Below are 57,671 nucleotides of genomic sequence, written 5' to 3' on the forward strand. Positions count from 1 at the left end.
GGGTCGAGCGAGGCGGCGGAGCGATGACAGTGGACGATCGCCAGGGAGACCACGAAGACACAGCGAGCACCGACACCGCCCTTGATGACGAGAACCGTTGGCGCACAGCGGGTGAACGGATCGAGACGCTGCTGGACGCGAGTGCGGCGGGCGGTGCCGTTGCCCGCGAGCGGGCCGAGCAGCTGGTGCGCGAGGTCGCGGAGCTGTACGGCGCCGGGCTGCAGCGGGTGTTGCGGCTGCTCGACGCCGACAGCGCCGCGATTGATCGGCTCGCGCGCGACGATCTGGTGGCGAGCCTGCTGCTCGTGCACGGGCTGCATCCGCACGATGTGCACACCAGGGTGCGGACCGCGTTGGACACTGTGCGGCCCTATCTCGGGTCGCACGGCGGCGACGTGGCGTTGCTCGGTGTCGCCGACGGCGTTGTCCGGCTGGAGCTTTCGGGCAGCTGCAAGACATGTCCCTCGTCGTCGGTGACGCTGGAGCTGGCCGTCGAGGACGCGGTGCGAGCGGCCGCGCCGGAAATCGTGTCCATCGAAGTGGCTGCGGCCCAGGCGGAGTCGGCGAGTCTGTTCTCCACCGACTCGCTGTTCTCCCGCGTGCATGCCACACCGCCGGACCAGCCCGCGGGCAGCTGGGTGGCGGTGCCGGAGTTGGCCGAACTGCAACCCGGTGAGGTGGGCGGTTTCTCGATCGCCGGGCTGGTGGTGCTGGCGTGCCGCGTCGGCGACAACCTGTTCGCCTACCGGGATCACTGTCCGGCGTGCGACAACTCGCTCGCGGGCGCCGTGCTGCACCGGCGCATGGGCCATCCGATCGGGGACGCGGTGCTGCGCTGCCCGACCTGCCATGCGCATTTCGACGCGGTGCATGCCGGCGCGCGGGTCGACGGTGACGGACACCTGGAACCACTGCCCGTGCTGGTGCGTTCGGGTGAACTGTCGGTCGCGGTGCCGGTGGGGGTGCGTGGATGACGTCGCCGTTCCGTGCGTTGCAACGGATCACCGCAACCCGCTCGCCTGCCGCGCCGGTCGGCGAGCGCTGCGAGATGTGTGCGGAGCCGATCGGCGACGAGCACCAGCATGTGGTGAATGTCGAAGGCAGGCAGCTGATGTGCACCTGCCGCGGCTGCTATCTGTTGTTCATCGACCAGCGTGCCGAGCTCCGCTACCGCGCGGTGCCCGACCGGTATCTGTCCTTCCCCGACTTCACCATCAGTCAGGGGGAGTGGGACGCGCTGGAGATCCCGGTGGGGTTGGCGTTCTTCTTTCACAACTCGACCCTCGGCCGGACCGTGGCGTTCTATCCGGGACCGGCGGGCGCCACCGAATCCGAACTGCCGCTGGCCGAGTGGCAGGTGATCCTGGATCGGCATCCCGAGTTGACCGTGCTCGCAGCCGATGTCGAAGCCTTGCTGATCCGGATCCCCGAGCGGGGTACCGGGGCGGCGGTGTGCCTGTTGCTGCCGATCGACGCCTGCTACGAGTTCGTCGGCAGGATGCGCTTGCTGTGGCGCGGCTTCGACGGCGGGCAGGACGTGCACGACTATCTCGACGAGTTCTTCACCGCCGTGTCCGCTCGCGCGCGACCTGGCGGTGTGCCGTGAGCCCGGTCTACTCGATGACCTTCGCGGTCCTCGACGTCCGGCCCGAACCCTATGCCGTTGCCCCGAATCTGACCGCGCGCATCGGCATCGCCTCGCTCTCCGAGGAGCCCGTGCACGCGGTCGCGTTGCGCGCGCAGGTGCGGATCGAGCCGCACCGCAGGCGCTATTCCGACGAGGAAGGGGAGGGGCTGGCCGATCTCTTCGGCCCTCGCGAGCGCTGGCGCGACACCCAGCGGACCTTCCTCTGGATGCATTGCGCCACCATGATTCAGGGCTTTCAGGGTGGGGCGGAGATCGATCTGCCGATGCCGGTCACCTACGACTTCGAAGTGACCGGTTCCAAGTACCTGCATGCGCTGCGCGAAGGAACCGTGCCACTGCTGTTTCTGTTCAGTGGAACGGTATTCCTCAAAGGGACAACAGGTTTCGGCGTGCAGCAGATCCCCTGGGATCGCGACGACAAGTTCGACATGCCGGTCTCGGTCTGGCGCGACGTGATGGCCGCGCACTTCCCCAACTCCGGGTGGCTGCGCCTCACCAGGGAGACCCTCGACGCGCTCGCCGCCTACAAGTCCAGGCACGGCATGCTCGGCTTCGACGACGCGGTGACCCGGCTGCTGGCGCAGTGCCCCGAGCAGACCCCCTCGACCGGAAGCGAGGCGTCGTGATGAATGCGCAGACCATGGCAAGGGCGCGCGCCGTCGCCGATGCCGTGCTGTACGAGGGATACCTGCTCTATCCGTACCGGGCCAGTTCGCGAAAGAACCAGTCGCGCTGGCAGTTCGGCGTGCTCGGCCCCGACGGGGCGGCAGCCGCCGGGGTCGGCGAGGAATCCAGCCTGTCGGCGGACTGCCTGCTCGAGGCGACCGCGGCGACCACCCTCACCGTGAGCGTTCGATTCCTGCAGTTGCAGCGGCGTGCGGTCGAGGACCGGGATGGTGTCCGGATCGCCGAGTTGAAGGCGGGTGGTCGCTCGTACCTCACCTGGGACGAAGCGGTGGAGCGCGAATGTGTGTTCGGCCCACTGCCGCTCGCCGCGGCGACGCATCCGCTGCCTGCGCCGGGTGGGAGCGAGGTCGAGGAGATCGCCACGGCATCGGGCAAGTCCGCGGGGCGGTTGGTGCGCACGAGGCTCCCGTTGGCGGGAGAGCTCGAGCTCGCTGTCGCCGACGACGACGGGTACGTCCGGCTCACGGTGCTTGTCCGCAATACCGGCGCCGCTGCCACGGATCAGCGTGACGCCATCGCCCGCTCGATGATCGGCGCGCACGTCATTCTGGAAGTCGTTGATGGCCAGTTCATTTCGCTGCTGGAGCCGCCGGACGAGGCGGCCGCCGCCGTCTCCCGGTGCGTCAGGGACCGGTGCTTCCCGGTGCTCGCCGGACCGTCCGGCGACCACAGCCTGCTGTTGATCTCGCCGATCATCCTCTACGACCACCCCGAAATCGCCGAGCAGAGCGAGGGACCGCTGTTCGACTCCACCGAGATCGACGAGATCCTCACCCTGCGGGTGATGACAATGACCGACGAGGAAAAGGCGCAGGCCCGGGCCACCGATCCACGCGCGGGCGAGATCATCGACCGCTGCGACGCCATGACACCGGAGGCCATGCAGCAGTTGCACGGAGTGCTGCGCGACCCGAACGCCGGGCAGCCGCCGCTGATCCCGCCGGTGCCCGAGGGTGTCGACTGGTGGGATCCGCTGGCCGACAATGCCGTTCAGCCGCAGTCGGACGCGGTGTCGATCGCCGGGGTGCGGGTAAGTCGAGGCAGCCTGGTGCGGCTGCGCCCGTCGCGCCGTGCCGATGCGCAGGACCTGTTCTATGACGGCAAAATCGCACGGGTGACCTCCGTCCACGAAGACGTCGAGGGGCACGCCCATGTCGGTGTGGTGATCGAGGACGACCCGGCGGCGGATTTGCACGACTGGTATGGGCGCTACCTGTATTTCGCGCCCGACGAGATCGAACCCCTTGCCAGTCCAGAGGAATAGCACCAAACCCTTGTCAGCCCCAAGGAATAAGAAAGAAGGTCCGCTATGGAAACGGTAGGAGTGATCGCGACCGGTGTTGTCGCGGTGATCGTGCTCGGCGCCGCCTACATCGGCGTGCGGTCGATCCCGGATTTGCGGCGCTACCTCAAGATTCGCCATATGTAGCCGCGCCGGAACCCCATTCGGAACGGAGGTGGTCTGACGACCACCGTGCTGGTCGCCGGGATCGGCAATGTCTTCCTCGGTGACGACGGATTCGGCCCCGAGGTGGTGCGGCGACTGCCGCCCCACCCCGATCCCGCGGTGCGCGTGGTCGACTACGGCATCCGCGGCATGCACCTGGCCTACGACCTGCTCGACGGATGGGACGCGCTGGTGCTCATCGACGCGGTGCCGAATCGTGGTGTGGCAGGGCGCCTTCAGGTGTTCCGCGCCGAACCGGACGGCACGGGCGCCGCGAACCTCGACGCGCACGCCATGAACCCGGAAGCGGTGTTCGCCGGCGTCCGTGCGCTCGGTGGCACGGTGCCGCCGACCGTGGTGGTCGGCTGCGAAGTCGAAACCGTCGATGAGCGAATGGGTTTGTCCGCGCCGGTCGCGGCGGCCGTGGCTGCGGCTGTTGTCGCGGTGGGTCGCGTGCTCACCGACCTGACCGCCGCGGGTCCCGATCAGTCCCGACCACCGCCGGAGTAGAGGAGTAACCGATGTGCCTCGGCATACCTGGTCGCGTCGTCGAGATCCTCGACGGCTACCACAATCAGATTGCGCTGGTCGATGTCTCCGGCGAGCGGCGCAAAGTGAATATCGGCCTGCTGGAAGATGATCCGGCCCGGCCCGGTGACTGGGTGATCATTCACATGGGCTTTGTCGTGGAGAAGACCGACGAAGCCGGGGCGACGGCGGCGCTGGCGGGTTTGCGGCTGCTCGGCAGCGGTGAGGAACCGTGACCACGGGCCGGGCGCGCCGCCGGATCGTGGTGCGCGGTGTGGTGCAAGGCGTCGGTTTCCGGCCGTTCGTCTACACCACCGCTGCGGAACTCGCCCTGTCCGGCAGCGTGTCGAACGACAGCTCCGGCGTGCTCATCGAAATCGAAGGTGCACCAGCGGATCTGGACGCGTTCGCGCAGCGGCTCCATGATCGGCCGCCCCCACTGGCGGTGGTCGAATCGGTCGAGGTGCAGTCCGTCGCACTGCGCGGCGGCACCGGCTTCCATATCGCCGACACCACGCGTAGCAGCGTCGGACGCACCTTGGCCTCACCCGATGTCGCGCTCTGTGCCGACTGCGCACGCGAACTTCGCGACCCAGGCAACCGCCGCTACCGGCACCCCTTCATCAACTGCACCAACTGCGGCCCGCGCTTCACGATCATCGCGAGTCTGCCGTACGACCGCGACCGCACCTCCATGGCCGACTTCACCATGTGCGACCGGTGTGCGAGCGAATACGGCGACCCGGCCGACCGCCGCTTCCATGCCCAGCCGATCGCCTGCCCCGACTGCGGACCTGTCCTCGCGTATCACGAACGGGGAGTCGATGAGTCGCTCGCGCAGGCTGGAGCGGCATTGGCGGCCGCCCGAAAGGTGTTGCGCGACGGCGGCATCCTGGCGGTGAAGGGCATCGGCGGTTACCACCTCGCCTGCGATGCCGGGCACGAGGCGGCCGTCGCGGAGTTGCGCAGGCGAAAGCAGCGCGGCGACAAGCCTTTCGCGCTGATGGTTCCGGATCTCGCGGTGGCTCGCTCGATAGTCGAGGTGGATGCCACGGCCGCCGCACTTCTGACGAGCCCGGCGCGGCCGATCGTGCTGCTGGCGCGTCACGTTGCCGGTGCACCTGAGGTGCTCAGCGTGGCGGCTCCGTCGCCGAGCACTAGCACGGACCAGGTGTCGCACGCCATGCCCCCCGCCGGGTCGGTGGCTCCAGACAACCCCGATTTGGGCGTGATGATCGCCTACGCGCCGCTGCATCTGCTGCTCTTCGGCCTGCCCGGCGATCCACCCGGCCCGCAGGTGCTCGTGATGACGTCGGGCAATCTCGGCGGCGAGCCGATCTGCTACGACGACAACGACGCTCGTGCCAGACTCGTCGGCCTCGCGGACGGCTGGCTCTCGCACAATCGCCGCATTCTCGTGCCGTGCGATGACTCGGTGGTGCGCTTGGTCGACGGCCTCGAACTGCCGGTGCGCCGGTCTCGCGGCTACGCGCCGCTGCCGCTGGTGCTGCCGATCCCGATGTCGCCGACGCTGGCCGTCGGCGCCGACCTGAAGAACACCTGCGCGGTCGCCGAAGGGCGCTATGCCTGGCTCAGCCAGCACATCGGCGACATGGATGATCTGGCCACGCTGCGTGCCTTCGACGACGCGGAACACCATCTGGAGCAGCTCACCGGCGTCGCACCGGAACACCTTGTTGCCGACGCCCATCCCGGCTACCGATCCACCGCGTGGGCGCGCCGGAACGCAGGCGCACGACCGGTGCGCCTGGTGCAGCATCACCACGCGCACATCGCCGCTGTCATGGGCGAGCACGGAGTGGACCCGGCGGCAACGGTTCTCGGCATCGCGTTCGACGGCACCGGCTTCGGCCCGGACGGCGCCGTGTGGGGCGGCGAGGTGCTCGCGGCGGGCTACAAGGATTTTCGGCGGCTCGCGCACCTCAAGTACGTGCCGCTGGCGGGCGGAGACGTGAGCGTGCACCGCCCGTACCGGATGGCGCTGGCCCACCTGTGGGCCGCCGGACTCGACTGGTCGGCAGCGATCCCCGCGGTGCAGGCCTGCCCCGATGCCGAACGTGCCGTGCTGAAGCACCAATTCGCGACCGGCCTCGGCTGCGTGCCGACCTCGAGCATGGGCCGCTTGTTCGACGCGGTGGCCTCGCTGGCCGGCGTCCGGCATGTGGTGGATTACGAGGCGCAGGCGGCGATCGAACTCGAGGGTCTGTCGCGTGGGGTAGTCGACGACACGAGGGGCTATCGGTTCGCGATCGGCGACGCCGAGAACCTCGGCGCCGAACCCGCAGTGATCGACCCGACACCCGTTGTGGCTGCTGTGATCCGGGATGCGGCGCAGGGTGTTCCGGCCGCGGTGCTCGGCGCCCGCTTCCACGAGGCGGTAGCGCGCCTGATTCTCCAACTGGCGCAGGACTTCGCGCCTTCGCCGACACCTGTTGCCCTCTCCGGCGGCGTCTTCCAGAACGCCCTCCTGCTGGCGCGCACCCGCCGCCTGTTGCAGGACAACGACTTCCCTGTCATCTCCCATCGCCGACTACCGCCCAACGACGGTGGTCTGGCGTTCGGGCAACTACTCGCCGTCAGCGCGGGATGAGGAAAGGAGCGCACGATGTGCCTGGCAGTCCCAGGAAAGGTGCTCAACCTGCAGGAGCGGGACGGCACTCTGATGTCCGTTGTCGACTTCGGCGGTGTGCACAAAGACGTATGTCTGGAATACATCCCGGACGCCGCGGTGGGCGACTACGTGGTGGTCCATGTCGGGTTCGCGATCCAGCGACTCGACGAGGAGTCGGCGCTGAAAACGCTGGCCGAGTTCGAACGCCTCGGCGTGCTCAACGAGGAATTCGGCGACGGTTTCGCGCTTGCCGCCAAGCAGGCCGGATTGGCCGACCCCACCCGCTCAGCCCCAACGGCCTCGGCAGCCGAACCTGCTCGGCCGCAACCCGATACAGAGGTGACGTCATGAAGTATCTCGACGAGTTCAGCAATCCGGAACTGGCGAAGAAGCTGCTCGACCAGATCCACGCCGCGACGAACCGCCGCTGGTCCATCATGGAAGTCTGTGGCGGGCAAACCCATTCGATCATTCGGCACGGCATCGATCAGCTGTTGCCGAACGAGATCGAAATGATCCACGGCCCCGGCTGCCCGGTCTGCGTGACCCCGCTCGAAGTGATCGACAAGGCATTGGAGATCGCCGCCAGGCCAGGGGTGATCTTCTGTTCGTTCGGCGACATGCTGCGCGTGCCCGGCAGCAAGAACGACCTGTTCCGGGTGAAGAGCGAGGGCGGCGACGTGCGCGTGGTCTACTCGCCGCTGGACGCGCTGAACATCGCCAGGCAGCACCCGGACCGCCAGGTGGTGTTCTTCGGCATTGGTTTCGAGACCACCGCGCCCGCCAATGCGATGACCGTGTATCAGGCGAAACGCCTTGGTATCGAGAACTTCTCGCTGCTGGTCTCGCATGTGCTCGTCCCGCCCGCGATCGCGGCGATCATGGAGTCGCCGAGCTGCCGGGTGCAGGGGTTCCTCGCCGCCGGACACGTCTGCAGCGTGATGGGCACCGAGGAGTATCCGCCGCTGGCCGAGAAGTACAAGGTGCCGATGGTGGTGACCGGGTTCGAGCCGCTCGACATCCTGGAAGGCATCCGCCGCACGGTGATTCAGCTCGAGGAAGGCCGCCACGAACTGGAGAACGCCTATCCGCGCGCGGTCCGCGCGGGCGGCAACCCGGCCGCGCGGGCGATGCTGCGCGATGTCTTCGACGTGACCGACCGCGCCTGGCGGGGGATCGGCGTGATTCCGCAGAGCGGCTGGCAGCTCTCGGAGCGCTACCGGGACTACGACGCGGAACTCCGCTTCTCGGTCACCGACATCCACACCGACGAGTCGTCGATCTGCCGCTCCGGCGAGGTGCTGCAAGGCCTGATCAAGCCGCACGAATGCGCCGCGTTCGGCAAGGAGTGCACGCCGCGAAACCCGTTGGGCGCCACCATGGTGTCGTCCGAGGGCGCCTGCGCGGCCTACTACCTGTACCGCCGCCTCGATCTGCCTGCGGAGGTTGCTCATGCCTGACGAAACGGTCGTCGCAGGGGCGACCATCGACATGGAGGGCTGGGTGTGCCCGATGCCCCTGCGGGACTCCCCGAACATCGTGATGGGCCACGGCGGTGGCGGCGCGATGTCCGGCGAGCTGATCGAGCACCTGTTCCTGCCCGCCTTCGGCGCGGCCGCCGACGCGGGGCTCGGCGATTCCGCGGTGATCACGCTCGGCGGCGTCCGGCTGGCCTTCTCCACCGACTCGTTCGTGGTGAAGCCGCTGATGTTCCCCGGCGGGTCCATCGGTGATCTCGCGGTCAACGGCACGGTCAACGATCTCGCGATGTCCGGGGCGCGCCCGATGGTGCTGTCCACCGCGTTCATCCTGGAGGAGGGCACCGCACTCGCCGAGATAGCCCAGGTCGCGAAGGCGGTCGGCACGGCGGCGTTGGCGGCCGGGGTCACCCTCGTCACCGGCGACACCAAGGTGGTCGACGCCGGGCACGGCGACGGCATCTTCATCAACACCGCGGGGATCGGCCTGGTCGATGCCGGGGTCGACATCCGCCCGCAGCGGGCACGGCCGGGCGATGTCGTGCTGGTCAGCGGCGATATCGGGGTGCACGGCGTCGCGGTGATGAGCTGTCGGGAGGGCTTGGAGTTCGGCACAACGGTGTGCAGCGACACCGCGCCGCTCAACGGTCTGGTGGCCGCGATGCTGGCGACCGGCGCCGACCTGCACGTGCTGCGCGACCCCACCCGCGGCGGGGTGTCGGCGACCCTCAACGAGATCGCACGCGCCGCGAAAGTCGGTGTGGCACTGGATGAACGCAAGTTGCCGGTACCCGCAGCGGTGCGCGACGCCTGCGGCCTGCTCGGCCTCGACCCGATGTATGTGGCCAACGAGGGCAAGCTCGTCGCCTTCGTCGCGCCGGAGGAGGCGGATCAGGTGCTTGCCGCGATGCACGAGCATCCGCTCGGTGCGCGTGCCGCCGCGATCGGTGTCTGCGTCGAGGAGCATCCCGGCATGGTTGTCGCGCGCACCGCGCTCGGCGGCACCAGGGTCGTCGATCTCCCCGCGGGCGAGCAGTTGCCCCGGATCTGTTGAGGCACAAGGTGTTCGATCCGTCGACACAGTGAGGAGCCCGCCATCACCCAGGTGACCAACGGCACCGAGATCTTCGCCAGGTACGCCTACGCCCCGAATCGGCTCGGCTTCTGCGGGCCGCCGGAGGCCGTCGCCTTGCGCGGCGGCTCCGACGCGGACGTGCGGGCGGTGGCCAGGCAGTTTTCCGGCGCATGGCCGTATCTGTGGGCGATGTCCCGGCTGACGGGGATCAGCGACCCGCTGGATTACCGTCTGGTGGAGTCGTATTGGCTCGGCGGCGGGGTCGGCGCGCGGCTCGACCCCGCCGCGTTCGCGGCCGAACTGCTCGCCGTCATCGGCCCGCTCGCCGGGCACTACTGGTCCCATCTGACCGAGGATCTCGCCGCCGAGGCCGCCGCCAATCACTGCTTCCACGTGTTCGGCGTCTATCCGTGGACGCGGCTGCTCGGCAGGGATGCCCGCGACCAGCCGCGCCAGGTGCTCGACGGCTGCCGCATCTCCTGGGGCACCGTGCTCGACTGCACGCCAACCGATATCACGCTCAGCTCGCGCCGCCTGCGCTGGGACGGCCGCGAGCTGAGCCTGTCCGATCCGGAGCCGAGGCGCGCTGAGATCTGGACCGACGGCTACTCCGCCGTCCCCGATGTGACGCCTGGCGACCAGGTTGCCGTGCACTGGAATCGCCTCTGCGGCCATCTGACGTCTGCACAGGTCAACGACCTCGAGTTGAGCACCCTGCGCCAGCTGCACGTGACCAACCGCAGGCTCACGGCCGCACGCTGAGCCGACCGGTCTGGCGGCCGGACCGAAACCTTCCTCGCCCGCCGAATCGACTCCACGATGATTCGGCGGGCCGCCCAGCTACTGGCTTGCCTTGATGCGAGCCGCCCGGCTCGGGAGTAACGGTGTGTCGACGAGGTAGCGCCAGCGGCCGTCGGTGGCCGTGCACGGTGATGGTCGCCGCCGTCGGGAGCGGCGCCTTCGATGCGCCAGCCGACGATGAGCAGTGCGATGGTGTCAGCGGCGTTTGGTGACGTGCACGCCGTGCCCTGGTCGCCACAGCTCGACGATCAGGAGTTCCTGCTCTTGGTCGACGCTGGTGAGGACGGCGTCGGTGAGGTCGAGGCGGAAGGCGTGCGAGGTATCGGCCGGGTCGGCGCCTGCCGCCTCGCGCGCGGCCGGGTCGGTGAGTTCGACGGCCGTGCCGGACACTTTGGCGTCACCGTCGGGGGCCGGATGCGCATGGATCGCGCAGCGGCCGTCGCGTTGCAGGTCGTGGGCCTTGCGTGCGTCGGGCATCGAGCCGAAGGTCAGATCAGGGCCGTGGAAGGCCACTTCGGAGCCGCTCACGCGCGGGGCGCCGTCGGCGCGGAGGGTCGCGAGCACGTGACTCTCGTGCTGCTGGAACCGCCGCTTCACCGCCGCCGCCAATTCCGGGGCCTCGTTCTCGAAATCAAGCCAGGTAGCCACGGCCTCCAGCATCGCACCGCCCACCGACACATTCGGGCCGTTCGCTCGGTCCGGAGCTCACGAGCGGGACATGGTGGAGGTGTTCACGGCGTGTCGCCTCCGCAATGTCCCGCTCGTCAGAAGGTCTCACCTGGTGTGAGGTGGGAGTCTGGTCGGTGTTCAGTGTGGTGGGTCGGTGAGGTTGTATACGGCGACGTTGCCGTAATAGGTCGGGGTGTAGTGGGCGGCAACCCAATTCGCGATGTCCTTGTTGCCGGAGGGGCGCCAGCGGCCGGGAGTCGATGGTGACTGTTGACCGGCGGAAGGTGTTTGCTGGCCGGGGTCCGAGGACGGGGTTTGACCGGGATCGGCGGGCTGCTGCCCGGGCGTGGGTGGTTGCTGGCCCGAGTTCGCCTGACGCTGTTGGCGACGGGCGGCTGGTTGTTGACCGGGGTCGGTGAGGACTCCCGGTTGGTCGGTGACCCTCCAGGAGTCGGGCAGCTGGACTTCTTGCGCGAGGTAGTAGGTCACCTGATGGGTGCGGACGAGGTTCTCGAAATCGGCGAGGGTCGGCACCGGGTCGTCGGAGGTGAAGCCACCGATGGCGATCACCGGTGTGCGGCTTGCCAATTCGAGGCTCGCGGCGACCGAGGACCGGTCCACCGCCGCCGACCAAGTCGTGGTCGTTTCGCGGAGCAGCGCGGCCACTTGCGGTTCGGTCGAGCCGTCCATGAACGCGGTGACGGCGCGGCGGAATTGATTTGCGGTGCCCGGTCTATCAGGCTTCGCGGGACCGACGGACGGACCTCCGCCGACATGCTCCTGTGGCAGGGTGGCTGCCGCGTAGGCGGAAGTGCCGCCGAGTCCGGCCAGGACACCCGCGACCACCAGCACCGAGACCGCCCGGGTCGGCACCCGGCGCGACATCGCAGGGAACGCGGCGGCAAGCAGCCCCAGCGCCGCGAGCACAGCGACGACGAGCAGCGTCCAGCGCAGCCAGGGCAACCATTCGGCGTTGCGTTGCAACAGCACGAAGGCCCAGCCACCGGTCGCGAGAACCAGTGCAGCAGCACCGATCCGGCCGAATGCTTCGTCGCGCCGTCGCCATGCCTCGTACACGCCGAGCGCGAACATCCCCGCCACCGCAGGCCCGATCGCCAACGTGTAGTACGCGTGCATGCCACCCTGCATAGTGGTGAACGCCACACCGTCGATCACCAGCCACAGGCCGAAAACCAGTGTCGCACCGCGCAGTTGATCGGTGCGCGGCGCCCGCCATCGGGATACCAACACGAAGGCGAAGGCAAGCAGCGCGGCAGGCAGCAGCCAGGAAATCTCGAATCCGATTTCCCCGGTGAACATCCGATCCGGACCCGACCCACCGAACCCGCCGAAACCACCGAAGCCCGCGCCGGCCGCATGCGGCATTTCATACCCGGGTGGCAGCTCGAAATGGTTGCCGCCCCGGTGATTTTGTCCGAGGAAGCGTGCGAATCCGTTATAGCCGAGCACCAGATCCATGAAGGTGTTGTTGGTCGAGCCTGCCAGATAGGGGCGCGACGACGCGGGCCACAGCATGGTCAGCAGCACATACCAGCCGGACGACACGATCAGTGCCGCAGCAGCGCCGAGCAAGTGCCACAACCGATCCCGCAGCGATGTCGGCGCGACGAGCAGGTAGGCGATGGCCAACGCGGGCAGCACCATGAGTCCTTCGAGCATCTTGGCGAGGAAGGCGAAGCCGAGCGCGACCCCGGCCAACATCAGCCACCGTGCACTGGCGTGGCGCAGCGCCCGGATCGTGCAGTAGGCGCCCGCGGTCATCAGCAGCACCATCACCGCGTCCGGGTTGTTGAACCGGAACATCAACGCCACTACCGGAGTCGCCGCGAGCACCGCGCCTGCGAGCAGCCCGGCGCCCCGGTTGTCGGTTGCCCGGGTCACCGCCGCATAGAGCAGCGCCACCGCGGCGACCGCCATCAAGGCCTGCGGGACGAGCATGCTCGCACTGCTGAACCCGAACAGCTGCCCGGACAGGCCCATCACCCATTGCGATACCGGTGGCTTGTCGACGGTGATGAAGTTGCCGGGGTCGAGCGACCCGAACAGCAGCGCTTCCCAATTCCGCGACCCTGCCCAGGCGGCAGCGGCGTAGAAGTTGTTGCCCATGCCGTTCACGGTGATGTGCCATAGGTAGGCCGCCGCGGTGCCGATCAGGAGCGCGACCAGTCCCACTCGCTCCCAGCGCCGAGCCGGTAGCAGGCCCGCCGGTGGGGGAGCGGTGGTGGTGTCGGTCGCATCGGGCAGGGCCGGTTCGGCGCTGATCGTGGTCACCGCAGGAAGCATGACCGGCGCACCGGTGAGGATCCTGGGTGCTGTCTGGCAATGTGCTGTGAGCTCGGCGCGGAAGCGCAAACGACAACGGCCGCACGGATCTCCGCGCGGCCGTTCGTGTGTCGTGCCTGCGGTCAGATCTTGCGAATGACCGTGACGACCTTGCCGAGAACCTGCGCGTCGTTGCCGGGGATCGGTTCGAACACCGGGTTGTGCGGCATCAGCCAGACATCCTTGCCGGTGCGCTTGAACGTCTTCACCGTCGCCTCGCCGTCGATCATGGCGGCGACGATGTCACCGTTGTCGGCGACGTTCTGCTGGCGCACCACCACCCAGTCGCCGTCGCAGATCGCCGCGTCGATCATCGACTGACCGACGACCTTCAGCAGGAACAGCGAGCCTTCACCGACCAGCTCGCGAGGCAGCGGGAACACGTCCTCCACCGCCTGCTCGGCCAGGATCGGGCCACCGGCGGCGATCCGGCCGAGGACCGGAACGAACGTCGGTGTCGGCCTGCCGGAATCGCCGACGCCGCTTTCGGTGTCGTCGACGGCGGCGACGTGCAGGCTGGTGACCGCGCGCCCCACTTCGTCGAGGCCTCGGACGTCAACGGCGCGTGGACGATTCGGGTCGCGCCGCAGGAATCCCTTGCGCTCCAAGGCGCGTAGCTGATGGGCCACCGAGGAGGTGGACGTCAGTCCGACGGCGTCGCCGATTTCCCTGATGCTCGGCGGGTAGCCACGTTCGCTCACCGAGGATCGGATCACCTCCAGCACTTTGCGCTGACGCACGGTGAGATCCGCCCCGGTTACCGCCGAGTCGGCGCCGCCTTCGCTCTCGTCGCCCGTGTCGTCTGTGTGCCTCACCACAACCGCCCTTCCTTGCTGTGTCCGGGCTGATCCGCCGCCCGGCATATCTGTGCGAGCTCTGTCCTGAATTTCGTCTCTCGAATCTAGTCCGGTCGCGCCGATGTTTCAAACATCTGTTCGAGGAGTGTCGGGCGTTTCTGCTGACTTTGTCGGTGGGCCGTGGTAGAAATCGAACATCAGTTCTTCGAACACCTGATCGAATAGCAAGACGAAAATGACACCACCGAAGAACCCCCAGCTCGACCGGCCCAGCTCGAACACAGACGGAGCACCCACCACGGAGGTTTGTCCGATGAGCACTGCGATCAGCGACATCGACACGGACATCGACACGCCGATTCACCCCGCCCGCGCGACGCTCGCACCGCGCCCGCTCGACACCGCCGACGTCGCCGCCGCGGACGATCTCGGCTTCGACACCGTCCCGCGCGTGCACCGCGGCACCGCGCGGTCGCGCACCATGGACGTGGCGCATCGATCCGTCGTCGACCGGCGCCCGCGTGGCGCGCGACCCGCCGGTGCGCTCGTCGCATACGACCGTGGCACAAGGACTTCGGTGCGCCGCCCGGTGCGTGGCGCGCATCCCGGCGAGCTGGTCGAGCAGGCGCAGGTCGGATTCGCCGTGCTCGCCGTTGCGGCGCTGCTGAGTGCGCTCGTGGTTGCTGCGCTCATCACGCTCGCGCACTTGCGGGCGGGGGACTGGGGTGGGTCGACGACCACCGGCACCGTGCCCGCAGTGGTCGATGGACAGTCGCTGACCGACGACTCGGTCCCGGCAGGCTCGTGGACCGGCGGAGCTGTGGCGCCGCGCTGACCGTGGGAAACGGCCAGGAGCGTGGCCGAATTTGTTGATCACAAGATATAACCCGTTGCTATTGTGCTGAAAACGTGACCTGGGCAACACCTTTGCCCGCGAACGAAATTCAGGACATTTCGCACATGACACACCTAGTCACCGTCGGACGCTCCCTCCGATCGCTCGCCCAGATCGCCTGTCTCTGTTTGTGTCTCGTCATCGGTTTCGGCGCGATGCCCGCCGCCCAGGCGGCGCCCACCTACGCCGCGTACCTGGATCTGCCCGCTGTCAACGGCGACGGCGCGGGTGGTGGTGGCCTGAATCCGGCACTGCCACTGGACGAATCGGAGTTGTTCGCGGCGCTCGAGCAGGCGCGGGCCGACGGGGTGGCGCCGCGACGGTACGCGACACTGCTGCATCAGTACTGGCTGGTCGTCTCGACGCGCAACGCGGGCATCGACCTCGCGACCTGGGATCCCGCGCGCGGGGTGCGGGCCAACGAGCGCACCTTCAACCAGGTGTACGTCAACTATCTGCGGCTCACCACCTCGCGCCCCGACTTCTACTGGACCGGGCTGGCAGGCCTCGCGGGCGGCTCCTTCGCCTCCGGGTTCTTCGACATGAGCGACGTGGGCGTGGTGCTCGACGTGCCGGGCATCAACCAACTCGGCAACGCGGTGGCCGATCTGCTACGCAACACGCCCGAGGAATTGGTGCGCGTGTTGCCCGACGACATCCGGTTGCTCGCCACCGAAGGCTCCCGGCTCAGCACCGAGGATGTCGCCTGGTACCAGACCCGGCTGATGATCATGCAGAAGCACATCTTCACCGACCTGGTCCCGATGCACGAAGCCTATGTCGCACTGGGGATACGCGGCATCGACGAGATGTACCAGGCGGGAGTGCTCGACGACGACATCCACACCGCGTGGCAGGGTATCGCGAGCGGCACCCGGGACGGCCTCATCGACGCACTGATCCGGATGACCGACCGCGAACAGAACCGCGTGATCGCCGACCAGTGGGACGTGACCGCGGCGGGCCGGGCGCCGATCGGCCGGGTCCTCACGTATGTGAGCACGGTCGCAGGCAAAGCCGCGGTCCCTGGTGTGCTCGCGCCCGGCGTCTTCGCCCCGACCACTGTCCGCGCCGAGGTCGGCGGCCGCACCCTGACGCTGCGCACCCCGCTGCCCAACTTCAATTGGGCCGACCGCGACCCACGCTGGACCTACCTCATCGGCGACCTCGTCCCGCGCCACGTCGACCTGGAACTGAACCCAGCGCTCGGCCCGGCCGTGCTTGGTGAGCCGTTCTGGAACAAGCTCGCTCGTGGCCGACTGGTCCCTCGGCTGCCCGAGCTCATCGCCGACCTGACCTCACAGTGGCAGATCGGCGAATAGCCGTGCGCCGGCCGGGGAATGCGCCCGACATAGCGTGATCTATGCCGGGAGTTTCCGGTGGGCGAAGCCCGTGGTCCAGGGTGAGTGAGACAACCTGAGTATCCGGACAGGTATCCTCGAAGGGCTATGCAGGTATTCCGCGTATCGCCTGAGGTCTACCTGGTGCCGGGGTCTAGGCCCCTGTACACGTGCTCGCCGGGACGGTCACCTCGATCGGTTGCCGGGCCGGCCGCGAGCGCGCGCATCGACGAAGGACTTTTCGGATGCATTGCCCGTACTGCCGACACCCCGACTCCCGGGTCGTGGACTCGCGCGAGGCCGACGAAGGTGCGGCCATCCGCCGCCGCCGCGCCTGCCCGCACTGCGGGCGGCGGTTCAGCACGGTGGAAACCGCGATCCTGTCCGTGGTCAAACGCAGCGGCGTCACCGAACCGTTCAGCAGGGAGAAGGTAATTCGTGGTGTCCGCCGCGCTTGCCAAGGACGCGAAGTCGACGACGACGCCCTGAACCTGCTCGCACAGAAGGTGGAAGACGCCGTGCGCGCCAAGGGATCTCCGGAGGTGCCGAGTCACGAGGTCGGCCTGGCAATCCTCGGCCCGCTGCGCGATCTCGACGAGGTCGCCTACCTCCGCTTCGCCTCGGTCTACCGATCCTTCACCTCCGCAGCGGATTTCGAACGCGAGATTCAAGAGATGCGCCAGGCGCGCGCCGACGCGGCAGCGATGGTGCCCGCCGAGTAGTCAGCTGGTCGATATGCGCCAACAACCATGTGGCCCAACGTAGTCCGATCCGAGCTGGTCACCACGGCTGGGAGGTGCCGGAGGCGGTCGTCAGTGAGGCACTCGTCCGGGACAAGCGGCCCGCCACCGCACGGCGCGTCTATCTACGGATCGCGGCGATGGCGCGTTCTATCCGCTTGACGGACACCGGGAATGGGGTGCCGAGCTTCTGCGCGAACAGGCTGATCCGGAATTCTTCGATCATCCACCAGATTTCGGCTACCGCGGCGGCGTGGCGGCGGTTCTCGGGCAGGGAGTTCACCAGACGGTCGTAGGCGGCGATGGCGCGGTCGAGTTCGATCATGCTCTGGCGGTCGCGCACGGCGGAACCGGGGAGGGTTTCCAGACGGGCGACGGCGCCTTGGAGATAGCGGGGGAGTTCGCGCAGTCTGGTGCTGCCCCATTCGGAGACGAAGCCGGGGAAGACCAGGTTGTCCACCTGGTCGCGGACGTCGTCGGCGATGTCGCGCTCGGCGGTGTTCGCCAGTGCCGCCGAAACCCGGTGTGCGTCGGCCAGAATCGGGACGACGAGGCGAACCAGCTGCGCGACGGCGGAGGTCAGGTCGGGGCGGATCTTCGCGACCAACGCGGCGAAGTCGTCCGGATTGTGCACAGGTCCGCCCGCGGCGGCGATGAGCTCGTCGGCGGCAGCGGTGCGGCAATCCTCGACCAGTGCCTCCAACGATCCGTACGGATTCTGGCTCAGCGCAAGACGTTCCGTGGGTCGCAGGCCTGCGGTGACCGTGCGGGCCGAGGTCGGTAACGCGTTCAGAACGAGGGCGCGGGTCCCGGCGCGCATCGCGGCGGTCTGGGCGGCGGGCGAGCTGAGCACTCGCACGGCGACCCCCTCGCCCTCCGGAACCAGGGCGGGATATCCGGTGACGGTCTGCCCGGCGACCTCGCGCCGGACCGTCGGCGCAACGGTGCCGAGCGATTCCGACGTCCAGACCGCGGCGGGGGCACGTTCCGCCCCCGCGGTCGCCCGCGCGACGGACGCGGAAACCTGGTCGGCCAGCTGGGTTTTCAATGCGGCCAGACTCTTGCCGCGCGCCAGGGTCGTTCCCGCGGCGTCGATGGCGGCGAAGGTCATGCGCAGGTGATCGGGTAAGGCCGCCGGATCCAGGTCACCGGGGTCGATCGTGATCGATCCGAGTCGCGACAACTCCCGCGCCAACCCGGTGCGCAGCGGTTCGGCACGCGGCGTCAGCGCGGCCAGCGCCGCCGCCGCGAAATCCGGTGCGGGAACAACGCTGCGCCGCAACGCCTTCGGGAGGGTCTTGATCAGTGCGGCGGCCAGCTCGTCCCGCATGCCTGGCACCAGCCAGTCGAAGCCGACGGCCCGCACATGGGCCAGCTGCTCGACCGGGATGCGGACGGTGACACCGTCTTCCTCATTACCGGGCTCGAATTGATAGGTGAGCGGGAAACTCAGCTCGCCCTGCCGCCACGCGTCGGGGAAGGCTGCCGGGTCAAGCACTGCCGCGCCCTCGTTGACCACGGTCGAGGTCGAGAAGTCGAGCAGCGCGGGGTCTTTGCGCTTCGCGGATTTCCACCAGCTGTCGAAGTGGCGCACCGAGACGATGTCGGCAGGCAGGCGCTTGTCGTAGAACTCGAACAGAACCTCGTCGTCGACGAGGATGTCGCGGCGGCGGGCACGATGCTCCAGGTCGGCGACATCGTCGATCAATTCGCGGTTGCGGTGGAAGAACTCGTGGCGGGTCTGCCATTCGCCCTGCACCAGTGCGTGCCGGATGAACAGTTCGCGCGACAGCTCGGGATCTATCCGGCCGTAGTCGACCTGCCTGCCGGTCACCAGAGGGATGCCGTACAGCGTGACACGTTCGTAGGCGCTCGCGGCGCCGCGCTTGGTCGACCAATGCGGCTCGGAATAGGTGCGTTTCACCAGATCGCCCGCGAGGCGCTCGGCCCACTCCGGCTCCACCTTGGCGGCGATCCGACCCCACAGCCGGGACGTCTCCACCAATTCGGCGGCCATCACCCAGCGCGGCGCCTTCTTCGCCAGCGACGAGCCGGGGAAGATCATGAACTTCGCGTTGCGGGCGCCGAGGAATTCCCGCGACTCCGCCTCGCGCACCCCGATGTGGGACAGCATGCCCGCCAGCAGTGCCTGGTGAATGCCGACGGAATCCCATGGCATGCCGTCGGATTCGAGCGCCGATCCGTCCGCCGCCTGCGGTGCGTTGCCGCGTCCGCGCTTCGGACCGGACTGTTCGCCGGCACGGCCGCGAGAGGTGTTGGCGCCCTTCTGGTTCGGGGATCCGCTCGGCGCTTCGCCGCCCGCCGACCGTCCACGGGGCGAACCGCTCTCGTGCTGCCTGCCGGTCTGATCGCTCGCGCCACCCTTGCCGCGGGAGCGCCCGCGGCGCGAACGGCCCGCTGCCTGCTCGGAGGTAGCGGCGTCGTCCTCGGCGCTGCCGGGCGTGGCCTCGGCTGACCAGCCGAGGCCCTTGGTGATGGTGCGCAGCTGCCCGTGTAGGTCCTGCCACTCCCTGATGCGCAGGTAATGCAGGAACTCGTCGCGGCACATCCGCCGGAACTGGTTGGACGACAGGGACTTCCGCTGCTCGGTCAGGTAGTCCCACAGCCGGAGATAGGCGAGGAAGTCCGAACCCTCGACAATGAACCTGGCGTGCTTGGTGTCGGCGGCCTGCTGGTTGTCGGCGGGACGCTCGCGCACATCCTGGATCGACAATGCCGCAACGATGATCAGCACCTCCGCGAGGCAGCCGGTGCGGTGCGCCTCGACGAGCATGCGCGCCATCCGCGGATCGACGGGCAACTGCGCCATGTCCCGGCCGATCGGCGTCAGCGTGAGTCCGGTGTCGTCGGACCGAGCTGCTTCTGCCGTCCGCCGCCCCAGCGCGCCGAGTTCTTCCAGCAGTGCGATGCCGTCGCGGATCGCACGCTTGTCCGGCGCCTCCACGAACGGGAAGTTCTCGATATCGCCGAGGCCGAGCGCGGTCATCTGCAGGATGACGGCGGCAAGGTTGGTGCGCAGGATCTCCGGTTCGGTGAACGCGGGCCGGGAATCGAAGTCGTCCTCGGAGTACAACCGGATGCAAATACCGTCGGCGACGCGTCCGCAGCGGCCCGCGCGCTGCCGGGCCGACGCCTGGGAGACCGGCTCGATCGGCAGCCGCTGCACCTTGGTGCGCATTGAATACCGCGAGATGCGCGCGGTTCCCGGGTCGACCACGTACCGGATGCCCGGCACCGTCAGCGAGGTCTCGGCGACATTGGTGGCCAGCACGACCCGGCGGCCGGGATGCGGCGCGAACACCCGATGCTGCTCGGCGGTGGACAGCCGCGCGTACAGCGGAAGGATCTCGGTGCGCGGCAGCTTCAGGTCGCGCAAAGCGTCTGCGGCGTCCCGGATTTCGCGTTCGCCCGACAGGAAGACCAGCACATCGCCGTCCCCCTCGGCGAACAGTTCGGTGACCGCGTCGCCGATGGCGTCGACCGGGTCGCGGTCGACCACCCTGGTGTCCTCGTCGTCTTCGTCCGCGGCGCCGGGCAGCTCCAGCGACAGCGGGCGATACCGCAACTCCACCGGATAGGACCGGCCCGACACCTCGACAATCGGTGCGGGAGTGCCCTTTTCGTCGGCGAAGTGCCTGGCGAACAGCTCCGGGTCGATGGTCGCCGAGGTGATGATCACCTTGAGATCGGGGCGGCGCGGCAACAGCTGTTTGAGATAGCCCAGCAGGAAGTCGATATTGAGACTGCGTTCGTGCGCCTCGTCGATGATGATCGTGTCGTAGCGGCGCAGCAGCCGGTCGCGCTGGATCTCGGCGAGCAGGATGCCGTCGGTCATCAGCTTGATCAGCGTCCGGTCCGAGGCGTGATCGGTGAAACGGACCGTATAGCCGACGACGTCACCGAGTTCGGTGTCGAGCTCCTCGGCGATGCGTTCGGCGACCGTGCGCGCGGCCAGCCTGCGCGGCTGGGTGTGACCGATGGTGCCGCGGATGCCGCGGCCGAGTTCCAGGCAGATCTTGGGGATCTGGGTGGTCTTACCCGAACCGGTCTCGCCGGCCACGATCACCACCTGATGTGCGGCGATGGCGGCGGCGATGTCGTCGCGGCGCTGCGTGACCGGCAGTTGCTCGGGGTAGCGGATCTGCGGCACCGCGGCACGACGTGCGTCGATGCGCAGTTCCGCGGTGGCGATCTCGCTCGCGACCGCGTCGAGGTCGTCGCCGCGGGCCCGGTCGAGTCGGCGTCGCAGCCGGTACTCGTCGCGGAGGGAGAGATTCGCCAGGCGGGTGCGGAGCTCGCGGGGTCCGGTGTCAGCTGTCCTGGTCATTGCAGTGATAAGCGTAGCGAAGGGCGGCAACTGGGTTTTCCGTCAGGCGGTGCTGTCCGGTAGCCACCAGTGTGCCGCCAATCTTGTCATCCCAGGTCAATGGGTATTGATATGCGAGGATCGGGCCATGAACCCCGATTCGGGCACGGCTTGGGTGTATCGCGGCCTTCGGGTCGCCTTCGGTGTGCTCGGCATCGTCGCGCTGGCCTGGATCCCGCTGCGCAACCTGCACGAGTCCGCGTTCTCCCCGGGAAATTACTTCAGCTACTTCACGATTCAATCGAACGTGCTCGGCGTCCTGGTGCTGCTGCTCGGCGGCCTCGCCGACCCGCAGGGGCGTCGCTGGCAGGCGATACGCGGCGCGAGCACGCTCTATCTGCTCATCACCGGCGTCGTCTACGCGGTGCTGCTGGCCAATATCGACGTGATGCTCACCGATCGCTGGATCAACGACATCCTGCACCGGGTGCTGCCGATCGTGCTGGTGGCCGACTGGGTGCTCGTCCCGGCTCGCGCGCGGGTGGAGCTCTCGCCACGGCTCGTCACCAGCTGGTTGGTGTATCCGGTGATCTATGGCGTCTACACGCTGGTCCGTGGGCCGATGGTCGACTGGTATCCGTATCCCTTCATGGATCCGCGGATCAACGGCTGGATCTCGCTGGCGATCGGACTGATCGTGCTGCTCGGTGTCTTCACGCTGCTCGCCATCGCGATCGCCGCGGTCGGCGGCCTGGCCCGGCGCCGGACGCCATGAGCGGCATCGATCGGCCCGGAGCACAGTCGGACACCCGCATCGCTGTCGAAGGGAGCGGTCCTGAGGGGGCTCCGACCAGGCCTCATTCGACGGCGACGCAGGAGTGTCGCTGGCCATACCCGGTGGCGTGGACGACTGGGTTTGGGCTGGTTGGGTCGGAATCCGTCGGGGACAGGGGTGGGGCCGATTCGGAGGAGGACACTTTCCTCCGGTAAAGGTGGACACATGAACTCGCTATGGCACGGATTTGCCGACATGGGTGCGGTCGAGCGGGACGGCGCGTTCGTCGTCGCCCGTGGCGAGGGCGCCTACATCTACGACGCCGCTGGCAACCGCTACCTGGACGCGACCGCGGGCCTGTGGTTCACCAACGTCGGCCACGGCCGCGGCGAGATCGCCGACGCGGTCGCCGCGCAGCTGCGCCAGATCGCGCACTACTCCAACTTCGGTGACTTCACCGAACCGGCCACCCAGCAGCTCGCCGAGCGGCTGTCCGCGCTGGCGCCGGTGCCAGGCAGCAAGATCTTCTTCACCTCCGGCGGCTCGGACTCGGTGGACACCGCCGCCAAGCTGGCCCGCCGCTACTGGCACGAGCTCGGCAGACCGGACAAGACGATCGTGGTCGGGCGACAGAAGGCCTATCACGGCATGCACGTCGCCGGTACCGCGCTGGCAGGCATCCCGGTGAACCGTGAGGGCTACGGCGAGCTGATGGCCGACGCGCGCACCATCGAATGGGACAACCCGAAGGCGCTGCTCACGCTGATCGAGGAGCTCGGCGCCGAGCGGATCGCCGCGTTCTTCTGCGAACCCATCATCGGCGCGGGCGGCATCTACCTGCCGCCGGACGGCTACCTCGCCGAGGTCAGGCAGATCTGCCGCGATCACGACATCCTGTTCGTCGCCGACGAGGTGGTGACCGGCTTCGGGCGCATCGGTGGATCCTGGTTCGCCTCTTCGCGATTCGGCCTCGAGCCGGACCTGATGACCACCGCCAAGGGACTCACCTCCGGCTACCTGCCGATGGGTGCGGTCTTCATCGCGCCGCACATCGCCGAGCCGTTCTTCAGTGGCGGCGTGTGGTGGCGGCACGGGTACACCTACGGCGGGCACGCGGGTGCGGCCGCCGCGGCGCTGGCCAACCTCGACATTGTCGAGCGGGAGAATCTGCTCGCCGAGTCGGCGCGGCTGGAGCGGACCCTGCACGAGCGGCTCGCGCCGCTGGCCGAGCATCCTCGGGTCGCCGAGGTGCGCAGTGGGCTCGGTGCCGTGGCTGCGGTCCAGCTCGTCGATCCCGCCGAAGGGTTGCCGTTCGTGAAAACCTTGCGGGCGCACGGTATTTCGGGGCGTGCGGCGGGACAGGGTGCGATGCAGATCTCGCCGTCGTTCGTGATGACGGACGATCAGGTCGGTGAGTTGGTCGACGGATTCACCCGCGCGCTGGGCTGAGGCTCTCGTGCAGGGCTGACCGTCCGCGTCGGGCTGAGCCTCGCGTGCTGGGCTGAGCACCACGGGTCCTGGGTACTCGTGTTGGGCGGACCGCTTCTGTTGGACCGACCGCCTGCTTCCTGGGCCGATCAGACGCTGTTGTCCCGCACTGCAATCGGTGCGGGACAACCGTCGAGATGCCGCGAGCCAAGGGCCGTGCGCCGGCCTGCTCGCCGGGCATCGCTCAGAGGGTGCGGGTCATGAAGGTGCAGTACGGGTCGAGCTGGTAGTCGCCGAAGGGCGGGCAGTACTCGAAACCGTGTGCGGCGTAGAGCTTCTGGGCGGGGGCGAAGAACTCGACCGTCCCGGTCTCCAGGCTCAATTGCCGGTATCCGCGGTGGCGTGCTTCCGCGATCAGGTGGCGCAACAACATCGCGGCGATGCCACGGCGGCGGTGGGTCGCGGCGGTGCGCATGGACTTGATCTCGGCGTGCTCGTCATCGAGCTGTTTGAGCGCGGCGCAGCCTGCCAGGGTGTCGCCGTCCCAGCCGCTCCAGAAGGTGATCTCCGGACGGCGCAGGGCCGTCAGGTCGAGTGCGTGCATGCTCTCGGCGGGGGACTGCGCGGCCATGTCGGTCAAATGATCGGTGAGCAGGGCCGCGATCTCCGGCCCCGACAGATCGTCGACCGTGATGCGCAGGGTGAGAAGGGCGCCGGTGACGAGTGTTTCCGAGATAACCGACTGGTCGGTGTTGCTAGACATTCGATCATCATGCACTGAATTCATCCCACGTGTGGTCTCAGGTGGGAACCGTCACCAACCGCATGCAGCACGACTTATGGTGAAGGTACTCGCCCGCAACGCTCGGTGGACTTCGCCGTCCCGCCAGGGGGTACGAATCATGAAGCTGGCCAAGGTCGCAACGCTGGCGGCCGCGGTGCCGCGCCGCGTGCTCGACGAAACCTATTACGCCGCACTGGCGGTCCGCGCCGGACTGGTCACGCCGGAACGGCCGGACCGCCTCGCCCGAATGGGCGTCGCGGTGCTGCGCTCCGGCATGATCGGCGGACTCGTCTCGGTCGGCGCCCTGCGCTACCGGGACCGGGCCGCCCTCATCGACGAACGCGGGCCGGTCACCTTCCGCGAACTCGACGACCGCACCAGCGCGCTCGCCAACGCGTGGCGGGCGCGCGGTCTGCGGGACGGAGAAACCGTGGCCGTCCTCGTCCGCAACCATCGCGGGTTCCACTACGCGGTGTTCGCTGCGGCCAAGTGCGGTGCGCGAATTCTCTTGCTCAACACCGATTTCGCCGGTCCGCAGCTGCGCGAGGTGGTCGGTCGTGAGGGCGCGGACCTGCTGGTCTACGACGAGGAATACACCGAGATCCTCGGCGACCTCGACGCGCCGCGCGGCCGCTACCGTGCCTGGGCCGAGGAACCCGGCGTCGACACCTTGGACAATCTGATCGCCGGTGCGGCGCGCACCACGCCGAAGCGGCCGACCACGACCGCGAAGATCATCCTGCTGACCAGCGGGACCACCGGCACCCCGAAGGGCGCCTCGCGTAGTGAACCGACCTCGCTGGCGCCACTGGGCGCCATCCTCGACAAGGTGCCGTTCCGGGCTCGCGAGGTGATCGAATGCGCGGCGCCGCTGTTCCATACGCTCGGCTTCGCGTTCTCGACCCTCGCGCTCGGTTTCGGATCAACGCTGGTGATCCGCCGCCGCTTCGACCCGCAGGCGGTGCTCGACAGCATGGACCGGCATCGGGCCACCGCGGTGATCGCGGTACCGGTGATGCTGCGGCGCATCATCGACCTCGGTCCGGACGCCCGTGCGGGGCACGACTTTTCCGCGCTCCGCATCATCTTCGTCGCCGGTTCGCAACTCGGCGCCGACCTGTGCACCAAGGTGCTCGACGTGTTCGGGCCGGTGCTCTACAACCTGTACGGCTCCACCGAGGTCGCCTACGCGACCATCGCGACCCCCGCCGACCTGGCGGTCGAGCCGGGCTGCGTCGGCAGCCCGGTGCCGAGCGCCACCGTCAGGATTCTCGACGAGAACGGCGCGGAACTGCCCGCAGGCGAGACCGGACGCATCTTCGTCGGCAACACCTACCAATTCGAGGGCTACACCGACGGCCGTGACAAGGATCGCATCGGCACGCTGATGTCGAGCGGCGATGTCGGCCACTTCGACAGTGCAGGCAGGCTTTTCATCGACGGACGCGACGACGACATGATCGTCTCCGGCGGCGAGAACGTCTTCCCCGGCGAGGTCGAGGAGCTGCTTGCCGCGCACCCCGCGGTGGCGGAGGTGAGTGCCTTCGGCGTGGACGACGATCGGTACGGGCAGCGGTTGCGCGCGGTGATTGTGGTGCGCGACGGGCACACCCTCGCGGAGGACGACGTGCGTGCGCACGTCAAGGAGCATCTGGCCCGGTTCAAGGTGCCGCGCGATGTGCTGTTCGTCGACGAGCTGCCGCGCAATCCGACAGGCAAGGTGCTCAAACGGGAACTGCGCGAGCTGTAATCGGATTCGGGGTGACTCAGCGGAGCTGACCGTTGCGGGCGAACAGGCGACGCAGGATGCCGCCTGAGGGTCCCAACGCGGTGCGAAGTCCGTGCGAGGCAGGCACGCTGATCAAACCGCCGCGCTGCCGCACCACACACTCGACAACGGCATCGGCGACCGCCTCCGGATCCTCGACCGAGCCGGAGGCGACCGTGCTCACGGTGACGCCGAGTTCGCCGAGTTCCTGATCGAGCGCGGCGCCGAGCCCGACCACGCCGTGCTTGGTCGCGCAATACACGGCAACCCCCAGCGCCGCGGTCACCCCGGCCGCGGTGCCGATGTTCACGATCTGCCCCTGCCCTTGCGTGGCGAATCGTTCTGCGGCAAGGCGGGTTCCGATGATCACGGCCCGCAGATTGATGTCGATCTGGCGGTCCGTCTCGGCCTCCGACTCCGCAAGGAACGGTCCGGCAGGCATCACGTCGGCGGCGTTCACCACGACATCGAGCCCACCGAGCTTGCGTTCGGCCGAGGTGAGGAAGCTCGCGAACCTGGCGCTGTCGGTGACATCGAGCGGCAGCCCGACCACCGTGCCCCCGTGGCTTCTGGCGAGCTGATCGGCGACCGCGCGCACCGATCCGGTGTCGATGTCACCGATCGCCACATCGGCCCCCTCCGCCAGGAAGGCCAGCGCGGTCTCACGTCCGATTCCGTGCGCACCTCCGGTGATCGCGATGCGTTTGCCAGCGAGTGTCTTCCGAGACATATGGTTTCGCCTGCCTTCGACTCCCTTAAACGCTAGATGGTCGCTGGCGCTTCGTTCCATGCGATATCGGGTCATGAATTTGCGCAATCCGGCCAGCGGAAACAGGGGTGAATCATGGGTACGGGGAAGGGTTTGCTGTCCATGCCGACTCCGGCCAAGAACCTTGCGTAGATCGGCCATCGGGGTTGGTTGCTCTGCGGGACTGCTTTGCGTAGTTCGGCCACGTGGAGGTCCGAGTCGGCCGCTCGGATGGGGCGGCGATTCGTGAGGGGTGCGCGAAGTGGGCGTGCGGATCGGTAGGGCGTGCCAAGCTGGGGTGAGGCGGGTGCGCGCAGGTGGTTGTGCGGAACCGGGCGGACGGTTTGCTCGGGCGACTCGAACCCCTTGAAGCAGTAGAACTTACGATCTCCGGCCAAAAACCTTGCGCGTTCCGGCCATAGCAGGCAACGATGGGAGCGTGGCCTCATGGGAGTGGCGGCGGTCGGTGACTAACGCGGCGATCCTCGTCGAACTCGCGGACGATCACGGCCTCACCCAGAATCAGTGTCTGCACAGCACCGACATCGACCCGCGCGTGCTCAAGACGCCGGGCGCGGAGATCACCGCGGCGCAGGAACTGGCGATCGTCCGCAATATCGTCACCCTGCTCGGCGACCCGCCGGGACTGGGCGTCGAAGCGGGCACGCGCACGCACATCACCACCCACGGCGTGTTCGCCCTCGCCGTGCTCAGCAGCCCGACGATGCGTCAAGCCATCGAAGTCGCCATGCGCTACTTCAGCCTGATGACCTCGTTCGCCCGCGCCTGGCACGTCTACCGCGGCGAAGAGATCTACCTCTACGGCGACGACCGTGACCTGCCGGACGACCTGCGCGCGTTCCTCGCCGAACGCGATGTGTCGGCGCTGCTGACCAACTGGTTCATGGTCTTCGGTACCCCGCCGCCGGTGCTGCGCGTCGAGATCGCCGGCGGACTGCGCCCGCGGCTGAAGCCGCTCTTCGACGACTTCGGGATTCCCAGCACCGAATCGACCGAGCTCCAAGTCGCCGTGTTCGACGCCATCGGCATCGATGAGCCGATGCCGCAGGCCAGCCCGCTCACCGCCCAGCTGTTCGAGGAACAGTGCGACGACCTGCTGCAGCGCCGGGGCCTGCGGCAGGGCGTGGCAGGCTCGGTCCGGGAAATGTTGATGCACCGGATGAACGGCAGGCTCAGTCAGGAAGAAGTCGCCGCCGGACTGCACATGAGCCTGCGCACCATGCGTCGCAGGCTGTCCGACGAAGGCACCTCCTACCGTCAGCTCTGCGCCGAAACCTTCGGCGCCCTCGCCGAAGAACTCCTCTCCACCGGCCTGACCGTCGAGGACGTCGCCTACCGCATGGGATATTCAGGCGCACCGAGCTTTTCGAACGCGTTCAAGCAATGGCGCGGTGTTTCGCCGGGCCGATTCGCCCGCACCGCCGTAGACAGATACCGGCAGTCCGTGCCGCGCTGACCGCACACCGCCGAACAGGGCATCCTTGGTGGTACCCGATGCGGGCACGAAAGAACCACGATCGCCGCGACGAGAGGTGGTGGGCGGTGACGCATTTCGTACAGGAGTACGCCGCACTACGCTGGTCCGCGATCGCCGCCTTCCTGATCGCCGCCGCCATCGTGCTCGCCCGCCTAGCCCCACCACGAGCGATCGCAGGACGGAATCGAACCGGGTCCGCTGTGCTGTCGGAACATGTTTCACCCCAACCAGACCCAACCCACGACCCGACTGTGCCAGCTGGCCACATCGTCGCGTGCGAGGGCTCGGGTCCTGAACACGGTGCGGGGGTAGGGGAGCAGGCAGCTGAGTATCACGAGTCCGATGCGGCGCATCTCGCTATGTGCCTGGTCATGTTGGCGATGCTGATCTTTCCGGCCGCGGCGAGTCCGGCGGCGGTGCATGGTGTGCTCACCGCGATGGTCGTCGTCTTCGCGGGGCTGTTGGTGAGTCGGGTCGTGCAGTGGCGTGCCGATTCGCACGCGATGCCGGGGGAGCGGCTGGTGCCGCTCGGGTATCACACGGCGACGGCCGCGGCGATGCTGTACGCGATGTCCGGACATACGCCAACCGGACATACCGGCGGGCCCGCTGCCGTGCCCGCACTGATCATCGCGGGGCTTTTCGCCGCCGACGCGCTGCTCGTCACGCTCGCGGGCGCGACCGGGCGCGAGGCGGTGAACACGCCGGGCGGCCTGGGGATTGTGCGATGCGCGGGTGGGTGTGTCGTGGCATGGACCGGGCCGCGAAAGCGGTCCGCGATGGTGCCGCATGTGGTGATGGACCTCGGCACCGCGTACATGCTCATCGCGGCCGTTTCGAATTGAGCGGTGCCGCAGACCAATCCGCACGCCAGCGCAGACCGAACCCCTCTCTATGCAGGCAGAGGATTCGGTGAACGATGGGTACGGCCAAGTGTTCGCTTGTGCCGGAACTGAGTGTCGGCGAGCCGCAGGCATGAGCGAGTGCGGTGATCGAGCGGTGGGCGCAGCTGGGCGTTCGCTTGTGCCGGAGTTGAGTGTCGGCGAGGCGCGGGCATGAGCGAGTGCGGTGATCGAGCGGTGGGCACAGTCGGGCGTTCGCTTGCGCCAGTGTCGTGCGTCGGCGAGGCGCGGGCATGAGCGAACTGATGATGCGCTGGGGCGCTTCGCCCACGACGGAGCTGAGCGTCCGCGAGGCAGAGTTATGAGTAACTGGCGCGGGTCAGCGCCTGTGCATCGCCCCGGAGATCCAGTCCTGGACGTCGACGATTCCGTACTCGCATGCAGGTTGCGCACCGGCCGCGACCGGGAGCGCGCGTTACTCGTCAGCCGCCGATCAGCGGGCCTACTCGCCGCGATCGGCACCGGCGACCGCGCCGCCTTCACCGACTTCTACCGGCTCACCAGCTCCCGAGTCTTCGGACTCGCCCTGCGCATCCTGCGCAGCCATGCCGCGGCGGAAGAAGTCGTCCAGGAGGTGTACCTCCAGGTGTGGTCGAGCGCCGACCGGTACGACGCGGCACGGTCGAGCCCGATCGGGTGGCTGATGATGATCGCGCACCGCCGCGCCGTCGACCGGGTCCGCGCGGAGGCCGCCGCCACCGTCCGGGATCTGGCTTACGCCCACGCCCAGGCGGGCCGCGATCACGACGTCGTCGCCGAATCGGTGACGCAACGGATGGAGGAGCAGGAGGTGCTCGACTGCCTCGACACGCTCACCTCCATCCAGCGCGAAGCAATCGCACTCGCGTACTACTCCGGGCGGACGTACCGTGAAGTGGCCGACCATCTCTCGGTGCCGTTACCCACGGTGAAAACCCGCATCAGGGACGGACTGAAGAGACTGGAGAAATGCTTGTCCGGAGAAGGCGCCGATGGCTGACACGCCCCCGCGGTCCGACGCGGAACTGCTCGACCTCGCCTACCCGTGCGCATTGGACGCGGTACCCGAAATCGAGCGCCGACACATCGAGGAGCGGCTGGCCACCGCGGATCCGGCGGTGCGGAAAGCGTTCTCCGACACCGTATGGCACCTACGCGACGTGATGGCGCGGGTGGCAGTACTCGACGCCACGGCCCCGCCGCCGGAACTGGAGGAACGGATACTGGCGGCACTCCCCGCCGACGGCAGAGTCGTTCGGTTGTCCACCCGCAAACGCCGCGCACGATGGTTGATGGCCGCCGCAGCGGCAGTCTGCCTGGTGATCGGCGGCACCGTGGTCGCCGACCGCGTCGCGGACTCGCCGAGGGTAGACCAACCGGTCGCCCGCACACTGACCACCCCGGTCACCGGCGGCGGCACTGTGGTCGTTGAGATTTCGCCGAACCAGCGCCTCGCACTGATGGCCTTCGACGGCGTCGCACAACCGCCCCCCGACCACGTGTACCAGGTCTGGCTGGTGCCAGATGGCCATCAGCCCCGATCCGTCGGCATACTGGCCGAATTGCCTTCGGCAGGAAGACCATTCGTAACCACATTCGCCAGGGGAGAGAAGCTGGCCGTCAGCGTCGAACCAACAGGTGGATCGCCAGCACCAACAACCGACCCGATAGCCGGCGTCCTACTGCCCTGAGCCCACGTGTTCGTCAACGACCACAGCCGTCGACGCATGTGGTCGGGCGTCGTGGAGCCACAACGTGGTTGACGCATCGGGCCGCAGGTGATCGACGGGGCCGCGAAGCGGTTAACGCGCGGTCCAACCTAGGGTCGGCGACTTATCAAGTCGCGGAATGCCGTTGGTGTGGCGGGTCCTTACTCAGATCTCGATGGTTTGGTCGGCGACTACGCGTCCACCGAGGCGGACCCAACCGTCGGAGTCCCATGCGCTGAAGATCTGCGACCCCTTGCCCTGGGTGATGACCAGTCCGCGGCGGAGGAGGGCGGTGATGGCGACGGCGGCGGCACCGGTGGCTTCGTCTTCCGGGATGCCGAGGGTCGGGGCGAACATTCGTGAGCGCAGTGCGCCGCGGTTCTCGTCGACCCAGGCCCACAGGTAGTGCGGGCCGCCGGAGAAGTCGTCCGGGCGCAGCGCCGCGAGTTCTTCGGTGTCGCCGAGTTGGTGAAAGGTGAAGTCCGGCGCCCATTCCGCGCGCGCCGTGATCCAGGTGAGGCCCTCGGCCAACTCGACCGCGACCGGCCCGGCGGGCACGATCAACCGGCGCAGTGGGGTGCCGTGTCCAGCGAACCACCAGGCGGTGCCCACCGACGGATGCCCGGCGAAGGGCAACTCCACGGTCGGGGTGTAGATCCGCATCCTGGCGACCTCGTCGACCGCGTCTTCGACCACGACGGTCTCGCTGTATCCAGCCTTGGCGGCCAATGCCTGCCGGTCCGCCTCAGGCACATCGGCGGCCCGCGCGATCCCCAGTTCGTTACCGAATCGTCCCGCCGAATCGGTGAACACCCGCACCACATCAACCTGTGTGCTCATGGTCACCGAGCCTACTAGCCTGCACCGACGCCGAGCTGTCGCGTGGACCACACCCCCCGTTCACCAGGCATGCTGCCGCAGCAGCGAGCGGCGTCGCCGACATCGGGTTCGTCAATGTTCACAAAAGAGGCCGCCACTGCTCGCGTGGAGCGGTGGCGGCCTCTTCGGACCCGACGGATCAACCTCTTCGGACCCTCACGGATCAGACGGTGACGCCGGCCAGTGCCGCGGTCGACTCAACAGCCTGTCCGACACCGGCGACGATCGCGGCCGCACGCAGCGACTCGAAGATCACCTCACGAGACACGCCCGCCTCACGCAGCGTGTGCTCGTGCGCCTCCAAGCAATGCTGGCAACCGTTGATCGACGAGACCGCGAACGACCACAGTTCGAAATCGGCCTTGTCGACCCCGGGCGTACCGATGATCTGCATGCGCAGACCCGCCCGCAGGTCGTCGTAGCGCCCGCCGAGAAACGCCTTGCCCCGATAGAACACATTGTTCATGCCCATGATCGAGGCGGCGCCGAGCGCGGCGTTGTAGGCAGGCTCGGACAGGACGTTCGCGGCTTCGTCAGCGATCTCGCGCAGCGTGGTCGCCGACCGGGACGCGGCCGCCGAGGCGAGCAGGGTGCCCCACAGCTGCTGTTCGTTCAGCACGGTGGTGCGTGCGAGCGACGACAGATTGAGCTTGAGGTCCTTGGCGTACTCGGGGAGGGAGTTCTTCAGGTTCTCAATGCTCATTCTTCAAATCCTCGGATCGGATCGTCCCCGCCTGCGCGGGGGGCGGTGAATAGTGGCCGTTCATGAAGTGACGCAGCGTTTTTCGACTCAGACGCTCGCGGCGAGCAGTTCGCCCGCGTTGATGGTCGGGTCGCCCTTCTTCCAGTTGCAGGCGCACAGCTCGTCGGACTGCAGTGCGTCGAGCACGCGAAGCACCTCGTCGACGTTGCGGCCGACCGAACCTGCGGTGACCGAGACGAACTGGACCTCGTTGTTCGGGTCCACGATGAAGGTCGCGCGGTCGGCAACCCCGTCCGCGTTGAGAACGCCGGTGGCAGCGGCCAATTCGCGCTTCAGGTCGGACAGGATCGGGAACGGCAGGGTCTTCAGATCCTCGTGCTGGGCGCGCCACTGGAAGTGCACGAACTCGTTGTCGACGGAGGCGCCGAGCACCTGCGCGTCGCGGTCCGCGAATTCCTCGTTGAGCTTGCCGAACGCAGCGATCTCCGTCGGGCACACGAAGGTGAAGTCCTTCGGCCAGAAGAAGACGATCCGCCACTTGCCCGCGTGATCGTCGCTGGTGATCTGGGTGAAGTAATCGTCAGGCTGCTGAGCGTCGACCTTCGACAGATCACCACCGATGACTGCGGTGAGGTTGTATGCCGGGAATTGGTCGCCGATGGTCAGCAAGGCCATGCCTAATCTCCTCGTTCTGTGTGGGTTTGCCAAGACTGTGCAGAAAAGCAGAAAAGCTCCCCGCCGATCTTGCCGGAAGGGCTGGTGAAAGGTAAAGGTGATCAGTCGCACTACACTGATAGCCGTGACCGATCAGACTTATCAGCCGACCCTGTCACAGCTGCGTGCGTTCGTGGCGGTCGCGGAATACCGCCACTTCGGCACTGCCGCAGCGCGGCTCAGTGTGAGCCAACCCACGCTATCGCAGGCGCTCGCCGCACTCGAACACGGGTTGGGGCTGCAACTGATCGAACGAAGCACGCGCCGGGTTCTGGTGACCGCGGCTGGCATGCGGTTGCTGCCGAAGGCGATGGCGACCCTCGAAGCGGCGGATCGTTTCGTCGCGTCGGCGACCGGTGACGGCCTCGGCGGGACGCTGCGGATGGGCATCATTCCGACGGTTGCTCCGTATGTGCTGCCAGGTCTTCTTCCGGAGTTGCACAAGAAGTTACCCGCGCTCCACCCGCAGGTGGTCGAGGATCAGACCGCGCGACTGCTGGACGGTCTGCGCACCGGCGTGCTCGACGTCGCGCTGCTCGCCCTGCCCGCCGACGTCCCCGGTTTGGTCGAAATACCGCTCTACACCGAGGAATTCGTGCTGGTGACTCCGCGCGGGCACGAACTGGCCGGACGCACCGACCTGGCCCCGTCCGTTCTCGACGCGCTCCCGCTCCTCCTGCTCGACGAGGGCCACTGCCTCCGCGACCAAACACTGGACCTGTGCCGCTCCGCCGAGGTCCATCCCGCCGCCGTCGGCGACACCCGCGCGGCCTCCCTCGCGACCGTAGTGCAGTGTGTCGCAGGCGGTCTCGGCGTCACCCTGATCCCGGAGATGGCCGTCGCCGCCGAAACCGCCCGTGGCACCCTCGACACCGCCCACTTCGCCACCCCCGCCCCCGGCCGCACCATCGGCCTCGCCTACCGCACCTCCACCGCCCGCGCCGAAGACTACGAATACCTCGCCGCCATCATCCGCACCCAGCGCCCGGAGTGAACGCACCAAGCGGCGAAATGTCTGGTGTGGTACCGATAGCCGGAGAGGAGTAGCGAATGAGATTGTCGGACAACAGCATCGGTCGACTTTCCGGCAGGCTCGGGCACTCGTTGTTCGCGTACGGGACGCTCCAGTTTCCAGAGGTGCTCGAGGTACTCCTCGATCGCGTGCCGGACCTCAGTCCGACTACCGCCTCGGGCTGGCGGGTCGCCGCGTTGCCGGGCCGCGTGTACCCGGGTCTCGTCTCCGCCGCCGACAGCCTGGCCCACGGCGTCCTACTCTCCGGCCTCACCGCAGGGGAGTGGGCAATCCTCGACGCCTTCGAAGACGACGAGTACGACCTCCGCCCCCTATGCCTCCCCGGTCACCTCGGCCCGATCTCTACCTACGTCTGGACCGCTGCCGCCGAACCCGGCGACTGGCACGCCTCGCAATTCGCCGCTGCCCACCTGTCGCAATTCGCAGCCCGCTCCGCAACATGGCGCCGCTCCACCTTCCCCAACACTCAATGACTCCACGCCCCGGGACCGCTGCGGTCGCTCGCCATCCGGGGTAGCGCGTGAGAGGGCACTGGTGGCGGAGAGCTCTCGAACGTTGCCGCCACCAGTGCCTCGTGATCATTCGTCCAGGTCGATAGCGGGTCGAGAGGGGCTCGGGTTGCAATTCGTAGACGACCGGTCGTATATTGGGCGGATGGCGCGACCTCGACGGAGTGGGGATACTCGGCAGCTGCTCGTGGAGGAAGGGGCTGCTGGGTTCTTGAGCAGTGGGTATCACGGGACCGGGATCAAGCAGATCTTGGACAAGGTCGGGGTGCCCAAGGGGTCGTTCTACAACTACTTCGACAGCAAAGAGAGCTTCGGGCAGGCGGTGATCGAGCATCACTCGCTGTGCGTGCAGCGGAATCTGACGGAGGCGTTCGAGGCGGCTGCCGATCCGGTGAGCGGGCTGCGGGCGTTCTTCGGGCGGCTGATGGACGATTTCGTCGCGGCGGATTTCACCGGCGGGTGTCTGATCGCGAATCTCGGTGGTGAGCTGGAAGGCAGTGAGCTGCTTCGGGAGTCGCTGTCGAGTGCGTGGGGTGCGTGGCGCGATCGGGTGGCCGAGCAGCTGCGTGCGGCACAGGCGGCGGGGATGATCCGAGGCGATATCGACGCGACCGATCTGGCGGATCTGCTGCTCGAATCGTGGGAGGGTGCGGTGATCCGGATGAAGATCGACCGGACGCTCGAACCGCTGGAGAAGTGCCTGAATCGCCTGTTGGGGGACTACTTCCGGCCCTGACCTGGGGCCTAGTCATGCTCGGTCGTTTCGTATGCCTATTCCAAGACGACCGGTCGTATCAATGAGAGAGGGAACTATGACGAAGACGGTGATCGTGACCGGATCCTCCAGCGGGATGGGCCGCGATATTGCCCGCGCCTTCGTGGCGCGCGGCGACAACGTGGTGGTCAACGGCCGCGACGCAGGCAAACTCGCCGAGGTGGCGGCCGAGCTCGGTGCGCCGGCGCGAGTAGCCACCTTCGCGGGAGATATCGGTTCTCCTGCAACGGGTTCCGCGCTGGTGCAGGCGGCGGTCGAGCGGTTCGGCGGCGTGGACGTCCTGGTGAACAACGCGGGGATCTTCGGCGCGAAGCCGTTCGTCGACGTCACCGAGGCGGACCTGGACAGCTACCTCGGCGGCAACCTGAAGGGCACCTACTTCACCACGCAGGCGGTGGTGCGGCAGCTCCAGCGGCAGGCGCGGGGCGGCAGCATCGTCAATATCGGCACGGTGCTGGTCAATCACGCGCTCGCCGGACTGCCCGCGTCGGCGGCGTTGGTCAGCAAGGGCGGCGTGCACGCGCTGACCACGAGCCTTGCCGCCGAACTCGCGGCGGATCGCATCCGGGTGAACGCGGTGGCTCCCGGCATCATCCGTACCCCCTTGTTCGGTGACGGCGATGAAACAGCCTCGGGCCGACTGGCTTTGCTGAATCGCATCGGCGAGGTGTCTGAAACCACCGCCGCCGTCCTGTATCTCGCGGACGCGGAGTTCACCACCGGGCACATCTTCCCCGTCGACGGCGGGTTCATCTCGGGGCGGGCCGCCTGATGCCGTACGTGAACATCAAGGTCACCAACGAAGGCGTGACCCGAGAACAGAAGTCCCAGTTGATCAAAGGTGTGACCGACCTACTGCAGGACGTTCTCGGCAAGGACCCTGCCACGACGTTTGTCGTCATCGACGAGGTCGAGCTCACCGACTGGGGTGTGGGCGGGGTCAACGTCGAGGAATATCGGCGTCGGCAATCCTGACCGGGAGGACCCGAAAACGCCGAACGCACCGGCTCCCACGAGGTTTCGCGGGAGACGGTGCGTTCGGTGTCGGATTACACGCGCAGGGCGTGCGGTTCGATCGCACCGCGCACGAGCGCGCGGGCGTCGACGGTCTCCGGGCGGTAGGGCAGCGTGACCAGACGATCGGTCATGCCCTGGACCGGATCATCGATCCGCTCGTTCAACCCGAACAGGAACGTCCACTCGTGCTCGTCACTGCCGTACTGCACCACCGTGCCGAACTGCTCGTGGAAACGGTTCCACGACCGCTTCAACGTTTCGTTCCGCCACATCGTCGCGCAACCGGCCTGCGCACTCAGCACACCGCCTGGTGCGAGCAGAGCCCGACATCGGGACAGGAACTCCGACTCGTAGAGGCGGTTGTGCTGCGCGTCTTCGACCCGCTCGTCGGGCAGATCGATCACGATGACGTCGTAGCGGATGCCCGCCTCGGCGGCGTTGGCCAGGAAATCCCAGCCGTCGGCGTAGTGCACCTTGATCGGGCCCTCACCCTTCACGGCGGCGGTCAGCTCGTCGCTGGTGTAGCCGTAGGGCAGGTGCTCGGCGCACAGCTCGACCTCGAGCTGATCGATGTCGACGTGGTCGACCAGTGTCGCGCCTGCGGCGACCGACATCTGGCTGGCCACACCCTCACCGGAACCGATGATGAGCACCTTGTCCAGCTTCTCGGCCAGCACGAAGGCCGGAACCATCATGGCCTCGTGGTAGGTCAGCTGGGAGAACTCAGTGGACTGGCGATCGTCGTCGGAGAACAGGCTGATGCCCTGCTCGGTCCGCGCGATCACCATGTGCTGGAACGGAGTACGAGTGTCGACGATCACCTCGTGCAGGTCCCAGATGCGGGTCAGGCCCGCGCCGACCGGCTCCTCGATCCGCTGCGAGCCATGCCCGCGGCGGATCACCTGCATTCGAACATCCTTGGGAGACAACTTGTCTCGCAGTAGTTCGACAGCCTTCGACGCACCGGCGCCGATACTGCCGCAGGTGAAGACGTCGACGAAGATGTCGCCGGACTCGGGATAAGTGTGAATCGAGGCGTGAGACTCCGACAACAGCGCGAGGACAGTCACCCCCTGCGGATCGAACTTCTTGTGTACGACATCGCAGATGGTGACGCCCGCGGCGATCAAAGACTCGCGCAACGCCGATTCGAGTTGTTCGAGGTCGTCGCAAAGGGCCGCGTCGACACCACCGAACTCGGCCAGCACGTGCCAGCCGGTGAAATCCGCCGTCATGGGCAAACTCACTCTCGCTCAGCGCCCGAGACATGAACGGTCAAGGGCGGAAAACCATTGAAGGACACCGACGAATAGCTCGCGGTATAGGCACCGGTGTCGAGGATCTGGATGCGATCACCGGCTCGCAACGTGGTCGGTAGGAGGACTCGCGTGCGTTGATACAGTACATCGTCTCCGTCGCAGGTCGGACCAGCCACCACTGCCTCGTCGACAGGGTCACCGTCCCGATCCGTGACGAACCGATAGGCGATGTACTCGTTCTCGGTCTCGGCCATTCCGTTGTAGCGACCGATGTCGAGATACACCCAGCGTCGGCCGTCCGGCGCAACGCGCACGCCGATGACTTCCGCATGGATGATGCCCGCGGAACCGACCAGTGCGCGGCCGGGTTCCACCACCATGGCGGCGGTTTCGGGCAAGAATTCGGTCGCGGCGGTGTGGATCACCGCCGCGATCTCGTCGAGCGCGGGGGCCTGATCGGCGTACGCGATCGGCAGACCACCACCGATATTCACCGATGTGACGTGAATATCTTTGTCGGCCAACGCTTCCGCGATCCGCCCTGCCTGCTCGATGCCGATCCGCCACGCGTTCGGATCGAGCTGCTGCGATCCGACGTGGAAGTACGGCCCGGCCACCCGCAGCCCGAGGTCGCGGGCGCGCACGAGTAGTCGGAACGCCTCGCCCGGCGTGCAGCCGAACTTGGTGCCGAACGGGGTGCGTGACTCGGGAGCCGAGGCAAGGAACCGGCATTCGACCTCCGAGCCCGGCGCGTGCTCCACGATGCGCAGCAGGTCGTCCTCGGTGTCGAAGGCGAACCGGCGCACGCCGAACGCGTAGGCGCGGGCGATGTCGGCGGCCTTCTTGATCGGGTTGCCGTAGCAGAGCGTCTCCGGTTCGACGCCGAGCGCCAAGCACAGTTCGATCTCGCCGATGCTGGCGACATCGAACTCGGCGCCTTCCTCGTCGAGGGAACGGATGATCTCCGGCACCGGACTTGCCTTGACCGCGAAGCGAATGCGCGCCGCGGGCATGGCGGCATCGAGTGCGCGGTAGTTTTCGCGCACTCGTTCGGGATAGATGACAAGAAACGGTGATTCGGGCATAGTTGATCTTTCGCTTGGCAGCAGCGGAGAGAGTATCAGCGGCCCCTACCCAGAAACGAATCCGTCAAACCTCGTGACGAGAGCACCGTCACCAGGCGTCAAAAAAGTGACGCGAAGTGGTCGGTGACCTGTATGGATTCTGTAGAGATCGCGCCGTTTGGCGGTGCGGATCAGCCTGCGGACACGGTGAGTTCGTCGAAAACGACCTCGCCTGCGGCATCCGACTCGGCCAGGTCGACCACGCCGACGATCGACCACCCATGGTCGCCCGCCGGATCGTCGAGAACCTGGCGCACCTGCCAGAAACCGGGTCTTCGTTCGATCTGGAACAGTTGCGGTCCTCGGGCGTCCTGGCCGGTGCCGATGCGCCCGTACTCGGCGAAATACGGTTCCAGCTCGCTCGCCCAATCCGGTCCGGTGCCCATGTCGGCCAGCACATCCCAGCGGTGCAGCGCGGCCAGCTCGACCCTGCGGAACATCGCGTTGCGGACCATCACCCGGAACGCGCGCTCGTTCGCCGAGATGGGGCGCACCGTCTCCGCGCCGAAGGCGAGCTGGTCGGCGTCGATCTCCGCGCCGGGATTGGTGAGCTGCTCCCACTCGTCGAGCAGGCTCGAATCCACTTGGCGGACAAGCTCGCCCAGCCATTCGGTGATGTCGTCGAGTTCCTCGGTGCGCGCCGAATCCGGCACGGTGCGGCGCAGCGCCCGGTAGGCGTCGGCGAGATAGCGCAGCACCACACCCTCGGAGCGGGCCAGCTCGTAGAACGAGATCAGCTCCGCGAAGGTCATCGAGCGCTCGATCATGTCGCGGACCACCGACTTGGGTGACGGCGCGAACTCCGACACCCACGGGTGCCCGCCGCGGTAGGTCTCGAAGGCGGGGTCGATCAGCTCGGCCAGCGGTTTGGGCCAGGTCACCTCTTCGAGCAGTTCCATCCGCTCGTCGTATTCGATCCCGTCGGCCTTCATCTCGGCGATGGCGGCACCGCGCGCCTTGTGCTGCTGGGCCATGAGCAGCTGGCGCGGATCCTCCAGGGTCGACTCGATGAGGGACACCACATCGAGGGTATAGGTCGGCGCCGCTTTGTCGAGTAGCTCGAAGGCTGCCAGCGCGAACGGCGACAGCGGCTGGTCGAGAGCGAAGTCGCGCTGCAGGTCAACGGTGAGACGGGCCCGTCGACCCTGGTTGTCGGGCTCAGACAGCTGCTGGACCACGCCGGCGTCGCGCAGTGCCCGGTAGAGGCGGATCGCACGCAGGATGTGCTTGCGCTGGGCGGCGCGCGGCTCGTGGTTGTCTTCCAGCAAATGCCGCATGGCGTCGAAGCAATTGCCTGGGCGGGCGATCACATTGAGCAGCATCGAGTTGGTCACTGTGAATCGTGACACCATCGGCTCTGGCTGGGCCGCGACCAGGCGATCGAAGGTCTCCTCGCTCCACGAGACGAAACCCTCGGGCGCCTTGCGGCGCACCACCTTGCGTTGCTTCTTCGGATCGTCGCCCGCCTTGGCGAGCAGGCGGGTGTTCTCCACCTCGTGCTCGGGAGCCTGCACGACGACGGTGCCCATGGTGTCGTAGCCAGCCCGGCCCGCCCGGCCCGAGATCTGGTGGAACTCACGGGCTTTGAGCCTGCGGGTGCGCACGCCGTCGTACTTGGTCAAGCCGGTGAGCAGCACGGTGCGGATCGGCACGTTGATGCCGACGCCGAGGGTGTCGGTGCCGCAGACCACCTTCAGCAGACCTTCCTGGACAAGGCGTTCTACCAGGCGGCGATACTTCGGCAGCATTCCGGCGTGATGCACGCCGATGCCGTGGCGGATCAGCCGCGACAAGGTCTTGCCGAAGCCGGAGGCGAAGCGGAATTCGCCCAATGCTGTTGCGATGGCGTCTTTTTCGGCGCGGGTCGCGAAGTTCACGCTGGTCAACGCCTGGGCGCGTTCGAGAGCCGCGGCCTGGGTGAAATGCACGACGTACACCGGGGCCTGGTGGGTGGTGACGAGCTCTTCCAGGGTTTCGGTGATCGGAGTGCGCGCGTAGGAGAAGGTGAGCGGGACAGGGCGTTCGGTGCCCGCGACGATCGCGGTCGAGCGGCCCGTGCGCCGCTCCAGATCGGCGGCGAAGAAGTCGACCTCGCCGAGAGTGGCGGACATGAGCAGGAACTGGGCGCGCGGGAGTTCCAGCAGCGGAACCTGCCAGGCCCAGCCACGATCCGGGTCGGCGTAGAAGTGGAATTCGTCCATCACGACCTGGCCGACATCGGCGGCCGCACCCTCGCGCAGCGCGAGATTGGCGAGGATTTCGGCGGTGGCACAGATGATCGGTGCGTCCGCGTTGACCGCCGCGTCGCCGGTGACCATGCCGACGCGGTCGGCGCCGAACACCTCGCACAAGGCGAAGAACTTCTCGCTGACCAGCGCCTTGATCGGGGCGGTGTAGTAGGTGCGCTTGCCCTGCGTGAGTGCGATCAGATGCGCACCGACCGCGACCAGTGATTTACCGGAACCCGTTGGTGTGGCGAGGATTACGTTGGATCCGGAGGCCAATTCCAGCAGCGCCTCGTCCTGCGCCGGATACAGCGGGGTACCTTGCTCGGCCGCCCATGCCCCGAAGGACTCGTACAGCGCGTCGGCGTCGGTGCCCGGTATTTCCAGCAGCTCGGTCAGATCCACTCCGCACACCCTACGGGCATGCCGGAGTCCGTTTTCAGACGGAGGTCAGCGCTGCTCGCCCCGGTCGGTGCCGTCGCCGTCGTAGCCGCCCTGCTCGGCGAGGAACCGTTCGAACTCGGCGCCGAGTTCGTCGCCGCTCGGCAGTTCACCGTCGCCGACGAGCAGGCTCGACTGGCGTTCCTGTGCGCTGACGAAGCTGTCGTACTGGCGTTCCAGCGCGTGCACCACGGTCTCCACCTCGGAGTTGCCCGCGATGTGTTCGTTGACCTGTTCACGGACCCGTGCCGCGGCCTCGCCGAGCGCGGCGAGCGGAATCTCCAAGCCCGCGTTGTCCGCGACGTTCTCCAGCAGGGTCTGGGCGGCTTCCGGATACGCGGTTTGCGCCAGGTAGTGCGGCACGTGCACGGAGAAGCCGACGGACTCCTGGCCGTGCTGTGCCATCCGGAACTCGAGCAGCGACGAGGCGCTGCCCGGCACCTGCAGCTCGCCCGGCCAGCGCTGATGTTCGGAGATGAGATCGCGATCGGAGGAGTGCGCGGTCACCCCGAGCGGGCGGGTGTGCGGGATCGCCATCGGGATCGCGCTCAGGCCGATGCTGCGCCGGACGCCCAGCTGTTCGGCGAGCAGGCGAACGGCGGTGGTGAATTTCTCCCAGCGTAAGTCCGGTTCGATGCCCGCGAGCAGCAGGAACGGCGTGCCCGCGGTGTCGCGCAGCGCCCAGAGATTGAGCTCCGGCTCCGCGTACTCGGAGAAGTGGTCGGTCTTGAACGTCATCAGCGGGCGCCGGGAACGGTAGTCGAGCAGCTCGTCCACATCGAACGAGGCGACCAGTTCGCTTTCGAGGCTCTCGCGCAGGTGCGTCGTGGCCAGCCGCACCGCATGCCCAGCATCGGTGAAGCCTTCCAGTCCGTGCACCAGGACCGGACCCGAGCCGTCGTCGGATGACAGCTGCGGAGCGGGGAACTCCAGTTCGTACATTCGCGACTCGTGGTCCATCGCGTACTCCTTCCTGCGCGGCTCCGCCGGCACCGGGTCATGCTCGGTCGTGCGACCCCTAGGTCACTCGAGACGAGCAGTCATCCGAGACGGGGGACCATGTCCATTGTCCCCCATGCCGGTGACTGACCGCGCACGGCCGGACACCGACCCATACGACGAGGCAACAGCGACGACGCCCCGCGCATTCCCGCACCCGGCGGCGTGGCATCGCAGACGGGCACCGGGAGTTTGGCACAGTGGGGCAGGTGACTGTGGCGGATTGGGCGCGGATTGCGCTGCCAGTCGCGTGCGCGGCGGTACTCGCCGGGTGCGGGTCGACGGTGGATGGGCGTCCGGTTGCGGCCGAGCAGACGGCGGTGACGCGGGAGATCAGCGCACCGTTGTCGACGCTGCTGCCTGAGGTTTCGCAATTCCCGGCCCGATATCCGGCCGTGGTTTTGCCGCCGGAAGCGGCCGCGCAGGCGGCGGGAGATTTGCAGGGTGGTGCCGGGCGCGGAGCGCAAGTGCAACCTGAGATGTGCAGGCCGCCGGAACAGAAGTTCGGGGCTGATCTGACCGCGATCGCCGTCGGCACCAACGATGCGACGCGCGCCACGATCACCGTCGAATTGACGCGGACCAGGCAGCCGCTCGGCGCGTGGCGCACTCAGCTGAAACAGTGCGGGTCGGTGCGGGTGAACCGGGGCGGTGCGGCGACAACCGTGACGACAGAACTGGATCCGCCGCCACCGATCGACGCGGACGACACGTTGGCGCTGCGGCGCACCGTGACGCCGGACGTGGGCGGCGCCGGGTTGACACAGTCGATGCAGACGTTGGCCGGGCAGGTCGACGATGTGCGAATCACCGTGACGTATATGACATTTTCCGGGGCGAAGCCGGATACGGCGGCGTTGGACGAGCTGTTCACGAAAGCTGTGCAGCGGGTCAAGAAGGGGTAGCGGGCGGTAGCAGGGCGCGCCGACAAACGGGTGGTGGTGATCGGTCGCGGCCTGCGGTTGTCCACAGGGCGGAAGAATTCCCCAGGGTAGGAGAACGCCCTGGTCAGCGGCGGAGTGCTGGCGGTGCCCAGCGGCAAGCTCGACGCCATGACCACTCCCGCGAACCAGCCAGCCCATCGCGCTGCCGTGCAGCCCGATTCCGCACTCGTCGACTCGAATATCGCTGCGGACGACCGATTCTGTTCCCGTCCGTCGGTGCGTAGCAGTAGCTCCGCATCCCGTGCCCCCGTCAGCCTCGGCGTAGCGATGCGCGAGTGCGGCTTGACGCGAACCCGCTATCGGGGGCCGTCCGCGGAGCATGCGGCTCCCGGCGACGCCGCGTCGCTGAACGGCATCGAGCCGAATGGTGGCGTGCTGTTGGGTGATGCCAGGCGGGTGAACGGCATCGAGCCGAATGGTGGCGTGCCGTCGGATGACGCCGGGTGGGTGAACGACGGCATCGAGCCGAATGGTGCCGTGTCGTCGGGCGATGCCGGGTGGGCGAACGGTACCGAACGGGCAGCAGTCGCCGCGCTTCCGGAGGAGGTGATGCCACGTAATCACGTGCTCGGCCCGAACGGCTCGGCCGGGAAGGATGACGTGGCGCTGCCAGAGACTGCGAGTCGGCCCGATGATGCGGCGTTGCTGGATGATGCGGTCCGGCTTGACAGTGCGGTGTCGGTGGACGATGCGGTCCGGCTTGATAATGCGGTTCGGCTGGACGATGCGGTGGTGCCCGGTGAGAGCACAGTGCAGTCGAGCGACGCGGTGTCCCTGGGCTATACGGGCCGGTTGGACGATGCGGCGTGGCCGGATGAGGTGAGTCGGGACGATCGGGAACTGGTTGCGGCCGGCGGGGTGTTCTGCGCTGATCAGGCACCAGTGTTCGGGGCGGCGGAGGCGCCGGATTGTGCAGTGCACGTGGATGATCCGGGGGAATTGATTGCGGCGGTGCCTGCGATGATCGGGTTTGTCCCGGAGCGGTCGCTGGTGGTGTTGGTGTTGCGGGCTTCGGTGGATCTCGAGGATCGGGCGGTCGTCGATGCGGTGCTGCGATTCGATCTGGATCAAGAAGACGGGCAGCGGCGATTGCGGGCCGGGACGGTGGCGCGGTGCGTGGCGCAGGTGTGTGCGCACGACGATGTGGCCGAGGTGCTCGCGGTGGTGGTGGACGACCGGGCGGTGGAGTCCGATCGTCGGCCCGCCGACTTCGGGGAGCGTTGTGGCACCGGTCGATTCGAGGTATTGATCGACGCGATCGGCCGGCGGTTGGCCACGCAGGATATTGCGCTCGCAGGCGCATGGGCGGTGCGGGACATCGATCCCGACGAACGCTGGTGGACCTTGTTCGGCGCGAATCGGCGTGGGACGGTGCCGGATCCGGCTAACTCGGCGGTTGCGTTGTCCCACGTGCTGGACGGTCGGCGAATTCGCGGCACCCGTGCGGAATTGACGGCATTGGTGCGGGTCGACGTCGAGCTGCAGAAGCAGGTGGCTGCCCTCTTGGACAGTGCGCTGAGCGTGGCGCGCGATCGGTACGCGCGTGCCGTGCGACACGGCGATCCGATCAGCTACAGCAGGCAAGCACTGGAGTACGTGCTGTGGCAGATCGCCAACACCGAGTCCGATGTCGATCTCATGGCGCCAGAACTGGCGGAACTCGCTGCGGCACTGCGTGATCGATCGGTTCGGGACGCGATGTTCGCGCTCGCGGTCGGCGAACACGCCGAAGCGGCCGAAGCCTTGTGGGCCACGCTGACTCGCGCACTGTCCGGTGGTGACCGCGCCGAAGCAGCCGCGCTGCTCGGCTACAGCGCCTACGCCCGCGGCGACGGACCGATGGCAGGCATCGCCCTGGAGGCCGCGTTGGAAGCCGAACCGGACCACCCACTGGCGCTACTCCTGGACGCCTCACTCAACCTCGGCATGCGCCCAGAACAACTGCGCCGCTTGGCCCGCAGCGGATATCACGCCGCCGCCGACCTCGGCATAGACCTCGGCGCACCCATCATGTGAACGCCAGCTAGACGGTTCGGGATCCATTGGCGGGAGAGAAATGGTTGCTGACCACCGTTGAGCGGAGTCCTATGGTTGCAATACGCTGCGCGACACGCACCATAAGACTCCGGTCAACTTCCCAAGATCACTTCCCGAGGATCTGTGGACCGGACCACAAGCTGACGGCCCGGCCGGGGCTGTGTCGGGGCTGGTTGCTGGGCTGTGCTGACGTGAGAGAAGCGGTTGCTACCCCTCATTGAGCGGCAGTCATCTGGTGGCGACACGTGTCGCGACACGCACCATTCCTCTCACGCCAACACTTCGAGATCGCTTTGAAAGCTCTCTGAACCGGACCAGAGCCAGTTGACCCGAACGAGAACGGTCAGGGCGCGCTGTGTGCTCGCGAGCCGAGCGACTGGAGGAAATCCCAGGCGTCGGAGACGATTTCGTCCAGGTCGTTGTGCTTCGGCTGCCAGCCGAGTTCGGCGATGGCGCGGTCGCTGGAGGCGATGAGAGTGGCGGGGTCGCCGGGGCGGCGCGGTGCGTCCTGGGCGGCGATGGGTAGGCCGGTGACGCGCTCGCAGGCCGAAATCACTTCGCGCACGGAGAATCCGGTGCCGCTGCCGAGGTTGTAGACGCGGTGCGTACCGGACTCGGAGGTGGCCAGTGCCAGCACGTGGGCCTCGGCGAGGTCGCGGATGTGGATGTAGTCGCGGACCGCGGTGCCGTCGTGCGTCGGCCAGTCGGTGCCGAACACGGAGATCGCCTTGCGATGCCCGGCCGCGACCTGCAGCACGAGCGGGATGAGATGTGTTTCCACCACCCGGTTTTCGCCGAGGCCACCGTAGGCGCCGGCGACGTTGAAATAGCGCAGGCTGGTCGCCGCCAGCCCGTGCGCGATCGAGTAGGAGGTGATGGCGTGATCGATGGCGAGCTTCGACGCACCGTACGGGTTGGTGGGCCGGGTCGGCGCATCCTCGGTGATCGGCACCTGTTCCGGCTCGCCGTACACCGCCGCGGTCGAGGAGAACACCAGCCGTGGCGTGCCCGCGTTGCGCATCGCCTCCAGCAGTTCGAACGTCTTCACCACGTTGCCGTGCCAGTACTTCTCCGGCTGCTGCACCGACTCGCCGACCAGCGACTGCGCGGCGAAATGCAGGACACCGTCGAAGGTTTCGGCCGCCAGCAACGCGGGCGCGGCCTCGGCCACATCACCCTCGACGAAACGGGCGTCGGCAGGCACGCCGTCGGCGTTGCCGGTGGACAGATCATCGACGACGACGACCTCGTGACCCGCTTCGAGCAGCACCTGAGCGCAGACACCACCGACGTAGCCCGCGCCACCTGTGACGAGAAGTTTCACGCCTCAGACCAGCTTCACCTGGACGGCGTGCGCCATCTCATCGGACAGTTCGAAACCGTCGTGACCCGGCACGGTGATGACCACCGACCCCGGCTTGGTCTCGACCGTCACGCGCGCGTCGGGCACCACGCCCGCCTCGCGCAGTTGACCGATCACCTCGGGGTCGGTCTGGATGTGCTCGGCCAGCCTGCGCACGACGACCGCGTGCACCTGGCCGTGCGACAGATCCGAGAGCCGGACCAGCGTCTCTTCGGCGTGGGCAGGCGCCGCGATGCCGAGTTCGTCGAGGCCGGGGATCGGGTTGCCGTACGGGGAGGTGGTCGGGTGGTTGAGCACCTCGACCAGGCGTCGCTCGACGTCCTCGCTCATCACGTGTTCCCAGCGGCAGGCCTCGGCGTGCACGTTCTGCCAGTCGAGCCCGATGATGTCGACGAGCAGCCGCTCGGCGAGCCGGTGCTTGCGCATCACCGCGACCGCCATGCTGCGGCCCTTCTCGGTCAGTTCGAGGTGGCGGTCGCCCGCGACGAGCAGCAGCCCGTCACGTTCCATCCGCGCGACGGTTTGGCTCACCGTCGGTCCACTCTGTTCGAGGCGCTCGGCAATCCGAGCGCGCAGGGGCACCACGCCCTCCTCCTCGAGGTCGTAGATGGTACGGAGATACATCTCCGTGGTGTCGACCAGATCCTTCACCTGTTACCCCTTCGTCGGCACAAATTCTACCTACGCACGACGACACCACCGTGTGCCGGACGGTGTCGCACCGCGTTCGGCGCGGAAATGCGGGAATCCTGTCGGCGCACGGCATGCGGCCGTGATCGCACTTGTCTGTATTTCTACTGCATAGCAACGTTCAACGGTGTTGGTACCTTCCCGCGTAGCGTTGCGAGCATGGCCACTGCACCGCGCAGCGAACACCCGATGCCACCTGGCGATCACCGCGGTCCGGGAACCGTCGTCTGGACCGACCGGTTCCTCGACTACACCTGGACTCCGGAGCATCCGATGAAACCGGCGCGTCTGAAGTTCACCATGGCGCTCGCGGAAAGTCTCGGATTGCTGGACGGTGTCGAGCTATTGGCACCCGCGGCGGCCGACCGCTCCGACCTGTTGCGCATCCACACCGCGGACTATGTGGAGGCGGTCGAGCACGCCAGGCAACCGGTCGACGCGCCGCAGGCGCCGCCGTACGGGTTGGGGTCGCCCGATAATCCGGTATTTCCCGGGATGCATCAGGCTGCGTCGGTGATCGTCGGCGGCACCTTGGCTGCGGCGCAGGCGATCGCGGAGGGACGGTCGCGGCGCGCGGTGAGCATCGCGGGTGGCATGCATCACGCGATGGCGGCTTCGGCGTCCGGGTTCTGCGTCTACAACGATGTGGCCGTGGCCATTTCCTGGCTGCTCGACCACGGCTTCGACCGCATCGCCTACCTCGATGTCGACGTGCATCACGGCGACGGCGTGCAACGCGCGTTCTACGGCGATCCTCGGGTGCTGACGATCTCGGTGCACCAGCATCCGGCGACGCTCTGGCCGAGCACCGGCTGGCCGGAGGAGACCGGAGCCGGTGCGGCGGAAGGCACCGCGATCAATCTGCCGGTGTTGCCCGGCACGCGAGATGCGCAGTGGCTGCGCGGTTTCCACGCGGTGGTACCCGGCGCGGTCGCGGCGTTCCGGCCGCAGATCGTGGTCAGCCAGTGCGGGGTGGACACCCACCGTGAGGACCCGCTGGCGGATCTGGCGTTGACCGTCGACGGACAGCGCGCCGCGTTCCGTGCCATGCGCGACCTCGCCGATCAATATGCGGAGGGACGCTGGCTCGCGGTCGGCGGCGGCGGGTACGGGCTGGTCCGGGTGGTGCCACGCGCGTGGACCCATCTGCTCGCCACCGCCCTCGACCGCACCATCGCGCCGGACACCGCGATCCCGCAGGCGTGGATCGATCAGGTCAGGGCGGCGGCGCCACAGGTGGATCCGCCACGCACCATGGGTGACGGCGGCGACATCGCCTACCGCCCGTGGGACGGTCCCGGCGGCACCGGGGAAACTGGAGACCCGCAACTCGACCGCGCCGAACGCGCCATCGACACGGCCGTGCTGGCCACCCGCCGAGCCACTTTCGGATTGCTCGGCCTAGACCCGGAGGATCCCCGTGACTGACCCCGTCGACACTCCGGATACCCCTGCCGTGCCGCCGCCTCCGCCGCAGCACTGGTTTGCCGACATACTCGCCTCCGACGGCGGTGTGGTCCGGCTGCGACCGATCACGCCCGACGACGCGGAATCGTTGCAGGAGTTCCACGCCGCGCTGTCCGACCGCACCCGGTATCTGCGCTATTTCGGTCCGTATCCGCGGATCTCGCCGAAGGACCAGTACCGGACGACGCACGTCGACTATCACGACCGGGTCGGCCTGGTTCTGGTGCTCGGCACCGCGATCGTTGCGGTGGGCCGATACGAACTCCTCGACCGCGTCGGGCCGCGCTCGGCGGAGGTCGCCTTCGTGGTGGCCGACGAGCATCAGGGCCGCGGGCTCGGCTCGATCCTGCTGGAGCACTTGGCCGGTGCCGCCGCCGAGAACAAGATCGATACCTTTGTCGCCGAGGTGCTCGCCGAGAACACCACGATGGTGACGGTCTTCCGGGACGCGGGCTATCAGGTGGAGCGCAGCAGGGACGGGTCGGTGCTGCATCTGGAATTCGCCATCGACCCGACCGAAGCCCTGCTGTCGGTGCGGGATTCGCGGGAGCGCGCCTCGGAAGCGCGCAGCGTGGGCAATCTGCTCACGCCGCGCTCCGTCGCGGTGATCGGCGCGACGCCGAGCGCGGGCCGGGTGGGCGGCGCGGTGCTGAACAACCTGCTGTCCGGGGTGTTTCAAGGCCCGGTGTTCCCGGTGAACCCGAATCGGCGGTCGGTGCGCGGGGTGCGGGCCTACGCGACAGTGCGGGAGATCCCGGACGAGGTCGACCTCGCCGTGGTCGCGGTGCCGCCCGGTGCGATCGCCTCGGTGCTCGACGACTGTATGGCCAAGGGCGTCAAAGGACTTGTCGTGCTCACGGCCGGTTTCGACGCGACCGGCATCGGCGGCGGGACCGCCGAACGGGAATTGGTCGCTGCCGCCCGAGGGCACGGGATGCGGGTGGTCGGGCCGAGCGCCTTGGGCATCGCGAACACCGATCCGGCGGTGGCGCTCAACGCGACGTTGGCCTCGGTGCTGCCTGGCCGCGGCCGGATCGGATTCTTCTGTCAGTCCGGGCCTTTGGGCGCGGCGATCCTCGGCGAGGCAGCCGCGCGGAACTTGGGGTTGTCGACGTTCGTCTCGGCTGGCGACCGCGCCGACGTGTCCGGCAACGATCTGCTCCAGTACTGGGACACCGATCCGGACACCGAGGTGGTGTTGCTCTACCTGGAGAGCTTCGGTAATCCGCGCAAGTTCTCCCGGATCGCGCGCCGAGTGGCCAGGACCAAGCCGATCGTCGCGGTGAGCAGTGGACGGCACGCCACCGATCCGAGCAACGACATGGACCGCTCGATCGTGCGAGACCTGTTCGCGCAGGCAGGGATCGTGCAGGTCGACTCCATCTCCGAGCTGTTCGACTGCGCCGCGCTGCTCGGCTATCAGCCGCTGCCCGGCGGTTCCCGGCTGTCCGTGGTCGGCAACAGCGCGGCGCTGAACTGGCTGGCCGTCGACGCGGCGCGAGCGGAGGGGCTGGCGGTCGGTGACCCGGTGAACCTGGGGCCGCAGGCGACGCCAGGCGACTACCTCGACGCGACGGTGGCGGCCTTGCGTTCGGACGAAATCGACTCGGTCATCGTGGTTTTCGCACCGCCGGTGCCGCTGCCGATGGCAGGTTTCGCGGACGCCATCCGGTCCGCCGCCGCTGCTGTCCCCGAGGTCGACAAGCCGATCCTGACGACATTCATTGCCGAGCAAGGCATTCCGAATCTGCTCGCGGTTCGTGGTGTTGGCGCAAGCGCCGTGCGCGGGTCGATCCCGTCGTATCCCGATCCGGAGCGGGCCGCGCGGGCGTTGGCCAGGGTTCGACGCTATGCGGAGTGGCGGACCAGGCCGGTATCGCCGGTGCGGCGCCCGGACGGGATCGACACCGATCGCGCCCGGCGGTTGGTGGGGGAGTGGATGGCCGGTTCGGCGGGCGGCCGCAGGCTCTCCGATCTGGAGACCGTCGATCTGCTCGACTGTTACGGCATTTCGGTGGTCGAGTTCCGCGAGGTGCGCAACGCCGACGAGGCCGTCGCGGCCGCCGAGGAGCTCGGCTATCCGGTGGCGGCGAAGGCGACCGGCGAAATGTGGCGTCGCCGACCGGACCTCACCGGTGTACGCCTGGATCTGTGGCGTCCGGAGGCGGTGCGTCAGGGGTATGCGGACCTGGCCGAACTGTGCGGTGACCCGGTGCTGCACATCCAGAAGATGGCGACCAAGGGCGTCGGCTGCGTGCTGCGCGTCCAAGACGACCCGTCGTTCGGCTCGGTCATCGAGTTCGGCCTCTCCGGCCTGATCATCGAACTTCTCGGCGACCGCGCCTACCGTGCCCTCCCACTCACCGCCGACGAGGCAACCGCTCTCATCGACGCGCCCCGCGCCGCCCCACTCCTGTCGGGCACCCCGGCCAGTCCCGCGGTCGACAAAGCAGCGCTTGCCGAACTGGCCCAACGCATCTCCGCCCTCTTCGACGACCTCCCGCAAATGCGCGAACTCTCCTTCGACCCCGTCCTGGTCTCCACCAACTCCGCCGAAATCCTCTACGCCCGAGGTCGAATCGGCCCCGAACCGAGCCGCTTCGACACTGGCCCCCGCCGCCTCGGTTGATGTACCGGCCGCCGCCTCGGCCGAGGTCGATGTGTGTGGTCGACCGGTCGGAGGTCGGTATGTAGTCGTGGGACGTGCTCATTTTGCTCGACGGTGAGGTGGGCTCGGTCTAGCCGGATCGACAGCGTGAATCCGGTCTTTGCGCACGTCGGTTGGATCAGTGTGGGTGAGGTCGACATTCTTCCGACCCACCTGCTCGGTGCGGCACTGGTTCGGCTTCTGCCGTCGCGCACCGGATGAGTTGGCGTGTGGGTGACGCGCTACCTGGTTGGTACACACCAGGGGACAGGATCGGCGTCCGGTGTGCGGCCGGACGCCGATACCTGTCAGGTCAGGCCGCTAGGGTGGCGGCTCGGCCGAAATGCCGGGCGTAGAAGCGGGCCGAGTTTTCGGTCTCGAACCATGGGGTCTGGTGATGCCCACCTGGGTTGGCGTGCAACGTCTTTTCCTTCGAGGCGAAGGCGTCGAACAAGTCGAGGCCGGATTGGCGGTCGATGTCCTCGTCGTCCCAGGGGAGCAGGAATTCGATCGGGACGGTGATCCGTTTCGCCGCCTCGGTCAGGGCTTCGTACACGAAAACCCCGCCGAAGACCGCGGCGGTGATCCGGCTGTCGTCAGCCGTCAACGGCAATCCGATCACGGTGGCCAACGTCATGCCGCCGTAGCCAATGGGTGCTTCGGTGCCGATCTCGGGGAGTGCCTGGAGTGCGTCGATCGTCGCCTGCCATTCCGGAACGGCACGCTCGGCGAGCGAACTGTTGTATTCGACGACGATCGGGCCGATCGGCTCGCCTGCTGCCTGAGCGTGCAGGAGAGCAGCGACCCACTGTTGGTCCTGTGCCGATCGTGGCCGGTCACCGTGTCCGGGCGCATCTATGGCGGCCACGGTGAAGCCGTAGGCGCTCACGTAATGATTGGCCCGGGCGACGAGTCCTTGAGCTTTCTTGTGCAGCCCGCCACCGTGACCCATCAGGAGCAGAGGCGCGCCTTCCGACCCGGTCGCAGGTGACCAGAGCACGCCGGGCACGTCGCCCACCATGAAGTCGCGTTCAACGACATCGTCGAACGATGTCTGCGCAGTGAAATGTATTGAGTACATAGGTATTGCCTTTCGGGATCGCCTGATCGAGGCGCTCCCGGCGACACCTATTTCAATCGCCAGACCGTGCAGCAAGAGGGAGCACCCACCTGGTTACAGCGTTCATGGGTCTCACCTCCTCGCAACGTTCCACGGTCCCCCCGCACGCTATCAGCCCGAACCACCCCTAGCCCAACCATTTCCAACCGTCCGCCGCCCGCTGAGCCTCGTGGCGGCGGCGGAATGGTTGCAGACCCCCTGGTATCGCTCCGCAGTATCGGCGCCGTCCTACCCGAACCGCGTCATCTGTGTGGTCGAGGTGGCGTTGAGTAGTTGATCGAAGGCCGGTGTGAATCGGCTGGGCGCGTCGAACGCTGTAATGGCGGGTGGCAGGCGGGAAGTGCTTGCGGGGTGGTGTTTCTCGTTGATGGGAGGTCGAGGGTTGGTGGGGAGTCTGTGGAGAGTCATGCTTGTACACCGTTCGGGCCTGCCCGGTGCAGGAGCTTTGTGATGAGAGGTCTGAACGTGTAGGTGAGGATGTCAATTGTCGGTAGTGCTCGTGGTATCGCTCGAGGAATCGAGGCTGCCTTCGGTAAGGTAGCCCAGCGTATTGCGGGGGGCTACGAATCAACTGGTGCTGGGCTGGGTACGCATTTGGGACATGTGCGTGACAGCGATGCTCGATTCAGGCTGAAAATCGGTGGCGGCGTGGCGTTGGCGGCGTCTGCGGCATTCCTCGTGTGGGCGGATGACGAGGAGCCGGATAAACCTGCCCGTTCCGGAACGGCGGCAGACGCTGTCAGGGTCAACGAGTGGTGGAATTCGCTTACCCTTGATGAGCAGCGACGTTTGCTGGCTGAAGATTTCGAACGGATCGGCAACCTGAACGGTATTCCGGTCGAGGTCCGCGACGCCGCGAACCGGCGGGCTATGGAGGCCGACATCCGTCGGGTTGAAGACATAGCCAAATCAAAAGATGTGCCGGTCGAGATGATCGATAAGGACCCGAAGAAATTCGGACTGACAGTCGAGGACGTTTCGCGTTACCGCAATGCGGTCAATGTTCGCGCCGGCCTGGACAATTACAGTCGGGCGGGCGACGCCGGAAAGTATCCGCCGACTCCGTATCCGACCTATCTGTACGTGTACCAGCCCCTCGCGTTCGGTGGCGACGGCAGAGCCGCGATCAGCATCGGTAACCCGGACACCGCGCGCAATACGGCGGTCGTCGTGCCGGGGGCAAGTCAAAGCGTGCGCGCAAGTGATGCGTCGGGGGAGGGCTGGTTCGTGGCGCAGGGCGACCAGGCGCGGAATCTGTACGTCGAATCAAACAGAGCCGACCCGAATTCACCGACCGCGGTCGTCGCATGGATGGGATACGACTCGCCAGCTGACGGTCTTTCCGCAGTGGTGCGCGGTGACCCCACTGCCGAACGTATCGGCGGAAACCTGCTGGCCGAGGACGTCGACGGACTGTGGGCAACACATCAAGGGCCCTCGCATCTGACGGTGGTGGGATACTCGGCTGGGGCCATAGTCGCCGCCGACGCGGCGGCGGGGAGTCAATTGCACGCCAATGACGTGGTGTTGCTCGGCCCGGTCAGCACCGACGAGGCGCGCAGTGCGGCGGACTTCCGAGTAGACGGCGGGCACGTTTACATCGGCAAGGCATCCAACGATTTGAATGCACATGCCGGTCAGGCCTGGCTGGGTGGTCCCGATCCCATCGATCGGGACTACGGCGCCACCCGCATCAAGGCCGAAGCGCCGGAAAGCTATTCGTCGCCGATCGACTACAGCATGCAGGCGCATCTGCACTATTTCACCGCAGGAAGCGAATCGCTGTACGCCACGGCACTTGTCGCTTCCGGAAACGCAGACAGATTGGGCCAGGATGGGATGCTGGCCGAGCCCAAGGAAGAGATTCCGTACTGGCCCGATAACGACCCCGAAGGAGCGCGGACGGACATACAGGACGACCACTATCACGGGCCTCGGTAGCGTCGTACGTATCAACGGGCTGAGTAGCCACCATGTCGTCTCCTACACCGCTCGCCCAACTCGTTCATGCCCGTAACTGTCAAACCTCCAGAGAAGCCCAGCTACTCGGGAGGCCTGCGATCCCCAGGGCTGGTTTCGCGCCGAACGGGAACTGGTGGCGGGGGCTTCTCAGGCGGATTCAGTCGGGCGATGCCGCCACCAGTTCCCAGTGATCAATCGACCAACTCCAGAACCAGGGCGGATCCACTCCAAGGGGTGCAGGGGTTCACGGTCAAGCGTCGGATGTTGGGTGCGGATTTCGACGTTGAACCGAGGGCTGGGGGCGGTTGCCAGCCGGGGGGCACCGGTGATCCCGGTACGTGGGATCAAGGAGGGTGGGTTCGTGCTGAGAGGGCACTGGTGGCGGGGGCTTCTCGGGCGATGCCGCCACCAGTGCCTCGTGATCAATCGACCAACTCCAGAACCGGTGCGGATCCACGAAGTGGGTTCGAAGTTGGTGGTCAATGTATTGAATGTTGGGGTCCGACAACGCTTTCCGCCGCTCGCGCTTCCGTCCTCTGCGCTTCTTGGCATGCGCAGCGCGCTCGTATTGGCGATGCACGCAGCGCGCTCGTGCTGCCAGATTCTGGCGTACGCAACACGCTCATTCAGACGCTTCTCGAGGTGCACAGCGTGCTCGCGCCGCCGACCCTTGGCGTACGCAATGCGCTCGCGCCGCAAGGAGCAGTGCGGAATTCGTGAGTTAGGCAGGGGCGCACGAGCCGGGGACGGATTACGCCGACCGGGTCGCGCGGGCCCCGGAGGGGGCGGGGTCGCGCGGGCACCGGCCGACGTGGCAGGTGACCCCGAGGGTCACCGGGTCGGACGCTGGACTGGCCTCGGGGTTGTAGTCCGGCGTCGTGTGCCGGAGTTACCCGGCACGGAATTGCTCAATCACCTGGCCTGCTCAATCACTGGCGTGTTCGATCCAGCTCGCCTGCTCGATGACCTCGCCTGCTCGATGACCTGGCGTGGTCGATGACCTGACCTGCCCGGATCACCTTGCCTGCTCGATCGAGCGGGCCTGCTCGATCAGCTGGCGTAGGCGCGGAGGCGGTCGGCCCGCTCGCCCTTGCGGAGCTTGGACATGACCTCGCGTTCGATCTGGCGGACGCGCTCGCGGGAGAGCCCGAAGAGCTTGCCGATCTGGTCGAGGGTGCGCGGCTGGCCGTCGTCGAGGCCGAAGCGCAGGCGGATGACCTGCTGTTCGCGTTCGTCGAGGGTGGCGAGCACGCTACGCACGTCGTGGTGCAGCAGGCCTGCGATGACGGCGGACTCGGCGGAGGTGGCTTCGGAGTCTTCGATGAAGTCGCCGAGCGGTGCCTCTTCGTCGTTGCCGACCGGCATGTCCAGGCTTACCGGGTCGCGGCTGTGGTCGAGCAGATCGGAGATCTTGTCGACCGGGATGCCGGACTCGTTGGCCAGTTCCGCGTCGGTGGCTTCGCGGCCGAGTTGCTGATGCAGTTCCCGCTTGATCCTGGCCAGCTTGTTCACCTGTTCGACCAGGTGGACTGGCAGCCGGATGGTGCGGCTCTGATCGGCCATGCCACGGGTGATGGCCTGACGGATCCACCAGGTGGCGTAGGTGGAGAACTTGAAGCCCTTGGCGTAGTCGAACTTCTCCATGGCGCGGATCAGACCCAGGTTGCCTTCCTGGATGAGGTCGAGCAGCGGCATGCCGCGGCCGGTGTAACGCTTGGCGAGCGAGACCACGAGGCGGAGGTTGGCTTCCAGCAGGTGCGACCGGGCGGCCTGGCCTTCGCGAACGATGAGGGCCAGATCACGCTTGCGGGTGGCCGACAATCGTTTGCCGGTCTCCAGCAGGTGCTGGGCGTAGAGGCCCGCCTCGATACGCTTGGCCAGCTCGACCTCGTCGGCAGCCGTGAGCAGCGCAGTACGGCCGATTCCGTTCAGGTACACGCGTACCAGGTCGGCTGCGGGGCTCTGGGCGTCGAGGTCCTGATCGCTGGTGCGCACACGAGTGGTGGCGGGGCTTGTCATGACTTGCCTCCTGTCGGTGGTGTCTCACTCCGAACAACGGACCCGACAGGGTAAAAGTTCCCCGCCACGGCTCAGATAAACCGCTCTGACGTGCGGTTTTCATCACTCTCGTCTGAGAAGTTCCTGAGAAGCGCCGCGTCACGGAACCGACCCTGTCCGATGCTCTGCACCGACCTGCCCGCGATTGCCCGACTAGACCGGCCGCACCAATCCGTGCTGCACCAGTCCGGCCACCACGGCCAACGCATCGGCCGCGAACTCCGTGGTCACTTCATCAGATCCGTAGGCAACCGCCAGCAGTTCGATCAGCTCGTATAACGGGAGGCCATCCGCGCGCATTCCCGCAAGCAGCGAGATAGTTGTCTCGTCCACCTCGTGCTGCCAGCGCGGTCCGTCGCCACGATGTAGCCGGGCCACCCGCTCAGTCCAGCCGTCAGGGCCAGGCAGTGCGACCCGTTCCAGCGCGGTGGCCGGATCGACCACGAAACGTGAAGTCCACGCCAGCTTTTCGTCGCGTGCGACGGCGCGCAACCAGGCCGAGCGTTCGAAATAGCGGCTCGCCTCGTCACCGAGCGGGTCGTCGAAGCCATGGGTGAGGTCCTCGGCGAGCAGTTCGGTCGGGCCGTCGATGGCGCGCAGGTAGACGAAGCCGAAGCCGATGCCATCGACGTCGGCCGCGGTGAAGGCGTCGAGCCACTGCTCGGCGCGTGCCTGTGCGGCAGGGTCGCGCGGGTCGAGGCCCGCGT

At 67.4% G+C, this 57,671-nt stretch carries 50 protein-coding genes (1 of these 50 cut by a window edge); 32 read left to right on the forward strand and 18 right to left on the reverse strand.

Going from position 1 to position 57,671, the window contains the following annotated elements; all coding sequences use genetic code 11:
* The first annotated feature begins 23 nt into the window (after positions 1-23).
* Genes ACGFNJ_RS24505 through ACGFNJ_RS24560 form a run of 12 tightly spaced genes read left to right on the forward strand, consistent with a single transcriptional unit; the run spans position 24 to position 10,257 of the window.
* A complete protein-coding gene (locus tag ACGFNJ_RS24505; RefSeq protein ID WP_393452439.1) occupies positions 24-974 on the forward strand; it encodes a NifU family protein in 951 nt (316 codons plus the stop codon).
* Entirely contained in the window at positions 971-1,606 is a 636-nt protein-coding gene (locus ACGFNJ_RS24510; protein WP_393452442.1) for a DUF5947 family protein, read from the forward strand. Before ACGFNJ_RS24505 ends, ACGFNJ_RS24510 begins: the two co-directional genes overlap by 4 nt.
* Before the next feature lie 14 nt (positions 1,607-1,620).
* Positions 1,621-2,274: a DUF6084 family protein gene (locus ACGFNJ_RS24515; RefSeq protein WP_393454120.1), complete on the forward strand. Its 654-nt coding sequence runs from the start codon at positions 1,621-1,623 to the stop codon at positions 2,272-2,274.
* A complete protein-coding gene (locus ACGFNJ_RS24520) occupies positions 2,274-3,599 on the forward strand; it encodes a hypothetical protein (protein WP_393452445.1) in 1,326 nt (441 codons plus the stop codon). Before ACGFNJ_RS24515 ends, ACGFNJ_RS24520 begins: the two co-directional genes overlap by 1 nt.
* 45 nt (positions 3,600-3,644) lie before the next feature.
* On the forward strand, positions 3,645-3,764 hold the full coding sequence (locus ACGFNJ_RS24525) for a DUF6893 family small protein (protein ID WP_393452448.1): 120 nt from the start codon (positions 3,645-3,647) through the stop codon (positions 3,762-3,764).
* Between the two features lie 45 nt (positions 3,765-3,809).
* Positions 3,810-4,292: a hydrogenase maturation protease gene (locus ACGFNJ_RS24530; protein WP_393452451.1), complete on the forward strand. Its 483-nt coding sequence runs from the start codon at positions 3,810-3,812 to the stop codon at positions 4,290-4,292.
* A gap of 11 nt (positions 4,293-4,303) precedes the next feature.
* Positions 4,304-4,546: a HypC/HybG/HupF family hydrogenase formation chaperone gene (locus ACGFNJ_RS24535; protein ID WP_393452454.1), complete on the forward strand. Its 243-nt coding sequence runs from the start codon at positions 4,304-4,306 to the stop codon at positions 4,544-4,546.
* Positions 4,543-6,921 carry a carbamoyltransferase HypF gene (gene hypF / locus ACGFNJ_RS24540; RefSeq protein ID WP_393452457.1) on the forward strand — a complete coding sequence of 793 codons (2,379 nt, stop codon included), beginning with the start codon at positions 4,543-4,545 and terminating at the stop codon, positions 6,919-6,921. The genes ACGFNJ_RS24535 and hypF overlap by 4 nt, the downstream gene beginning before the upstream one ends.
* A 15-nt stretch (positions 6,922-6,936) precedes the next feature.
* Positions 6,937-7,293, forward strand: coding sequence for a HypC/HybG/HupF family hydrogenase formation chaperone (locus ACGFNJ_RS24545; RefSeq protein ID WP_393452460.1), 357 nt, complete (start codon positions 6,937-6,939; stop codon positions 7,291-7,293).
* The gene (gene hypD, locus ACGFNJ_RS24550) at positions 7,290-8,402 is read left to right on the forward strand and encodes a hydrogenase formation protein HypD (RefSeq protein ID WP_393452463.1); all 1,113 of its coding nucleotides are present in this window, start codon (positions 7,290-7,292) and stop codon (positions 8,400-8,402) included. Before ACGFNJ_RS24545 ends, hypD begins: the two co-directional genes overlap by 4 nt.
* Positions 8,395-9,474 carry a hydrogenase expression/formation protein HypE gene (hypE, locus tag ACGFNJ_RS24555; protein WP_393452466.1) on the forward strand — a complete coding sequence of 360 codons (1,080 nt, stop codon included), beginning with the start codon at positions 8,395-8,397 and terminating at the stop codon, positions 9,472-9,474. The genes hypD and hypE overlap by 8 nt, the downstream gene beginning before the upstream one ends.
* Positions 9,475-9,525: 51 nt before the next feature.
* On the forward strand, positions 9,526-10,257 hold the full coding sequence (locus tag ACGFNJ_RS24560) for a DUF6390 family protein (RefSeq protein ID WP_393452469.1): 732 nt from the start codon (positions 9,526-9,528) through the stop codon (positions 10,255-10,257).
* Positions 10,258-10,491: 234 nt separating this feature from the next.
* Here ACGFNJ_RS24560 and ACGFNJ_RS24565 read toward each other — a convergent pair whose 3' ends face one another.
* The 3 genes from ACGFNJ_RS24565 to lexA form a co-directional block, all read right to left on the reverse strand.
* On the reverse strand, positions 10,492-10,944 hold the full coding sequence (locus ACGFNJ_RS24565) for a pyridoxamine 5'-phosphate oxidase family protein (protein ID WP_393452472.1): 453 nt from the start codon (positions 10,942-10,944) through the stop codon (positions 10,492-10,494).
* 159 nt (positions 10,945-11,103) lie between these two features.
* Complete coding sequence (locus ACGFNJ_RS24570; RefSeq protein WP_393452475.1) at positions 11,104-13,269, reverse strand: ArnT family glycosyltransferase; 2,166 nt, start codon at positions 13,267-13,269, stop codon at positions 11,104-11,106.
* A 122-nt stretch (positions 13,270-13,391) separates the two neighbouring features.
* Positions 13,392-14,048, reverse strand: a complete 657-nt coding sequence (lexA, locus tag ACGFNJ_RS24575) for a transcriptional repressor LexA (protein ID WP_393454123.1) — start codon at positions 14,046-14,048, stop codon at positions 13,392-13,394.
* Positions 14,049-14,418: 370 nt separating this feature from the next.
* On the opposite strand from lexA, the gene ACGFNJ_RS24580 reads away from it, so the two are divergent.
* From ACGFNJ_RS24580 to nrdR, 3 genes are all read left to right on the forward strand, one after another.
* The gene (locus ACGFNJ_RS24580; RefSeq protein ID WP_393452478.1) at positions 14,419-14,940 is read left to right on the forward strand and encodes a hypothetical protein; all 522 of its coding nucleotides are present in this window, start codon (positions 14,419-14,421) and stop codon (positions 14,938-14,940) included.
* Positions 14,941-15,065: 125 nt separating this feature from the next.
* Positions 15,066-16,322: a hypothetical protein gene (locus tag ACGFNJ_RS24585; protein WP_393452481.1), complete on the forward strand. Its 1,257-nt coding sequence runs from the start codon at positions 15,066-15,068 to the stop codon at positions 16,320-16,322.
* 263 nt (positions 16,323-16,585) lie between these two features.
* Positions 16,586-17,062, forward strand: coding sequence for a transcriptional regulator NrdR (gene nrdR, locus ACGFNJ_RS24590; protein WP_069160110.1), 477 nt, complete (start codon positions 16,586-16,588; stop codon positions 17,060-17,062).
* A gap of 139 nt (positions 17,063-17,201) precedes the next feature.
* On the opposite strand, the gene hrpA is transcribed toward nrdR, so the two are convergent.
* Positions 17,202-21,428, reverse strand: coding sequence for an ATP-dependent RNA helicase HrpA (hrpA, locus tag ACGFNJ_RS24595; protein ID WP_393452486.1), 4,227 nt, complete (start codon positions 21,426-21,428; stop codon positions 17,202-17,204).
* A 127-nt stretch (positions 21,429-21,555) separates the two neighbouring features.
* Here hrpA and ACGFNJ_RS24600 point away from each other — a divergent pair, with 127 nt between their 5' ends.
* Positions 21,556-22,182: a Pr6Pr family membrane protein gene (locus tag ACGFNJ_RS24600; protein ID WP_393452489.1), complete on the forward strand. Its 627-nt coding sequence runs from the start codon at positions 21,556-21,558 to the stop codon at positions 22,180-22,182.
* Positions 22,183-22,407: 225 nt separating this feature from the next.
* Positions 22,408-23,631 carry an aspartate aminotransferase family protein gene (locus tag ACGFNJ_RS24605; protein ID WP_393452492.1) on the forward strand — a complete coding sequence of 408 codons (1,224 nt, stop codon included), beginning with the start codon at positions 22,408-22,410 and terminating at the stop codon, positions 23,629-23,631.
* Between the two features lie 223 nt (positions 23,632-23,854).
* Here the strand turns inward: ACGFNJ_RS24605 and ACGFNJ_RS24610 are convergent, their stop codons facing one another.
* Entirely contained in the window at positions 23,855-24,373 is a 519-nt protein-coding gene (locus ACGFNJ_RS24610; RefSeq protein WP_393452496.1) for a GNAT family N-acetyltransferase, read from the reverse strand.
* Positions 24,374-24,512: 139 nt separating this feature from the next.
* Between ACGFNJ_RS24610 and ACGFNJ_RS24615 the strand changes: the two genes are divergently transcribed.
* Positions 24,513-26,144 (forward strand): acyl-CoA synthetase, encoded by a 1,632-nt coding sequence (locus ACGFNJ_RS24615; RefSeq protein ID WP_393452499.1) that lies wholly within the window; start codon positions 24,513-24,515, stop codon positions 26,142-26,144.
* A gap of 16 nt (positions 26,145-26,160) precedes the next feature.
* On the opposite strand, the gene ACGFNJ_RS24620 is transcribed toward ACGFNJ_RS24615, so the two are convergent.
* Positions 26,161-26,892: an SDR family NAD(P)-dependent oxidoreductase gene (locus ACGFNJ_RS24620; RefSeq protein WP_393452502.1), complete on the reverse strand. Its 732-nt coding sequence runs from the start codon at positions 26,890-26,892 to the stop codon at positions 26,161-26,163.
* Positions 26,893-27,349: 457 nt separating this feature from the next.
* On the opposite strand from ACGFNJ_RS24620, the gene ACGFNJ_RS24625 reads away from it, so the two are divergent.
* From ACGFNJ_RS24625 to ACGFNJ_RS24640, 4 genes are all read left to right on the forward strand, one after another.
* Complete coding sequence (locus ACGFNJ_RS24625; protein WP_393452505.1) at positions 27,350-28,387, forward strand: AraC family transcriptional regulator ligand-binding domain-containing protein; 1,038 nt, start codon at positions 27,350-27,352, stop codon at positions 28,385-28,387.
* 86 nt (positions 28,388-28,473) lie between these two features.
* The gene (locus ACGFNJ_RS24630; RefSeq protein ID WP_393452508.1) at positions 28,474-29,253 is read left to right on the forward strand and encodes a DUF5134 domain-containing protein; all 780 of its coding nucleotides are present in this window, start codon (positions 28,474-28,476) and stop codon (positions 29,251-29,253) included.
* Positions 29,254-29,611: 358 nt separating this feature from the next.
* Complete coding sequence (gene sigK, locus ACGFNJ_RS24635) at positions 29,612-30,289, forward strand: ECF RNA polymerase sigma factor SigK (RefSeq protein WP_393452511.1); 678 nt, start codon at positions 29,612-29,614, stop codon at positions 30,287-30,289.
* Positions 30,282-30,980 carry an anti-sigma factor domain-containing protein gene (locus tag ACGFNJ_RS24640; RefSeq protein WP_393452514.1) on the forward strand — a complete coding sequence of 233 codons (699 nt, stop codon included), beginning with the start codon at positions 30,282-30,284 and terminating at the stop codon, positions 30,978-30,980. Before sigK ends, ACGFNJ_RS24640 begins: the two co-directional genes overlap by 8 nt.
* A 183-nt stretch (positions 30,981-31,163) precedes the next feature.
* Here ACGFNJ_RS24640 and ACGFNJ_RS24645 read toward each other — a convergent pair whose 3' ends face one another.
* The 3 genes from ACGFNJ_RS24645 to ACGFNJ_RS24655 form a co-directional block, all read right to left on the reverse strand.
* Positions 31,164-31,838 carry a PhzF family phenazine biosynthesis protein gene (locus ACGFNJ_RS24645; RefSeq protein ID WP_393452517.1) on the reverse strand — a complete coding sequence of 225 codons (675 nt, stop codon included), beginning with the start codon at positions 31,836-31,838 and terminating at the stop codon, positions 31,164-31,166.
* A 202-nt stretch (positions 31,839-32,040) separates the two neighbouring features.
* Positions 32,041-32,580, reverse strand: coding sequence for a carboxymuconolactone decarboxylase family protein (locus tag ACGFNJ_RS24650; RefSeq protein WP_393452520.1), 540 nt, complete (start codon positions 32,578-32,580; stop codon positions 32,041-32,043).
* A gap of 87 nt (positions 32,581-32,667) precedes the next feature.
* A complete protein-coding gene (locus ACGFNJ_RS24655) occupies positions 32,668-33,255 on the reverse strand; it encodes a peroxiredoxin (RefSeq protein ID WP_107658151.1) in 588 nt (195 codons plus the stop codon).
* 124 nt (positions 33,256-33,379) lie between these two features.
* Between ACGFNJ_RS24655 and ACGFNJ_RS24660 the strand changes: the two genes are divergently transcribed.
* The 5 genes from ACGFNJ_RS24660 (at position 33,380) to ACGFNJ_RS24680 (ending at position 36,586) form a co-directional block, all read left to right on the forward strand.
* Entirely contained in the window at positions 33,380-34,288 is a 909-nt protein-coding gene (locus tag ACGFNJ_RS24660) for a hydrogen peroxide-inducible genes activator (protein ID WP_393452524.1), read from the forward strand.
* A gap of 56 nt (positions 34,289-34,344) precedes the next feature.
* Entirely contained in the window at positions 34,345-34,800 is a 456-nt protein-coding gene (locus ACGFNJ_RS24665; RefSeq protein WP_393452527.1) for a gamma-glutamylcyclotransferase family protein, read from the forward strand.
* A gap of 181 nt (positions 34,801-34,981) precedes the next feature.
* Positions 34,982-35,572 (forward strand): TetR family transcriptional regulator C-terminal domain-containing protein, encoded by a 591-nt coding sequence (locus ACGFNJ_RS24670; RefSeq protein ID WP_393452530.1) that lies wholly within the window; start codon positions 34,982-34,984, stop codon positions 35,570-35,572.
* A gap of 76 nt (positions 35,573-35,648) precedes the next feature.
* Positions 35,649-36,383, forward strand: a complete 735-nt coding sequence (locus ACGFNJ_RS24675; RefSeq protein WP_393452533.1) for an SDR family NAD(P)-dependent oxidoreductase — start codon at positions 35,649-35,651, stop codon at positions 36,381-36,383.
* Positions 36,383-36,586, forward strand: a complete 204-nt coding sequence (locus ACGFNJ_RS24680) for a 4-oxalocrotonate tautomerase family protein (protein ID WP_393452536.1) — start codon at positions 36,383-36,385, stop codon at positions 36,584-36,586. Before ACGFNJ_RS24675 ends, ACGFNJ_RS24680 begins: the two co-directional genes overlap by 1 nt.
* Before the next feature lie 74 nt (positions 36,587-36,660).
* Here the strand turns inward: ACGFNJ_RS24680 and speD are convergent, their stop codons facing one another.
* From speD to ACGFNJ_RS24700, 4 genes are all read right to left on the reverse strand, one after another.
* Positions 36,661-37,863 (reverse strand): adenosylmethionine decarboxylase, encoded by a 1,203-nt coding sequence (speD, locus tag ACGFNJ_RS24685; protein WP_393452539.1) that lies wholly within the window; start codon positions 37,861-37,863, stop codon positions 36,661-36,663.
* Positions 37,864-37,871: 8 nt separating this feature from the next.
* Positions 37,872-38,972 carry a type III PLP-dependent enzyme gene (locus ACGFNJ_RS24690; protein WP_393452541.1) on the reverse strand — a complete coding sequence of 367 codons (1,101 nt, stop codon included), beginning with the start codon at positions 38,970-38,972 and terminating at the stop codon, positions 37,872-37,874.
* A 170-nt stretch (positions 38,973-39,142) separates the two neighbouring features.
* Positions 39,143-41,641 (reverse strand): DEAD/DEAH box helicase, encoded by a 2,499-nt coding sequence (locus ACGFNJ_RS24695; RefSeq protein WP_393452544.1) that lies wholly within the window; start codon positions 41,639-41,641, stop codon positions 39,143-39,145.
* Positions 41,642-41,686: 45 nt separating this feature from the next.
* Positions 41,687-42,637 (reverse strand): proteasome assembly chaperone family protein, encoded by a 951-nt coding sequence (locus ACGFNJ_RS24700; protein WP_393452547.1) that lies wholly within the window; start codon positions 42,635-42,637, stop codon positions 41,687-41,689.
* Between the two features lie 248 nt (positions 42,638-42,885).
* Between ACGFNJ_RS24700 and ACGFNJ_RS24705 the strand changes: the two genes are divergently transcribed.
* The gene (locus ACGFNJ_RS24705) at positions 42,886-43,581 is read left to right on the forward strand and encodes a DUF5642 family protein (protein WP_393452550.1); all 696 of its coding nucleotides are present in this window, start codon (positions 42,886-42,888) and stop codon (positions 43,579-43,581) included.
* A gap of 147 nt (positions 43,582-43,728) precedes the next feature.
* The gene (locus ACGFNJ_RS24710; protein WP_393452554.1) at positions 43,729-45,636 is read left to right on the forward strand and encodes a DUF4192 domain-containing protein; all 1,908 of its coding nucleotides are present in this window, start codon (positions 43,729-43,731) and stop codon (positions 45,634-45,636) included.
* 364 nt (positions 45,637-46,000) lie between these two features.
* Here the strand turns inward: ACGFNJ_RS24710 and galE are convergent, their stop codons facing one another.
* The gene (gene galE / locus ACGFNJ_RS24715) at positions 46,001-46,981 is read right to left on the reverse strand and encodes a UDP-glucose 4-epimerase GalE (protein WP_393452557.1); all 981 of its coding nucleotides are present in this window, start codon (positions 46,979-46,981) and stop codon (positions 46,001-46,003) included.
* Between the two features lie 3 nt (positions 46,982-46,984).
* Entirely contained in the window at positions 46,985-47,671 is a 687-nt protein-coding gene (locus tag ACGFNJ_RS24720; protein ID WP_393452560.1) for an iron dependent repressor, metal binding and dimerization domain protein, read from the reverse strand.
* Positions 47,672-47,899: 228 nt separating this feature from the next.
* Here ACGFNJ_RS24720 and ACGFNJ_RS24725 point away from each other — a divergent pair, with 228 nt between their 5' ends.
* Both ACGFNJ_RS24725 and ACGFNJ_RS24730 read left to right on the forward strand, forming a co-directional pair.
* A complete protein-coding gene (locus ACGFNJ_RS24725) occupies positions 47,900-49,138 on the forward strand; it encodes an acetoin utilization protein AcuC (protein WP_393454126.1) in 1,239 nt (412 codons plus the stop codon).
* Positions 49,131-51,806 (forward strand): GNAT family N-acetyltransferase, encoded by a 2,676-nt coding sequence (locus ACGFNJ_RS24730; protein ID WP_393452563.1) that lies wholly within the window; start codon positions 49,131-49,133, stop codon positions 51,804-51,806. Before ACGFNJ_RS24725 ends, ACGFNJ_RS24730 begins: the two co-directional genes overlap by 8 nt.
* Before the next feature lie 331 nt (positions 51,807-52,137).
* On the opposite strand, the gene ACGFNJ_RS24735 is transcribed toward ACGFNJ_RS24730, so the two are convergent.
* Entirely contained in the window at positions 52,138-52,896 is a 759-nt protein-coding gene (locus ACGFNJ_RS24735; protein ID WP_393454129.1) for an alpha/beta hydrolase, read from the reverse strand.
* Positions 52,897-53,547: 651 nt separating this feature from the next.
* Here ACGFNJ_RS24735 and ACGFNJ_RS24740 point away from each other — a divergent pair.
* Positions 53,548-54,885, forward strand: coding sequence for an alpha/beta hydrolase (locus tag ACGFNJ_RS24740; RefSeq protein WP_393452566.1), 1,338 nt, complete (start codon positions 53,548-53,550; stop codon positions 54,883-54,885).
* 1,071 nt (positions 54,886-55,956) lie between these two features.
* On the opposite strand, the gene ACGFNJ_RS24745 is transcribed toward ACGFNJ_RS24740, so the two are convergent.
* Together ACGFNJ_RS24745 and ACGFNJ_RS24750 are read right to left on the reverse strand one after the other, a co-directional pair.
* Positions 55,957-56,925, reverse strand: coding sequence for a sigma-70 family RNA polymerase sigma factor (locus tag ACGFNJ_RS24745; protein ID WP_014986732.1), 969 nt, complete (start codon positions 56,923-56,925; stop codon positions 55,957-55,959).
* A 192-nt stretch (positions 56,926-57,117) separates the two neighbouring features.
* A protein-coding gene (locus tag ACGFNJ_RS24750; RefSeq protein WP_393452570.1) for a methyltransferase crosses the window boundary here: on the reverse strand, positions 57,118-57,671 show its final stretch. 964 nt of this gene lie beyond the right edge of the window; 554 of the gene's 1,518 nt are visible here — the last part of the coding sequence; its start codon lies off the right edge, out of view; the stop codon is at positions 57,118-57,120.

It is taken from the genome of Nocardia sp. NPDC049149 (assembly GCF_043197455.1).
GTDB lineage: Bacteria > Actinomycetota > Actinomycetes > Mycobacteriales > Mycobacteriaceae > Nocardia.

What these genes read in the sequence shown, in the direction of transcription:
- ACGFNJ_RS24510 (WP_393452442.1), top strand. Translation starts at nt 971, where the DNA reads ATGACGTCGCCGTTCCGTGCGTTGCAACGGATCACCGCAACCCGCTCG.
- ACGFNJ_RS24650 (WP_393452520.1), bottom strand. Translation starts at nt 32,580, where the DNA reads ATGAGCATTGAGAACCTGAAGAACTCCCTCCCCGAGTACGCCAAGGAC.
- ACGFNJ_RS24545 (WP_393452460.1), top strand. Translation starts at nt 6,937, where the DNA reads ATGTGCCTGGCAGTCCCAGGAAAGGTGCTCAACCTGCAGGAGCGGGAC.
- ACGFNJ_RS24505 (WP_393452439.1), top strand. Translation starts at nt 24, where the DNA reads ATGACAGTGGACGATCGCCAGGGAGACCACGAAGACACAGCGAGCACC.
- ACGFNJ_RS24610 (WP_393452496.1), bottom strand. Translation starts at nt 24,373, where the DNA reads ATGTCTAGCAACACCGACCAGTCGGTTATCTCGGAAACACTCGTCACC.
- ACGFNJ_RS24675 (WP_393452533.1), top strand. Translation starts at nt 35,649, where the DNA reads ATGACGAAGACGGTGATCGTGACCGGATCCTCCAGCGGGATGGGCCGC.
- ACGFNJ_RS24745 (WP_014986732.1), bottom strand. Translation starts at nt 56,925, where the DNA reads ATGACAAGCCCCGCCACCACTCGTGTGCGCACCAGCGATCAGGACCTC.
- sigK (WP_393452511.1), top strand. Translation starts at nt 29,612, where the DNA reads ATGAGTAACTGGCGCGGGTCAGCGCCTGTGCATCGCCCCGGAGATCCA.
- hypE (WP_393452466.1), top strand. Translation starts at nt 8,395, where the DNA reads ATGCCTGACGAAACGGTCGTCGCAGGGGCGACCATCGACATGGAGGGC.
- ACGFNJ_RS24665 (WP_393452527.1), top strand. Translation starts at nt 34,345, where the DNA reads ATGAGATTGTCGGACAACAGCATCGGTCGACTTTCCGGCAGGCTCGGG.
- ACGFNJ_RS24640 (WP_393452514.1), top strand. Translation starts at nt 30,282, where the DNA reads ATGGCTGACACGCCCCCGCGGTCCGACGCGGAACTGCTCGACCTCGCC.
- ACGFNJ_RS24520 (WP_393452445.1), top strand. Translation starts at nt 2,274, where the DNA reads ATGAATGCGCAGACCATGGCAAGGGCGCGCGCCGTCGCCGATGCCGTG.
- ACGFNJ_RS24690 (WP_393452541.1), bottom strand. Translation starts at nt 38,972, where the DNA reads ATGCCCGAATCACCGTTTCTTGTCATCTATCCCGAACGAGTGCGCGAA.
- ACGFNJ_RS24680 (WP_393452536.1), top strand. Translation starts at nt 36,383, where the DNA reads ATGCCGTACGTGAACATCAAGGTCACCAACGAAGGCGTGACCCGAGAA.
- ACGFNJ_RS24655 (WP_107658151.1), bottom strand. Translation starts at nt 33,255, where the DNA reads ATGGCCTTGCTGACCATCGGCGACCAATTCCCGGCATACAACCTCACC.
- ACGFNJ_RS24525 (WP_393452448.1), top strand. Translation starts at nt 3,645, where the DNA reads ATGGAAACGGTAGGAGTGATCGCGACCGGTGTTGTCGCGGTGATCGTG.
- ACGFNJ_RS24600 (WP_393452489.1), top strand. Translation starts at nt 21,556, where the DNA reads ATGAACCCCGATTCGGGCACGGCTTGGGTGTATCGCGGCCTTCGGGTC.
- ACGFNJ_RS24725 (WP_393454126.1), top strand. Translation starts at nt 47,900, where the DNA reads ATGCCACCTGGCGATCACCGCGGTCCGGGAACCGTCGTCTGGACCGAC.
- ACGFNJ_RS24605 (WP_393452492.1), top strand. Translation starts at nt 22,408, where the DNA reads ATGAACTCGCTATGGCACGGATTTGCCGACATGGGTGCGGTCGAGCGG.
- ACGFNJ_RS24570 (WP_393452475.1), bottom strand. Translation starts at nt 13,269, where the DNA reads ATGCTTCCTGCGGTGACCACGATCAGCGCCGAACCGGCCCTGCCCGAT.
- hypD (WP_393452463.1), top strand. Translation starts at nt 7,290, where the DNA reads ATGAAGTATCTCGACGAGTTCAGCAATCCGGAACTGGCGAAGAAGCTG.
- ACGFNJ_RS24535 (WP_393452454.1), top strand. Translation starts at nt 4,304, where the DNA reads ATGTGCCTCGGCATACCTGGTCGCGTCGTCGAGATCCTCGACGGCTAC.
- ACGFNJ_RS24615 (WP_393452499.1), top strand. Translation starts at nt 24,513, where the DNA reads ATGAAGCTGGCCAAGGTCGCAACGCTGGCGGCCGCGGTGCCGCGCCGC.
- ACGFNJ_RS24515 (WP_393454120.1), top strand. Translation starts at nt 1,621, where the DNA reads ATGACCTTCGCGGTCCTCGACGTCCGGCCCGAACCCTATGCCGTTGCC.
- ACGFNJ_RS24620 (WP_393452502.1), bottom strand. Translation starts at nt 26,892, where the DNA reads ATGTCTCGGAAGACACTCGCTGGCAAACGCATCGCGATCACCGGAGGT.
- hrpA (WP_393452486.1), bottom strand. Translation starts at nt 21,428, where the DNA reads ATGACCAGGACAGCTGACACCGGACCCCGCGAGCTCCGCACCCGCCTG.
- speD (WP_393452539.1), bottom strand. Translation starts at nt 37,863, where the DNA reads ATGACGGCGGATTTCACCGGCTGGCACGTGCTGGCCGAGTTCGGTGGT.
- ACGFNJ_RS24580 (WP_393452478.1), top strand. Translation starts at nt 14,419, where the DNA reads ATGAGCACTGCGATCAGCGACATCGACACGGACATCGACACGCCGATT.
- nrdR (WP_069160110.1), top strand. Translation starts at nt 16,586, where the DNA reads ATGCATTGCCCGTACTGCCGACACCCCGACTCCCGGGTCGTGGACTCG.
- ACGFNJ_RS24645 (WP_393452517.1), bottom strand. Translation starts at nt 31,838, where the DNA reads ATGAGCACACAGGTTGATGTGGTGCGGGTGTTCACCGATTCGGCGGGA.
- ACGFNJ_RS24585 (WP_393452481.1), top strand. Translation starts at nt 15,066, where the DNA reads ATGACACACCTAGTCACCGTCGGACGCTCCCTCCGATCGCTCGCCCAG.
- ACGFNJ_RS24700 (WP_393452547.1), bottom strand. Translation starts at nt 42,637, where the DNA reads ATGGACCACGAGTCGCGAATGTACGAACTGGAGTTCCCCGCTCCGCAG.
- ACGFNJ_RS24670 (WP_393452530.1), top strand. Translation starts at nt 34,982, where the DNA reads ATGGCGCGACCTCGACGGAGTGGGGATACTCGGCAGCTGCTCGTGGAG.
- ACGFNJ_RS24710 (WP_393452554.1), top strand. Translation starts at nt 43,729, where the DNA reads ATGACCACTCCCGCGAACCAGCCAGCCCATCGCGCTGCCGTGCAGCCC.